Annotated in this window: 56 protein-coding genes and 4 pseudogenes (2 of these 60 running past the window's edge); 31 read left to right on the forward strand and 29 right to left on the reverse strand. The window is 62.3% G+C overall.

The genetic code is table 11. The features are described from left to right. On the reverse strand, positions 1-175 hold the start of the coding sequence (locus ACODR6_RS26855) for an adenylate/guanylate cyclase domain-containing protein (RefSeq protein ID WP_413710229.1). 1,046 nt of this gene lie to the left of the window's left edge; only the first 175 of its 1,221 coding nucleotides appear in the window; it begins with the start codon at positions 173-175; the stop codon falls past the left edge of the window. 230 nt (positions 176-405) lie between these two features. On the opposite strand from ACODR6_RS26855, the gene ACODR6_RS26860 reads away from it, so the two are divergent. Both ACODR6_RS26860 and ACODR6_RS26865 read left to right on the forward strand, forming a co-directional pair. Continuing rightward, complete coding sequence (locus ACODR6_RS26860; RefSeq protein WP_489025392.1) at positions 406-1,395, forward strand: Bug family tripartite tricarboxylate transporter substrate binding protein; 990 nt, start codon at positions 406-408, stop codon at positions 1,393-1,395. A gap of 65 nt (positions 1,396-1,460) precedes the next feature. Further along, on the forward strand, positions 1,461-1,649 hold the full coding sequence (locus ACODR6_RS26865; RefSeq protein WP_489025394.1) for a YegP family protein: 189 nt from the start codon (positions 1,461-1,463) through the stop codon (positions 1,647-1,649). A 40-nt stretch (positions 1,650-1,689) separates the two neighbouring features. Here the strand turns inward: ACODR6_RS26865 and ACODR6_RS26870 are convergent, their stop codons facing one another. The 4 genes from ACODR6_RS26870 to ACODR6_RS26885 form a co-directional block, all read right to left on the reverse strand. Continuing rightward, positions 1,690-3,327, reverse strand: a complete 1,638-nt coding sequence (locus ACODR6_RS26870) for an FAD-binding dehydrogenase (protein WP_489025396.1) — start codon at positions 3,325-3,327, stop codon at positions 1,690-1,692. A gap of 122 nt (positions 3,328-3,449) precedes the next feature. Further along, positions 3,450-4,481: a peptidoglycan -binding protein gene (locus ACODR6_RS26875; RefSeq protein WP_112719884.1), complete on the reverse strand. Its 1,032-nt coding sequence runs from the start codon at positions 4,479-4,481 to the stop codon at positions 3,450-3,452. Between the two features lie 3 nt (positions 4,482-4,484). Beyond that, the gene (locus tag ACODR6_RS26880; protein ID WP_112719885.1) at positions 4,485-5,570 is read right to left on the reverse strand and encodes a MotA/TolQ/ExbB proton channel family protein; all 1,086 of its coding nucleotides are present in this window, start codon (positions 5,568-5,570) and stop codon (positions 4,485-4,487) included. A gap of 113 nt (positions 5,571-5,683) precedes the next feature. Beyond that, entirely contained in the window at positions 5,684-6,484 is an 801-nt protein-coding gene (locus tag ACODR6_RS26885) for an inositol monophosphatase family protein (protein ID WP_112719886.1), read from the reverse strand. 211 nt (positions 6,485-6,695) lie between these two features. On the opposite strand from ACODR6_RS26885, the gene ACODR6_RS26890 reads away from it, so the two are divergent. Then, the gene (locus ACODR6_RS26890) at positions 6,696-7,274 is read left to right on the forward strand and encodes a TetR/AcrR family transcriptional regulator (protein ID WP_489025399.1); all 579 of its coding nucleotides are present in this window, start codon (positions 6,696-6,698) and stop codon (positions 7,272-7,274) included. A gap of 71 nt (positions 7,275-7,345) precedes the next feature. Next, positions 7,346-8,086, forward strand: coding sequence for a 3-oxoacyl-ACP reductase family protein (locus ACODR6_RS26895; protein ID WP_489025401.1), 741 nt, complete (start codon positions 7,346-7,348; stop codon positions 8,084-8,086). A 33-nt stretch (positions 8,087-8,119) separates the two neighbouring features. Here ACODR6_RS26895 and ACODR6_RS26900 read toward each other — a convergent pair whose 3' ends face one another. The 10 genes and pseudogenes from ACODR6_RS26900 to ACODR6_RS26945 form a co-directional block, all read right to left on the reverse strand. Then, positions 8,120-9,217, reverse strand: a complete 1,098-nt coding sequence (locus ACODR6_RS26900; protein ID WP_130282046.1) for a protein-glutamate methylesterase/protein-glutamine glutaminase — start codon at positions 9,215-9,217, stop codon at positions 8,120-8,122. A gap of 12 nt (positions 9,218-9,229) precedes the next feature. Further along, on the reverse strand, positions 9,230-10,084 hold the full coding sequence (locus ACODR6_RS26905; protein WP_130282048.1) for a CheR family methyltransferase: 855 nt from the start codon (positions 10,082-10,084) through the stop codon (positions 9,230-9,232). Positions 10,085-10,111: 27 nt separating this feature from the next. Beyond that, positions 10,112-10,588 (reverse strand): chemotaxis protein CheW, encoded by a 477-nt coding sequence (locus ACODR6_RS26910; RefSeq protein WP_112719891.1) that lies wholly within the window; start codon positions 10,586-10,588, stop codon positions 10,112-10,114. A gap of 2 nt (positions 10,589-10,590) precedes the next feature. After that, positions 10,591-11,727 (reverse strand): annotated as a pseudogene (locus ACODR6_RS26915) (methyl-accepting chemotaxis protein); the annotation flags it as partial. 135 nt (positions 11,728-11,862) lie between these two features. Further along, positions 11,863-12,414: pseudogene (locus ACODR6_RS26920) on the reverse strand (MCP four helix bundle domain-containing protein); the annotation flags it as partial. 315 nt (positions 12,415-12,729) lie between these two features. After that, positions 12,730-14,442: a methyl-accepting chemotaxis protein gene (locus ACODR6_RS26925; protein ID WP_489025403.1), complete on the reverse strand. Its 1,713-nt coding sequence runs from the start codon at positions 14,440-14,442 to the stop codon at positions 12,730-12,732. A gap of 33 nt (positions 14,443-14,475) precedes the next feature. Next, on the reverse strand, positions 14,476-14,979 hold the full coding sequence (locus ACODR6_RS26930; RefSeq protein ID WP_112719894.1) for a chemotaxis protein CheW: 504 nt from the start codon (positions 14,977-14,979) through the stop codon (positions 14,476-14,478). Then, on the reverse strand, positions 14,976-17,051 hold the full coding sequence (locus ACODR6_RS26935) for a chemotaxis protein CheA (protein ID WP_489025405.1): 2,076 nt from the start codon (positions 17,049-17,051) through the stop codon (positions 14,976-14,978). Before ACODR6_RS26935 ends, ACODR6_RS26930 begins: the two co-directional genes overlap by 4 nt. Next, complete coding sequence (locus ACODR6_RS26940) at positions 17,048-17,416, reverse strand: response regulator (protein WP_112719896.1); 369 nt, start codon at positions 17,414-17,416, stop codon at positions 17,048-17,050. Before ACODR6_RS26940 ends, ACODR6_RS26935 begins: the two co-directional genes overlap by 4 nt. Then, positions 17,413-17,742 (reverse strand): STAS domain-containing protein, encoded by a 330-nt coding sequence (locus ACODR6_RS26945; RefSeq protein WP_489025407.1) that lies wholly within the window; start codon positions 17,740-17,742, stop codon positions 17,413-17,415. The genes ACODR6_RS26940 and ACODR6_RS26945 overlap by 4 nt, the downstream gene beginning before the upstream one ends. Positions 17,743-18,084: 342 nt before the next feature. Between ACODR6_RS26945 and ACODR6_RS26950 the strand changes: the two genes are divergently transcribed. After that, positions 18,085-19,821 carry a chemotaxis protein gene (locus ACODR6_RS26950; RefSeq protein ID WP_489025409.1) on the forward strand — a complete coding sequence of 579 codons (1,737 nt, stop codon included), beginning with the start codon at positions 18,085-18,087 and terminating at the stop codon, positions 19,819-19,821. A 10-nt stretch (positions 19,822-19,831) separates the two neighbouring features. Here the strand turns inward: ACODR6_RS26950 and ACODR6_RS26955 are convergent, their stop codons facing one another. Beyond that, positions 19,832-20,911 carry a tetratricopeptide repeat protein gene (locus ACODR6_RS26955; RefSeq protein WP_489025411.1) on the reverse strand — a complete coding sequence of 360 codons (1,080 nt, stop codon included), beginning with the start codon at positions 20,909-20,911 and terminating at the stop codon, positions 19,832-19,834. Positions 20,912-20,921: 10 nt separating this feature from the next. After that, positions 20,922-21,578 (reverse strand): thiamine phosphate synthase, encoded by a 657-nt coding sequence (locus ACODR6_RS26960; protein ID WP_130282058.1) that lies wholly within the window; start codon positions 21,576-21,578, stop codon positions 20,922-20,924. A 107-nt stretch (positions 21,579-21,685) separates the two neighbouring features. Here ACODR6_RS26960 and ACODR6_RS26965 point away from each other — a divergent pair, with 107 nt between their 5' ends. Continuing rightward, entirely contained in the window at positions 21,686-22,450 is a 765-nt protein-coding gene (locus tag ACODR6_RS26965) for a sulfite exporter TauE/SafE family protein (protein WP_112719901.1), read from the forward strand. On the opposite strand, the gene ACODR6_RS26970 is transcribed toward ACODR6_RS26965, so the two are convergent. Continuing rightward, positions 22,447-22,839, reverse strand: a complete 393-nt coding sequence (locus ACODR6_RS26970; RefSeq protein WP_489025412.1) for a GFA family protein — start codon at positions 22,837-22,839, stop codon at positions 22,447-22,449. The genes ACODR6_RS26965 and ACODR6_RS26970 overlap by 4 nt on opposite strands. Before the next feature lie 149 nt (positions 22,840-22,988). On the opposite strand from ACODR6_RS26970, the gene ACODR6_RS26975 reads away from it, so the two are divergent. Beyond that, a complete protein-coding gene (locus ACODR6_RS26975) occupies positions 22,989-23,249 on the forward strand; it encodes an ArsR/SmtB family transcription factor (protein ID WP_112719903.1) in 261 nt (86 codons plus the stop codon). A 159-nt stretch (positions 23,250-23,408) separates the two neighbouring features. On the opposite strand, the gene ACODR6_RS26980 is transcribed toward ACODR6_RS26975, so the two are convergent. After that, on the reverse strand, positions 23,409-23,582 hold the full coding sequence (locus ACODR6_RS26980; RefSeq protein WP_112719904.1) for a YdcH family protein: 174 nt from the start codon (positions 23,580-23,582) through the stop codon (positions 23,409-23,411). A gap of 228 nt (positions 23,583-23,810) precedes the next feature. On the opposite strand from ACODR6_RS26980, the gene ACODR6_RS26985 reads away from it, so the two are divergent. The 7 genes from ACODR6_RS26985 to ggt all read left to right on the forward strand — a co-directional run bounded on the left by ACODR6_RS26985 (position 23,811) and on the right by ggt (position 29,479). Beyond that, positions 23,811-24,014 carry a YdcH family protein gene (locus ACODR6_RS26985; protein ID WP_130282062.1) on the forward strand — a complete coding sequence of 68 codons (204 nt, stop codon included), beginning with the start codon at positions 23,811-23,813 and terminating at the stop codon, positions 24,012-24,014. 19 nt (positions 24,015-24,033) lie between these two features. Continuing rightward, entirely contained in the window at positions 24,034-24,528 is a 495-nt protein-coding gene (gene purE / locus ACODR6_RS26990) for a 5-(carboxyamino)imidazole ribonucleotide mutase (RefSeq protein WP_112719906.1), read from the forward strand. Further along, positions 24,525-25,589: a 5-(carboxyamino)imidazole ribonucleotide synthase gene (locus ACODR6_RS26995; RefSeq protein WP_489025415.1), complete on the forward strand. Its 1,065-nt coding sequence runs from the start codon at positions 24,525-24,527 to the stop codon at positions 25,587-25,589. Before purE ends, ACODR6_RS26995 begins: the two co-directional genes overlap by 4 nt. Positions 25,590-25,744: 155 nt before the next feature. Further along, positions 25,745-25,870, forward strand: a complete 126-nt coding sequence (gene ykgO, locus ACODR6_RS27000) for a type B 50S ribosomal protein L36 (protein WP_003582204.1) — start codon at positions 25,745-25,747, stop codon at positions 25,868-25,870. Positions 25,871-25,981: 111 nt separating this feature from the next. Next, positions 25,982-26,596 (forward strand): tetratricopeptide repeat protein, encoded by a 615-nt coding sequence (locus ACODR6_RS27005; RefSeq protein ID WP_112719908.1) that lies wholly within the window; start codon positions 25,982-25,984, stop codon positions 26,594-26,596. A 62-nt stretch (positions 26,597-26,658) separates the two neighbouring features. Further along, a complete protein-coding gene (locus ACODR6_RS27010; RefSeq protein WP_203428054.1) occupies positions 26,659-27,672 on the forward strand; it encodes an alpha/beta fold hydrolase in 1,014 nt (337 codons plus the stop codon). A gap of 64 nt (positions 27,673-27,736) precedes the next feature. Continuing rightward, entirely contained in the window at positions 27,737-29,479 is a 1,743-nt protein-coding gene (ggt, locus tag ACODR6_RS27015; protein ID WP_489025418.1) for a gamma-glutamyltransferase, read from the forward strand. On the opposite strand, the gene ACODR6_RS27020 is transcribed toward ggt, so the two are convergent. Then, the gene (locus tag ACODR6_RS27020; RefSeq protein WP_199629028.1) at positions 29,480-30,187 is read right to left on the reverse strand and encodes a hypothetical protein; all 708 of its coding nucleotides are present in this window, start codon (positions 30,185-30,187) and stop codon (positions 29,480-29,482) included. It abuts the gene before it with no gap. Positions 30,188-30,343: 156 nt separating this feature from the next. On the opposite strand from ACODR6_RS27020, the gene ACODR6_RS27025 reads away from it, so the two are divergent. Further along, entirely contained in the window at positions 30,344-31,408 is a 1,065-nt protein-coding gene (locus tag ACODR6_RS27025) for a helix-turn-helix domain-containing protein (RefSeq protein WP_489025421.1), read from the forward strand. A gap of 72 nt (positions 31,409-31,480) precedes the next feature. Next, on the forward strand, positions 31,481-32,455 hold the full coding sequence (locus tag ACODR6_RS27030) for a threonine ammonia-lyase (RefSeq protein ID WP_112719913.1): 975 nt from the start codon (positions 31,481-31,483) through the stop codon (positions 32,453-32,455). Position 32,456: 1 nt separating this feature from the next. Here the strand turns inward: ACODR6_RS27030 and ACODR6_RS27035 are convergent, their stop codons facing one another. Further along, on the reverse strand, positions 32,457-33,251 hold the full coding sequence (locus tag ACODR6_RS27035) for an SDR family NAD(P)-dependent oxidoreductase (protein ID WP_489025424.1): 795 nt from the start codon (positions 33,249-33,251) through the stop codon (positions 32,457-32,459). Positions 33,252-33,369: 118 nt separating this feature from the next. Here ACODR6_RS27035 and ACODR6_RS27040 point away from each other — a divergent pair, with 118 nt between their 5' ends. Beyond that, positions 33,370-34,314, forward strand: coding sequence for a GlxA family transcriptional regulator (locus ACODR6_RS27040; protein WP_489025426.1), 945 nt, complete (start codon positions 33,370-33,372; stop codon positions 34,312-34,314). Here ACODR6_RS27040 and ACODR6_RS27045 read toward each other — a convergent pair. Beyond that, positions 34,311-35,228 (reverse strand): LysR substrate-binding domain-containing protein, encoded by a 918-nt coding sequence (locus ACODR6_RS27045; protein WP_489025427.1) that lies wholly within the window; start codon positions 35,226-35,228, stop codon positions 34,311-34,313. The genes ACODR6_RS27040 and ACODR6_RS27045 overlap by 4 nt on opposite strands. 105 nt (positions 35,229-35,333) lie before the next feature. On the opposite strand from ACODR6_RS27045, the gene ACODR6_RS27050 reads away from it, so the two are divergent. From ACODR6_RS27050 to ACODR6_RS27060, 3 genes are read left to right on the forward strand one after another with little or no spacing between them, the layout of a single operon-like run. Then, positions 35,334-35,753 carry a tautomerase family protein gene (locus ACODR6_RS27050; protein WP_413710250.1) on the forward strand — a complete coding sequence of 140 codons (420 nt, stop codon included), beginning with the start codon at positions 35,334-35,336 and terminating at the stop codon, positions 35,751-35,753. After that, positions 35,750-36,151, forward strand: coding sequence for a cupin domain-containing protein (locus tag ACODR6_RS27055; RefSeq protein WP_489025429.1), 402 nt, complete (start codon positions 35,750-35,752; stop codon positions 36,149-36,151). The genes ACODR6_RS27050 and ACODR6_RS27055 overlap by 4 nt, the downstream gene beginning before the upstream one ends. After that, on the forward strand, positions 36,148-36,726 hold the full coding sequence (locus ACODR6_RS27060; RefSeq protein ID WP_489025431.1) for a DUF4865 family protein: 579 nt from the start codon (positions 36,148-36,150) through the stop codon (positions 36,724-36,726). Before ACODR6_RS27055 ends, ACODR6_RS27060 begins: the two co-directional genes overlap by 4 nt. Here the strand turns inward: ACODR6_RS27060 and ACODR6_RS27065 are convergent. The 3 genes from ACODR6_RS27065 to ACODR6_RS27075 form a co-directional block, all read right to left on the reverse strand. Further along, complete coding sequence (locus tag ACODR6_RS27065; RefSeq protein WP_489025433.1) at positions 36,705-37,337, reverse strand: LysE family translocator; 633 nt, start codon at positions 37,335-37,337, stop codon at positions 36,705-36,707. The genes ACODR6_RS27060 and ACODR6_RS27065 overlap by 22 nt on opposite strands. 116 nt (positions 37,338-37,453) lie before the next feature. Further along, positions 37,454-38,893 (reverse strand): pyruvate kinase, encoded by a 1,440-nt coding sequence (pyk, locus tag ACODR6_RS27070; protein WP_112719920.1) that lies wholly within the window; start codon positions 38,891-38,893, stop codon positions 37,454-37,456. Continuing rightward, positions 38,893-39,363: a DUF1036 domain-containing protein gene (locus ACODR6_RS27075; RefSeq protein ID WP_112385515.1), complete on the reverse strand. Its 471-nt coding sequence runs from the start codon at positions 39,361-39,363 to the stop codon at positions 38,893-38,895. The genes pyk and ACODR6_RS27075 overlap by 1 nt, the downstream gene beginning before the upstream one ends. 219 nt (positions 39,364-39,582) lie before the next feature. On the opposite strand from ACODR6_RS27075, the gene ACODR6_RS27080 reads away from it, so the two are divergent. The 3 genes from ACODR6_RS27080 to ACODR6_RS27090 all read left to right on the forward strand — a co-directional run bounded on the left by ACODR6_RS27080 (position 39,583) and on the right by ACODR6_RS27090 (position 41,045). After that, positions 39,583-40,374: an N-formylglutamate amidohydrolase gene (locus tag ACODR6_RS27080; RefSeq protein ID WP_489025467.1), complete on the forward strand. Its 792-nt coding sequence runs from the start codon at positions 39,583-39,585 to the stop codon at positions 40,372-40,374. Positions 40,375-40,385: 11 nt separating this feature from the next. Next, positions 40,386-40,691 (forward strand): DUF1244 domain-containing protein, encoded by a 306-nt coding sequence (locus tag ACODR6_RS27085; protein WP_489025436.1) that lies wholly within the window; start codon positions 40,386-40,388, stop codon positions 40,689-40,691. Between the two features lie 90 nt (positions 40,692-40,781). Continuing rightward, complete coding sequence (locus ACODR6_RS27090) at positions 40,782-41,045, forward strand: DUF2312 domain-containing protein (protein WP_007527482.1); 264 nt, start codon at positions 40,782-40,784, stop codon at positions 41,043-41,045. 126 nt (positions 41,046-41,171) lie between these two features. Here the strand turns inward: ACODR6_RS27090 and ACODR6_RS27095 are convergent, their stop codons facing one another. The 3 genes and pseudogenes from ACODR6_RS27095 to ACODR6_RS27105 form a co-directional block, all read right to left on the reverse strand. Beyond that, positions 41,172-43,025, reverse strand: coding sequence for a peptidoglycan L,D-endopeptidase MepK (locus tag ACODR6_RS27095; protein ID WP_130282090.1), 1,854 nt, complete (start codon positions 43,023-43,025; stop codon positions 41,172-41,174). A 180-nt stretch (positions 43,026-43,205) separates the two neighbouring features. Further along, positions 43,206-43,415, reverse strand: a pseudogene (locus ACODR6_RS27100) (helix-turn-helix domain-containing protein); the annotation flags it as partial. Between the two features lie 86 nt (positions 43,416-43,501). After that, positions 43,502-44,759, reverse strand: a pseudogene (locus tag ACODR6_RS27105) (sigma-54-dependent transcriptional regulator); the annotation flags it as partial. Positions 44,760-44,967: 208 nt separating this feature from the next. Here ACODR6_RS27105 and ACODR6_RS27110 point away from each other — a divergent pair. The 3 genes from ACODR6_RS27110 to ACODR6_RS27120 all read left to right on the forward strand — a co-directional run bounded on the left by ACODR6_RS27110 (position 44,968) and on the right by ACODR6_RS27120 (position 48,895). Beyond that, a complete protein-coding gene (locus ACODR6_RS27110) occupies positions 44,968-46,821 on the forward strand; it encodes a M3 family oligoendopeptidase (RefSeq protein WP_489025439.1) in 1,854 nt (617 codons plus the stop codon). Between the two features lie 347 nt (positions 46,822-47,168). Beyond that, positions 47,169-48,275: an aminodeoxychorismate synthase component I gene (locus ACODR6_RS27115; RefSeq protein ID WP_489025469.1), complete on the forward strand. Its 1,107-nt coding sequence runs from the start codon at positions 47,169-47,171 to the stop codon at positions 48,273-48,275. Beyond that, positions 48,272-48,895, forward strand: a complete 624-nt coding sequence (locus ACODR6_RS27120) for an aminotransferase class IV family protein (protein ID WP_489025440.1) — start codon at positions 48,272-48,274, stop codon at positions 48,893-48,895. The genes ACODR6_RS27115 and ACODR6_RS27120 overlap by 4 nt, the downstream gene beginning before the upstream one ends. Here the strand turns inward: ACODR6_RS27120 and ACODR6_RS27125 are convergent. Further along, the gene (locus ACODR6_RS27125; protein ID WP_489025442.1) at positions 48,892-49,794 is read right to left on the reverse strand and encodes a GGDEF domain-containing protein; all 903 of its coding nucleotides are present in this window, start codon (positions 49,792-49,794) and stop codon (positions 48,892-48,894) included. The two genes, ACODR6_RS27120 and ACODR6_RS27125, sit on opposite strands and share 4 nt — an antisense overlap. Positions 49,795-49,922: 128 nt before the next feature. On the opposite strand from ACODR6_RS27125, the gene ACODR6_RS27130 reads away from it, so the two are divergent. The 5 genes from ACODR6_RS27130 to ACODR6_RS27150 form a co-directional block, all read left to right on the forward strand. Beyond that, a complete protein-coding gene (locus ACODR6_RS27130; RefSeq protein WP_489025444.1) occupies positions 49,923-50,207 on the forward strand; it encodes a YciI family protein in 285 nt (94 codons plus the stop codon). Positions 50,208-50,254: 47 nt separating this feature from the next. After that, positions 50,255-51,160, forward strand: coding sequence for a heme-dependent oxidative N-demethylase family protein (locus ACODR6_RS27135; protein WP_489025446.1), 906 nt, complete (start codon positions 50,255-50,257; stop codon positions 51,158-51,160). Between the two features lie 135 nt (positions 51,161-51,295). After that, positions 51,296-52,750: a homospermidine synthase gene (locus ACODR6_RS27140; RefSeq protein WP_112719943.1), complete on the forward strand. Its 1,455-nt coding sequence runs from the start codon at positions 51,296-51,298 to the stop codon at positions 52,748-52,750. A gap of 170 nt (positions 52,751-52,920) precedes the next feature. Further along, positions 52,921-53,289 carry an outer membrane lipoprotein Omp10 gene (gene omp10 / locus ACODR6_RS27145; RefSeq protein ID WP_112719944.1) on the forward strand — a complete coding sequence of 123 codons (369 nt, stop codon included), beginning with the start codon at positions 52,921-52,923 and terminating at the stop codon, positions 53,287-53,289. A gap of 205 nt (positions 53,290-53,494) precedes the next feature. Continuing rightward, positions 53,495-55,089: the 5' portion of a 5'-nucleotidase C-terminal domain-containing protein gene (locus tag ACODR6_RS27150; RefSeq protein ID WP_489025449.1), read on the forward strand. The gene runs 301 nt beyond the window's last position; the window shows 1,595 of its 1,896 coding nt (coding positions 1-1,595); it begins with the start codon at positions 53,495-53,497; the stop codon falls past the right edge of the window.

A 55,089-nucleotide genomic window follows, 5' to 3' on the forward strand; every position in this document is an offset into this window, starting at 1 on the left:
CGAGCGGCACGCCCGCCTCGATCAGCCGCTCGTTCATCTCGACGAAGATATTGTCGATGAAGCGTTCGCTGCGGGTTTCGTTGACGAGCCAATCGAGGATACGGCGGCGGCGCAGCGGCCAGGCGCCGTCTTCGGCAGCAGTGGAGATGGAAAGAGCATCGGGGGACGGATGCATATCAAAACCTCATGAGGGCCACCCGCGGGGCGAGCGGCAGAAGACTTGCTTTATCCCTAGATGGTTATCGGAGGAGCAAATGTAATATCAATCCCCCATTCCAAGGCGACTAAAGTCGAATTCGCTTCGGCACCATCCGTGGTTGCCTTTAAAGCGCGCTGCCCTAACCTCCTCCTGCCCGGTCAGACGCAGCCGGGTGCATAGCTGTTGAATTCTGGGAGGAGAATCGAATGGCGCTTTTCAATTTCACCCGCCGGGCAAGCCTGGCGCTCGGCCTTGGGCTGTTTGCCACGCTCAGCGCCGGCACGGCGATGGCGGAAGGCTTTCCGGATCGCACGATCACGATGGTCGTGCCTTTCGCGGCCGGCGGATCGACCGACGTGGTGGCCCGCATCATCGCCGAGAAGATGTCGGAGGACCTCGGCCAGCAGGTGATCGTGCAGAACGTCGCCGGTGCCGGCGGCAATCTCGGCGCCGATAATGTCGCCCGCGCCGAACCGGATGGCTACACCATCCTGATGGGCACCGTCGCCACCCACGCGCTGAACCCGCTGATCCTGAAATCGACGCCCTACGACCCGCAGAAGGATTTCTCGCCGGTCTCGCTTCTCGTCATCGTGCCGAACGTGCTGGTCGTCAATCCGGAGCTGCCCGCCAAGAACGTGCAGGAACTGATCGCGCTTTTAAAGGCCGAGCCGGACAAGTGGAGCTACGCCTCTTCGGGTAACGGCACGCCGCTGCATCTCTCCGGCGAGCTCTTCAATGCCATGGCCGGCACCAAGATGCAGCACATCCCCTACAAGGGGGCAGGACCGGCGCTGACCGATCTTCTCGGCAACCAGGTGTCGATCATGTTCGACAACCTCCCTTCCTCGTCCGGCCATATCAAGAGCGGCAAGCTTCGGGCGCTGGCGGTCACGACGGCCCAGCGCGCGCCCTCTTTCCCTGACATTCCGACGGTCGCTGAATCAGGTGTTCCGGGCTACGAGACCTATACCTGGAACGCGCTTTTCGCCCCGGCCAATACGCCCGCAGATGTCGTCGCCAAGCTGAACGAGTCGGCCAACAAGGCGCTCAAGGATCCGGCTGTCGCAGGCCGCATGAAGGAGTTCAGCGCCACCATTGTCGGCTCGACGCCGGACGAGCTTGGCGCCCATGTGAAGGCCGAATTGGCGAAGTGGGAGCCAATCGTCGAAGGCGCAAATATCCAGATGGAATAGTCTCAACTTTTGCTCTAGATTATCGCCTGTTACCGGGGCAACTTCCTGATTTTGGGAGACATTCGATGTATAAGTTTGAAGTGTACAAAGACAAGGCCGGCGAATTCCGTTTCCGCTTCAAGGCGTCTAACGGCGAGCAGATGTTCGGCTCGGAAGGTTACAAGGCCAAGGCATCCGTGCTGAGCGCCATTGAATCCATCAAGAAGAATGCGCCCGGCGCAACAGTTGACGATCAGACCAAGCCCACGGCTTGATCCTGACAAAGGCGGCACCCGATAAGGTTGCCGCCTTTTCTCATACCGCTCGCCCGGCCACGCGGCCGGAAAAAATACAACCGCCGAGGAAGGTCCCTTCCAGCGCGTTGTAACCATGCATGCCGCCACCGCCGAAGCCGGCGACCTCGCCCGCTGCATAGAGACCAGGCACCGCATTTCCATCAGGACCGATAACCCGGGCCGACAAATCCATTTCCAGCCCGCCGAGCGATTTGCGCGTCAGGATGTGCAGACGTACAGCGATCAACGGCCCCTTGGCCGGATCGAGCAACCTGTGCGGCCGCGCGGTTCTGAGCAGCTTGTCGCCGACATAGCCGCGAGCGCCGCGGATCGCCGTCACCTGCGCATCCTTGGAGAAGCTGTTTTCTATCTCGCGGTCGCGCGCCTCGATCTGATGGCGGATATGCGACACGTCGAGCAGCCCCTCGCCCGTCAGCGCATTCATGCCATCGACCAGCTGCTCCAGCGTGTTGCGGACGATGAAATCCTCGCCTTTGTCCATGAAGGCCTTCACCGGCCCCGGCGGCTCGCTGCCGAGGCGCTGCAACAGCAGCTTGATATCCTTGCCTGTCAGATCCGGGTTCTGCTCGGAGCCGGATAGCGCGAATTCTTTCTTGATGATCGCCTTGGTGAGGATGAACCAGCTGTAGTCGTAGCCGGTCTGTCTGATCGCCTTCAGCGTCCCCAACGTATCGAAGCCCGGCATGGCAGGGGCGGCAAACCGGTTGCCGCGCGCATCGCACCAGAAGGACGACGGCCCGGGCAGGATGCGGATGCCGTGGTTCGCCCAGACCGGATCCCAGTTCTTCAAGCCTTCTGTGTAGTGCCACATGCGATCGCCATTGATGACGCGGGCGCCCGCCCGCTCGCCGATCTCCAGCATGCGGCCATCGACATGCGCGGGCACGCCCGCGACCATGGAAGCCGGTGGAGGTCCGAGCCGCTGCTGCGGCCAGTTGCGCCGGACGAGATCGTGATTGCCGCCGATACCGCCGGACGTGACGATGATCGCACCGGCCCGGATCTGGAAGGTGCCGGAGATCATCCGCGCTGTCGGCTTGCCGCGCGGGGCATTGTCGGGCACCAGCACGGTGCCGAAGGCCCCGACGACAGTGCCGTTCTCGACGATCAGGTCGTCGACGCGATGGCGGAAGGCGAAGGTGATCTTTCCTTCTTCCTCTGCCGCGCGCACACGGCGAATGAACGGCTCCAGAACCGCCGGTCCCGTTCCCCAGGTCAGGTGAAAGCGCGGCACCGAATTGCCGTGACCATGCGCCATGCCGCCGCCGCGCTCGGCCCAGCCGACGACAGGAAACCAGCGCATGCCCTGCTGATGCAGCCAGGACCGTTTTTCGCCTGCGGCAAATTCGAGATAGGCTTCGGCCCAAAGCCGCGGCCAGTAATCCTCCGGCCGGTCGAAACCTGCAGATCCAGACCAGTCCTGCCGCGCCAGATCGATATTGTCGCGAATGCCCAGCCGCCGCTGCTCGGGACTGTTGACGAAGAACAGCCCGCCGAGAGACCAGAAAGCCTGGCCCCCGAGGCTCTGCTCCCCTTCCTGATCGACGATGCAGACCTTGTGTCCGCGATCGGCAGCCTCGGCTGCCGCCACCAATCCCGCCAGGCCTGCGCCGATGACGAGCACATCACATTCCATCCCGAACGCCTCCCCCGCATTCACGAATCCAAGGTTATGCAGTGGCAGCGTCAGCCGCAACTGCTGGATTCCACTCTCTGAAATTTGGGGCGATGGCAGGGCGGCGAAACGCCACCCCACACTTATTTCTCGGTGAGCTTGAGCTCGATACGGCGGTTCGTCGCCCGGGCTTCCGGTGTGTCGCCTGGCGCGATCGGCTGGAACTCGCCGAAGCCGGCGGCCACCAGGCGGTCGGCGGGAACACCCTGCGAGATCAGGTATTTGACGACCGAGATCGCGCGCGCCGAGGAGAGCTCCCAGTTGTCGCGGTAGCGGCCGCTGCCGGAGAGCGCGACATTATCCGTGTGGCCATCGACGCGCAGCACCCAGTTGATCTCCGGCGGAATTTCCTTGGCGAGATCGAGAAGTGCGGCGGCAAGCTTGCCCATCTCGGCCGTGCCGTCGGGGTTCAGATCCGAGCTGCCCGATGGGAACAGCACTTCCGACTGGAACACGAAACGGTCGCCGACGATGCGAATGTTTTCGCGGTCGGAGAGGATTTCGCGCAGGCGGCCGAAGAAGTCCGAACGATAGCGGTTGAGTTCCTGCACGCGCTGCGCCAGCGCGACGTTCAGGCGGCGGCCGAGATCAGCGATCTTCGTCTGCGAGGTCTGGTCCTTCTGCTCGGATGCCTGCAGGGCCGCTTCGACGGCGGCGATCTGGCTGCGAAGCGCTGAAATCTGCTGATTGAGCAGCTCGACCTGGCTCATCGCCCGCTCGCTGACCTGCTTCTGCTCGTCGAGTTCCTTGGTCAGGCCGCCAATCTTCTGCTGCGCGGCGTCCTGCCCGCCGGAACCGGCGTCGAGCAGCGCCTGCAGCCGCGAACGCTCGCTCTCGGCACCCGCAAGCGAAGCCTGCAGATTGGCAACGGAATCCTCGAGATCCTGCTTGCTGCCCTTCTCCAGCGCCAGAAGCTGCGTCAGCTCGTTGATCTGGCTGTTGAGGCGGTTCAGCACCTCGTCACGGCCGGAAATCTCGCGGCTGAGAATGAACTGGCCAACGACGAAGACCGTCAGCAGGAACATGATGGCGATCAGCAGCGTCGACAGCGCGTCGACGAAACCCGGCCAATAATCGACCGTACGCTCGCGGCGGCGGTTCTTGGCAAGAGCCATGGCTTATTTGCCCTCGCTCTTTTCGGTCTGGCTGCTGCGGTAGCTGGTGCGCTCCTGGCCACCGATACGCTCGGCGAGCCTGTCGAGCGTGCGGCGCATCGCCTTCGCCTCGTCCTGCTGTGCCTCTATCCAGTCGCGCAGCATCTGCTGCTCGTTGCGCATGTTCTTGACGAGGCCCTGAATGCCTTCGGCGAGGCTCGCCATCGCGGCGACCGAGCGCTGGTTGCCCGCGCCCCCTTCTTCCGAAACCTTCTTCAGATAATCGGAAAGCGCACGGACGTCTTCGGACGATCCGGCGGGTGCATCGAGCGCGGCGGCGACGGGAACATCGGAGCCCACGTCAGTGACCGAGGACAGTGCGTTTTCCAGCTCCATGTAAAAGCGGTTCTGCGCGCGGCCGGCCTGCAGGTCGAGGAAGCCGAGGATCAGCGAGCCGGAAAGGCCGAGCAACGAGGACGAGAAGGCCTGGCCCATGCCCGACAGCGGAGTCGACAGGCCTTCCTTCAGGGTGGCGAGAACATCGCCCGATCCGTTCGATCCGGCATCCAGCGACTGAATGACGTTGCTGATCGAGCCGATCGTGCCGATCAGGCCCCAGAAGGTGCCGAGCAGACCGAGGAAGACGAGCAGGCCGATGAGATAGCGCGAGGTGTCACGGGATTCATCGAGGCGTGTGGCGATCGAATCGAGGATCGAGCGCAGCGCCGTCGTCGACAGCGTCGCCGTCGATTTGCGGTTACCGATCAGCGCCCGCATCGGCGCCAGCAGCCGCGGATTGCGGTTCACCTTGTCGGCGCTGCCTGCGGCACGGAACGAATTGAACCAGCGCACTTCCGGGCGCAGCGCCAGAACATGATTGAAAACCAGAATGATGCCGACGGCGAGAACACCGAGGATCAGCCCGTTGAGGCCGGGATTGTGCATGAACGCCGTCTGCGTCTGCCTGAAAAGGATCGCGGCAATGAAGCCGACGATCACCAGGAACAGGAGCATCGTCCAGAGGAAGGACATCGGGCTGGAGAGTTTGTACGTATAGGTACCGCTCGGTTTTTCGGTCGAGCCGAACTCCGCCGCATTCACATTTTCCATGGTCTCGCAGCCTCCGGATTGCTAGCACCGGGAGACTAGAGCAACATTGTGCCGAATTGAAGTATGCCGGGACAGAAAACCGTGTGTTTACAACAGTCGGTTTTGATGAGGTCCTACTTCGAAGGGATAGGGCGCTTGATGACTTCCATAAGCGCTTTGTGGATGTACTCGTTGCCGGCGACCACTGCGCCACCTTCAACGACGTTTGCTCCACCATCCCAATCGGTTGCGTAGCCGCCTGCTTCGCGGATCAGCAGGATACCGGCAGCGATATCCCAGGCCGAGAGACCGTTTTCCCAGAAGCCGTCGAAACGGCCGGCAGCGACGTAGGCGAGATCGAGCGAGGCCGAACCCATGCGGCGCACGCCGGCAACTTCGCCCATCACATGGCGCAACTCGACGAGGAACTTGCCGTGATTGCCGCGGCCGAGATGCGGCACGCCGCAGGCAACGACGGCATCCGACAGGACGCGGCGGGCGCCGACGCGCAGGCGGCGATCGTTGAGGAATGCGCCACCGCCACGTTCGGCGGTGTAGAGTTCGTCGGTCGCCGGATTGAAGACCACGCCTGCGACGATTTCGCCGTTGCGCTCCAGAGCGATCGAAACGGCAAACATCGGAATGCCGTGCAGGAAGTTGGTCGTGCCATCGAGCGGATCGACGATCCAGCGATGCGCGCCGTCGGTGCCCTTGATCTCTTCACTTTCCTCGCCGAGGAAGCCGTAGGTCGGGCGAGCCTTCAGAAGCTCGTCCTTGACGATCTTCTCGGCCTTGCGATCAGCGTTGGAAACGAAGTCGCCCGGTCCCTTGACCGAAACCTGCAGGTTCTGAACTTCCCCGAAATCACGCCCCAGCGACTTGCCTGCCTTGATGGCAGCCTGAACCATGACATTGAGAAGAGCAGAACGGGCCATGTTGGCAATTTCCTTGGAACTGGTACGGGGTCGCTGTCAGGGCGGGAAAGGTCCCTGATCGCCGGAAAAGGCAGCGCTTTATAAGATTGGCGGCCTCAAGACCACAAAATCACGGAAATTTCAAGGGGAGAGGCGCCGAGCGGCTTCAGCGAGCGCCGGAGAGGTTAAAATTATTCTAGACAAATCAGTCCAGAAACCCTATCTGAGGGTCATGGCACGTCACAAGGAATTTGACCGGGACAAGGCTCTCGGCGCCGCTATCGGCATCTTCTCCCAGCATGGCTACGAGGGGAGCTCGACCGATGCCCTGCTAACGGCGATGAAGATCAGCCGGCAAAGCATGTACGATACCTTCGGCGGCAAGCGCAGCCTCTATCTGGAGGCGCTGAAGCGCTACAACACCGACAGTGTCGCGCGCATCGTTGATGACATGAAGGGGAACGGCTCTGCGCTCGACGCATTGGAAGCCGCCCTCGTCGCCTTCGCCTCGCGTCCCACTGCCGAGGCATCGCTCGGCTGCATGGGCGTCAGCGCCGTCTGCGAGTTCGGCAGGACCGACAATGACGTCGCGACGCTGACAGACAGCGCTTCGGCCACTCTCGGCCGGGCAATCACCAGGCTGATCGAAGACGGCCTAGCAAGCGGCGAGATCAGCGCCGAGATCGATCCGGATGCCGCCGTACAATTTCTTGGCGCAACGCTATCCGGCATGAAGGTCAGCGCCCGCAACGGCGCCACACCGGACATCCTCACAACAATCGCCCGCCTCGCCATCCGCAGCCTTCGCTAACAAGAGGGTTGGCCGAGCGCGCCTTTGCATATCCAATTCTAGACTAAACAGTCCAAATAAGGAGACATGACATGACGAAACCTCTTGATGGAAAGACCGCACTGGTGACCGGCGGCTCCCGCGGCATCGGCGCAGCAATCGTCCGCCGTCTTGCCGAGGACGGCGCGGCGGTGGCCTTCACCTATGCAAGTTCGAAGGAAAAGGCCGAGGCTCTAGCGGCCCGGATCGAGGCCGAGGGCGGCAAGGCAATCGCCATCCAGGCCGATAGCGCCGATGCGGCCGCACTGCAGGCGGCAATCGATCAGGCCGCCCGCCATTTCGGCGGGCTCGATATTCTGGTCAACAATGCCGGGATCCTGATGCGCAGCCCGATCGACACCTTTTCGCTCGACGATTTCGATCGCATGTTCGCCATCAACGTCAAAGCGGTCTTTGCCGGGACGCAGGCGGCTGCAAGGCACATGCAGAGCGGCGGCCGGATCATCACCGTCGGCAGCGTCACTGCCGAGCGCAGCGGCTTTCCCGGCGCATCGGTCTACAGCATGACGAAAGGCGCTGTCGCCGCCATGACCCGCGGCCTTGCACACGATCTCGGTCCACGCGGCATCACCGTCAACGCCATCCAGCCCGGCCCGACGGCGACGGACATGAACTCGGATCCGGGTTCGCATGAGATGCTGCAGGGGCTGATGGCGCTCGGTCGTCTCGGCGAGGACCGCGAGATTGCCAGCCTTGCCGCCTATCTCGCCAGCCCCGATGCATCCTTCGTCACCGGCGCTAGCCTGACGATCGACGGCGGTTATCTCGCCTGAAAACAGAACCGGCGGCCAAGGCCGCCGGCTTTCCTAGAATTTCTGCTGTGTCAGAAGCACTTCGCGGGCGATCTGGTCGAGCGGCAGGATGCGGCTGACGCCGCCCTTGGCGATCGCTTCCTTCGGCATGCCGAAGACGACGCAGCTCGCTTCGTCCTGCGCCACCGTATAGGCGCCGGCCTGGTGCATCTCGAGCATGCCGCGGGCGCCATCGTCGCCCATCCCGGTCATAATGATGCCCATGGCGTTCGAGCCCGCCGCGCGCGCCGCCGAGCGGAAGAGCACGTCGACAGACGGGCGGTGGCGGGAAACCAGAGGCCCTGTCTTCACCGAGACATAGTAGCGAGCCCCCTGACGCTCCAGCAGCATATGCCGGTCGCCCGGCGCGATCAGTACGTGGCCGCGCAGAACAGCGTCGCCATCGGCAGCTTCCTTGACCTCGACTTCGCAGAGACCGTTGAGGCGCTTGGCGAAGGCGGCGGTGAACTTCTCAGGCATGTGCTGAACAATGACCATGCCCGGCGCATTCGCAGGCAATCCTTCCAGAAATTCGCGCAATGCTTCCGTTCCGCCCGTCGAGGCGCCGACGCAGACGACCATCTCGGTGGTCTTCGCCATGGCACGACCCGTCGGCGGCGGCAGCATTGCGTCAGCCGTCAGCTTCTTGGCCGGACCGTCGGCCGAGGCTGAACGCGCCGCCCCCGCCACACGGCGAGCGGAGGGAAGGCGCGCATGAGCCGCACCCTTCACCACCTCGCGAATGCGGATCGCATCGTCGGCCAGACTGTCGGCCGCACCGATCTTCTGCTTGAGAATGATATCCACCGCGCCGGCTTCCAACGCCTGGATCAGCGTTTCGGAACCTGCTTCGGTCAGCGACGAGCACATGACGACCGGGATCGGATGCTGCGACATCAGCTTGCGCAGGAAGGTGATGCCATCCATGCGCGGCATCTCGACATCCAGCGTGATGACATCAGGGACGTCTTCCTGCAGCTTGCGGGCGGCCATGAAGGGATCTGTCGCCACCCCCATGACTTCAATATCGGGATCTTCCTCGAGAATGCGCACCAGCGTCTGACGAACGCTGGCGGAGTCATCGATGACGAGAACGCGAACCTTCTTTCCCATCTCTTTCCTGCTCTACTTCTTTTGGAACACCGTGTTGGAAACCTGCTTCAGCGGCAGGTCGAATCCGGTGATCGATTCCGAGTGGCCGATGAACATGTAGCCGCCATCGGCAAGGCAGTCGCAGAGCCGCGTCAGCACGGATTGCTGCGTCGGCTTGTCGAAATAGATCAGCACATTGCGGCAGAAGATGATCTGCATCGGCTCGCCGACCGGATATTTGTCGTCCATCAGGTTCATGCGCGCAAAGCCGATCTTGCTGCGCAGCTTTGGCGAGATGCGCACTTCGCGGCGCCCGGCCTGCTTGGCGGTCATTACATATTTGCGCTGCAGATCGTAAGGCACCGGCTGCACCAGATCCTGCGCATAGATGCCGCGGCGCGCCGTCTGCAGCACATCGGTGCTGAGGTCGGTCGCCAGCACGCTGTAGGAAAGACCGGCATTCTCTTCCACGAATTCGGAAAGCACCATCGCCATCGTGTAAGGCTCGGCGCCCGTCGAGCAGGCCGAGCTCCAGGTGCGGATCTTGCGCACGCCGCTCGAAACCAGCGCCGGCAGCGCCGTCATCTGCATATACTCGAAATGCTTGGCTTCGCGGAAGAAGTCCGTCTTGTTGGTGGTGACGACATCGATCAGATAGACCGTTTCCTGATCCAGGCCGCCTTCATCGAACAGGAAATCGCAATAGTCGTCGAATGTCGAATGGTTGGTGGCGCGAAGGCGGCGGCGCAGCCGGCCCTCCAGCATCGTCAGCTTCGACGGCGGCATCTTGATGCCGCTGTAGTCGTAGATGAACCGGGAAAGCTTGTCGAAATTGCGCTTGCTGATCCGGTCGCCCGGCAATTGGGCTTCCACTGCTGCCATACTCATAACTCAAAACCCCCAAAAGTCGGCAGCCTAAGCTGCCGATTGCAATGCCGAAGCGTCCTCGCGCGACAGCAGCCGCGCCAGGTCGACGATGACGACGAAGCCGTTTTCACGGCGCACGACGCCAGCGATGTAATCGGAACGCCAGCGGGTACCGATATCCGGCGCCGCCTCGATCTGGTCCTGCCGGAAGGGCGTCACCTCGAAGACCCGGTCGGCGACGAGGCCGAGCGTCAGCACCCGGCTTTCCATCGGTATGTCGAGAACGAGCACACGCGTATGCGGCGTGGGCACGGTCTTCGACATACCGAGTTTCAGGCGCAGATCGATGGTCGGAACACCCTGGCCGCGCACGTCGCGAAGGCCGAGCAGATAGTCGGGACCGTTGGGAATCTTGAAAGCTTCCGCATAGTCCAGAATTTCCCGCACCACCTCCACCGGAACGGCGAAGATTTCATCGCCGAGGCTGAAGGTCACGAATTGAGCTTCCAGGGATGTCGAGGCCATGATTATGCGCTTTCCTTGAATTCGGCGTCACCGTCGTCGGGACCACCCATTGACATGTCCAGGGCAAAACCTTTCGCGCGGGCCTGCTGGCTGGCGACGCTGTTGGCTGCCGCAACCGCCTTGACGGGCTTGCGCGGCGAAGCGGCGGGGCGGGCGCTCATCCGGGCAGCTGTCGTGCGGGCGTGGCCCGAGGTTTCGACCTTGAAGAAGGCGATCGAGGCCTGCAGTTCCTCGGCCTGGGTGGCGAGCTCTTCCGAGGTTGCCGACATCTCTTCCGATGCGCCGGAATTCTGCTGGGTCACCTTGTCGAGCTGCTGGATCGCTTCGTTGATCTGGGCCGCACCGATATCCTGCTCGCGGCAGGCGGCGCTGATCTCGGAGACGAGTTCGGCGGTCTTGCGGATATCCGGCACCAGACGGCCGAGCATGTCGCCGGCATCCTGCGCTGCCTTGACTGTGTCGGTCGACATCGAGCTGATCTCGGCGGCAGCAGACTGGCTGCGTTCGGCAAGCTTGCGGACTTCCGATGCGACGACAGCGAAGCCCTTGCCATGTTCGCCGGCACGAGCGGCTTCGACGGCGGCGTTCAGAGCGAGAAGGTCGGTCTGACGGGCGATTTCCTGAACGATGCCGATCTTCTGGGCGATGGTGCGCATGGCCTCGACAGCGCGTGCCACGGCCTCGCCGCTGGTTTCCGCGTCCTTGGCGGACTGACGGGCGATCTTTTCCGTCTGGGCGGCGTTATCGGCGTTCTGCTTGATGTTGGCGGCCATCTCTTCCATCGAGGCAGACGCCTCTTCGGCCGATGCTGCCTGCTCGGTCGCGCCCTGCGAAACCTGCTCGGCGCTGGCCGAGAGTTCCTGGCTGCCGGAGGAAACGTTGTCGGCGGCCGAGAGAGCATCGGCAACGACGCCACGCAGACGCTCGACCATGCTTTCCAGCGAGAGTCCAAGCACGTCCTTGTCGGACAGCGGCTTCGGCGTGACGGTCAGGTCGCCATTGGCGATCTTGTCGGCAATGCTTGCCGTATCGCGAAGATTGGCCGTCATGGTGTTGAGGGCATCGACGAGGTCGCGGACTTCATCGTTGGAATTGACGGTCGCGGTCGCCGAGACATCGCCGCGTGCGACGGCACTTGCGAGATCGGTGGCTGCCGAAAGGTTCCGCTTGATGGCACGGGTCACGAAGATCACGACACCGATCGCGGCGAGCGTGATCAGCAGACCCATCGTCACGGTCATCTGGATCAGCGAGTGGAAGAGAGCAATGCCCTGCTCGCGCAGATCCTTGGCGGCCTTAAGCTGATATTCGGTCAGCTTGCTGATGCCGTCGGTCGTCGGGTCGATCGCAGGATAAAGGTCGTTCTTGGCGAATGTATCGAGCTTGGCGGTATCGCGCGTCTGGAGAATGTCCTGAAGCTCGGCGACCTTGACGTCGGAGCGCGCCATGTCGGACTTCACCTTCTCGGCGATCACGCTTTCTTCTGGCGTCAGCTGGGTGGCGAGATAGGCCGACCACTGATCGGAGATGACATGCTTGGCGCCTTCGATATTGGAGGCGGCCTGCTGCCAGTCGAGCTTTTCGGCATGCAGCTTGTGCGTCGTATCGACGATGCTGACGGCATAGGCGTCCGACACCAGCTTGAGCTGCTGCAGCGGAACGACGCGGTCGTCATAGATCGACTTCATCGATTCCGTCATGGCGTTCATGCCGTAATAGGCGCCGCCGCCGATGACGCTGGCGATAGCGATGCTGGACGAGATCTGGATTGCAAGAATTTTGGCGCCGATGGAACGGAAGATTCCCTTTTTGCGGCCGGTAGTCATGGGGGCATTCCTCGCTAGAGATGTTCTGGTTGATCCGGCTGAACGCGCGGCTTTCCGCGCCGCCCAAACGGCAGTCGTTCGAAATGTCTTGCTGGTTCCAAAATCATCGTCGCGTCACCGGCACCGTTTTGTACCGGCCTTTTCACGATCAGCAGCAAAACCGCGGAGCGCCAGCCACGGATGCTTTCTCCCTCGGAGAGCCTTCAAGCCGGTCCGCATCCTGCGGTGGCCTGGGCCGATCGACACCGGCGCATACACACGCCGGGCATTTCATGCCGCGGACTTCTCAGCCCGCGGCACTTGTTCATCTATCGATCAGGCGCTTTCGCGGAAGTCGTCGTCGTGCGAGTCCGGGCCGCCCATCGACATGTCGAGTGCGAAGCCCTTGGCACGGGCCTGCTGGGCCGACACCGACTGGCTGCTATGGCTGAAGTGCGAGTGATCGCTGGCGGGCTTGCGAACCGGAGCCGAAGCCTTGACGACCTTGGTCACGGCCTTGACCGGCGTGCGCTGCGCGCTGGAACGGGCCGCACCTGCGGTATCGACCTTGAAGAAGGCGATCGAGGCCTGCAGCTCTTCTGCCTGTGCAGCAAGCTCTTCCGACGTCGCCGACATTTCTTCCGATGCACCGGCGTTCTGCTGGGTCACCTTGTCGAGTTGCTGGATCGCTTCGTTGATCTGCGAGGCGCCGATATCCTGTTCGCGGCAAGCAGCACTGATCTCGGAGACGAGTTCGGCGGTCTTGCGGATATCCGGAACCAGGCGGCCGAGCATTTCGCCGGCGTCGCGGGCGGCCTTGACCGTATCGCTCGACATCGAGCTGATCTCGGCAGCGGCAGACTGGCTGCGTTCGGCCAGCTTGCGGACTTCCGAAGCAACGACCGCAAAGCCCTTGCCATGTTCGCCTGCACGGGCCGCTTCGACGGCGGCGTTCAGAGCGAGCAGGTCCGTCTGGCGGGCGATTTCCTGAACGATGCCGATCTTCTCGGCGATCGTGCGCATCGCATCGACAGCGCGGTTGACGGCGTCGCCGGAAGCCTCCGCGTCCTTGGCGGACTGGCGGGCGATCTTTTCCGTCTGGGCGGCGTTATCGGCGTTCTGCTTGATGTTGGCGGCCATCTCTTCCATCGAGGCGGATGCTTCTTCGGCAGATGCTGCCTGCTCGGTCGCGCCCTGCGAAACCTGCTCGGAGGAAGCCGAGAGCTCCTGGCTGCCCGAGGAAACGTTGTCGGCGGCCGAGAGAGCATCGGCAACGACGCCGCGCAGACGCTCGATCATCACGTTGACGTTGCCGAGCAGTTCGCCGATTTCGTCGCGGTTGGTGATTTCGGCGGTCTTCGTCAGGTCACCTTCGGAGACTTCGCGAACGACGGTGTTGGCGCGGGTCAGGCCCTTGGAGATCGTGTTGGCGATCCAGAAAGCGGTAGCCGCGGCAATAAGGAATGCGGCCGCAGCAATCGCGATCATCGTGGTGCGGGTATTTGCATATTGAACGTCGGCGCTGTTGTCCGCATCGCTCATCTTCTGCTTTTCGATCTGCAGCATCTCATCGAGAGCACCATCGATGGCATTTGCGGTCTGGCGTGCGTCACCGACGGAAACCGCGGTCGCACCGTCCTTGTTGCCCGCCTGCAGCATCTGGCGGATCTGGTCGTCGGCATCGATGAAGCGCTTAGCGATACCATCGATTTCAGCCCAGCGGGCGCGGTTCTCGGGATCAGCAATCTTCTGAACGCCGCTCAGGGCGGTCGTCAGGTCTTCGCGGGCAGAATTGCCCTTTTCGATCGAGGACTGCATTTCCTTCGGATCGGAAGCCGCAAGCAGGTTCTTCTGCTGGCGAATGGTTTCAAGCTGCGCAATGTTGATGTTCTGCGTCAATTCCAGACGCGCGGCCGGGCCTGCGAGCAGGTTGCCGAGCGTGTCGTTGAGCGAACCCAGGCTCATGATGCCATAACCGGCCGTGCCCACGAGCATTAATATGATGAAGGTGAACGCTGTCACCAATTTGGCTTTAATTGTCAGTCGCATCGTCCCAGCCCCCTAGCTGATATCAACGGCGTTTCAGTTTGAGTTGCCGGCGCTGTCGTGCCGGGCGGAGAAGATTGCCTGCAGATTGGGGATGATGATGAACTCCCCTCCCCGCTTGACGAGGCAATTGATGTAGTCGGCGCGCCAGCGCATGCCGACACTTGGCGGTGGTTCGCTCGCCGTCTTTGCGAGCGTGGTGACTTCATTCACCTTGTCCGTCCTGAGGCCAACGAGCGTGCGCTCGCCCTGCAGGTCGATTTCGATAACGATGATGCGGCTGTCGATCGTCGCTTCCGTCGCCTCCATGCCGAAGGCGAGGCGCAGGTCCGCCAGCGGAATGACCTTGCCGCGGAAATTGATGACGCTCGCCACATAGGACTGGGCGCCGGGCACAGCGGTCTCCGGCAGCAGATCCAGGATTTCCTGAACCATGACGGCCTCGAGAGCGAAGGTCTCGCCGTTCATGTCGAAGGTCAGGACCTCGACTTCTTCGGCATAGGCCCAATGCTGGTCTACACGTTCGGCTACGGCGCTCATCCTGCGACCCTCATCTGCGCTTCCTGTTGCTGACCGGCGGCCACGAGATGGCCGACGTCGAGAATGAGGGCGACGCTGCCGTCGCCGAGAATGGTGGCGCCGGAGAAGGTCACCACGTCGTTGTGCAGCTTCGACATCGACTTGATGACCGTCTGGTGGTCGCCGATGATCTGGTCGACGACGAGACCGACGCGCTCCGTGCCGGTCGAGATGACCACGACCTTCTGATGCACATCCGGCTTGGTGCCAGTGCGGAAGAGATCGCGAAGGCGCAGGAACGGCACCAGGCTGTCACGCAGCGAGATGAAGCTGCGGCCGCGCGAACGCAGATCCTCTTCCAGCGACAGTTCGAGGCATTCCTCGACCGCCGAGAGCGGGATGACGTAGCGACCGGAGCCGACACGGACGAGAAGGCCGTCGATGATCGCCAGCGTCAGCGGGATGCGCAACGAGACTTCCGAACCCTCGCCCGGGCGGCTCTCGATATCGATCGCGCCACGCAGCGCCTCGACCGTCTTCTTGACGACATCCATGCCGACGCCGCGGCCGGAGAGATTGGTGATCGTCGCAGCCGTCGAAAAACCCGGTGCGAAGATCAGCTGCAGCAGTTCCTGATCGGAAAGTTGCTGGCCGGGCGCGATGAGACCGGAGGATTCCGCCTTGGCGCGGACCCGTTCGCGGTTGATGCCGCGGCCATCGTCCTTGATCGAGATGATCACTTCACCGCCCGACTGGCGGGCGGACAGCGTCACCGTGCCGGCTTCGCTCTTGCCGGCGGCAAGGCGGTCGGCCGGGGTTTCGAGGCCGTGGTCGATCGAGTTGCGCACAAGATGAACGAGCGGATCGGCAAGGCGCTCGATGACCGTCTTGTCGACTTCGGTGCTTTCGCCTTCCGTGATCAGTTCGATCGACTTGCCGGTTTCGCGGGCAAGATCGTGAACGAGGCGGCGGAAGCGCGAGAAGAGCGTGGCGACCGGCACCATGCGCAGCACCATCATCGTGTCGCGAAGCTCGCCGGACAGGCGCTCGATTTCTTCGGAGACGGAGCGCAGTGCGATATCCGAGCTTGAGCTTGCCAGCTGGCTGAGGCGAGACTGCGCGATGACGAGCTCGCCGACGCGGTCCATCAGTTCGTCGAGGCGCTCGGCAGGAACACGGACGTTCTCCTGTGCCTTCGCCTGGCGGCTGTCGACGGCGGCAGCGGCCGGCGCATCGCGCTTGACCGGAACGGCCTCGACCGGCTTGAAGGCCGGAGCGGCGGCAGCCTGCGGTGCGGCAACGGGCGCCGCGACCGGTGCGGGCTCGGCGGCCTTGACCGGCTCGGCTGCGACAGGCGCGGGAGCCTGGGCGGCGTCATCGATATCGACGACTTCGAGCTCCATGTCGTCCATCACGAAGATGAAGACGTCGTCGATCGCCGAACGGTCCTGCTCGCTCTTCAGCGTCACTTCCCAGGAGATGTAGAGTTCGTTCGCCACGAATTCGCCAAGCGGCGGGATACCGGCCGTATTGGCGCGCACCGTGCATTCGCCGAGCTCGCGCAGCTCGTCGAGCAGGCCGAGCGGATTGGTGCCGTTCGCCATCGCATTGGACGGCAGGCTGAAGCGGATGCGCCAGTGATTGAGCTTCTTCTGCGGAGCAGGTGCAGCAACGGCTGCAGGTACCGCTACAGCAGGTGCCGCTTCCTTCGGTGCCGCGGAACCGCCGACGGCGGCCTGCAGCTGGGCAAGCAGTTTCTGCCCGGTATCGCCGTGGTCGGCGTCGGGCTGATCGACGAGCGCGCGCATGTGATCCTGCGCCGCCAGTACCGCCGCCACCAGTTCGGCGGTTGCCGGAACTTCGCCCTTGCGGACGCGGTCGAATGCCGTCTCGCAGTGATGCGTGAAGGCTGCGAGCGCCTCGAAGCCGAACATCGCGCCGGAACCCTTGAGGGTGTGCAGGCCGCGGAAGACGGCATCGACGAGGCCCTTGTCGTCGAGCTGGTGGGTGAGATCGAGAAGCCCGGCCTCGATTGCCTCGAGGCATTCGGCGGCTTCCGTGCGGAATACTGCGACCGGATCGAGCGTGCTCATCTGCCGAGAACTTTCTTGACGATCTTCACGAGGTTTTCAGGATCGAACGGCTTGGTCAGCCAGCCGGTGGCACCGGCCGCCTTGGCGCGGGCCTTGAGATCGGCATCGGACTCGGTGGTGAGGAAGATGATCGGCACGCCCGCCTGGCTCGGCAGCTTGCGCAGCTCCTCGATCATCGTCAGGCCGTCCATGACAGGCATGTTCAGATCGGTGACGATCAGGTCGAACTGCGCGGTCTGCGCGGTTGCCAGACCTTCGGCACCGTTGACCGCCTCGGTGATGGTATAGCCCGCATTGGTCAGCGTGACCTTGGTCGTCAGCCGGATGCTGGCGGAATCGTCGACTGTCAGGATATTGGCGCTCATGCTGTAACCTCTTTATGCAACCAGAACTTCGCGTCCTCGGCGGTGAAGGCTTCGACGAAGCCGGCGCGTTCGAGAACCTTGAGAATACGCTCGCCAACAGGGGACGAGAGCGTCAGGGTCTTGCCTTGCAGCTTGGCCTGGCGGCGCGCGGATTCCACGAGTTGCACGAAGCTCAGATCGGCCTCCGCACTCGATGGAATTTTTAGTATAATTCGATCTTTACTTTCGATTTCACTAGAAATTGTCGCGCTAAGATCCAATACATTCCTGATACTTAGAACTTCAGGCAATGATATAGAATCGCGATGCTGATTATCGCCGCTCAAGACAGCCCCCGAGGCATGAGAAATACTTTTATTCCTCTAAAGGACTCTCATGACAGGCTTAACGGGGAGTAAACTGTGGTTGTAACCGATCTACAATTGCCGCGAGTCCCGACTCCCAAATTCTTACCCAAGATAAGTTATAGTCGGCAATTTTTATGGGTATTTTTTATAAGCAAAATCATATTGTTAAATTAACATGAGAGCTTTCTAACGAGAAAGGCTCCGCATTTTTTACGCATCGTTAATCACAACGCAGGCGAGTCGGCGGCGTTTACCCCTCATTTCCATCCTGCCCGTAAAAATAGCATCAGTTTTGCAGAAGTAATAAGTAAAGGGAACAACGTGGCAAACGGGGCAGGATCGGCACAGGCGATAGAGTTGACCACCGGTACGGAGGTCAGTCAGACGCTCGAAACCGCGCGCAGCCAAGTCGAAGAACGCTTCCTGGAAGGCGGCACGGTGCTGCTGTCCGTCATGGACGTTCTCAACCGTTTGCTGAATTCCCTCGATAACATCACCAAGGCTCTCGACAATAATCAGTCGAGCAATGCCGACGCTGATCTGCGCGCCACCGTCGAAAGCCTGACCGCCCTGCCGGTCACCGAACAGGCGCGCCAGACGGCACTTGCGACGCTCGCCGAAACCGGCAGCGGCCTGCACAAGCATATCGCCGAGATGCAGGAGACCATGCGTTATCTCCGCACCTTCGCCGTGACGGTAAAGATCACCGGCGCCGGTCTCCCGGAATTCGCCGGCTTCGCGCAGGAAATTCTTGAGCGCATCTATTCCGGCACCGAGGAAGTCAATCGCTTCGCCGGCCACCTTGATAGCCTGCAAAAGGAAGTAAAGCTGGCGCTGAGCGTCGGCGCCAACCTGTCGAAGAGCTATTCGGAAACCGTGCCCGCCGTTGCCGGCGCGCTGCGCCAGGATGCGCAGAAGATCGCCGAACACCGCCAGAAGCTCGGCGTCATCGCCCGCGAAGTCGGCGCGATAGCCCGCGGCGTCCAGTCCAAGGTCGCCTCCACCCTTTCGGCCCTGCAGATCGGCGACATCACCCGCCAGCGCATCGAGCACGTCCAGAGCACCTTCTCGCTGCTCGACGAATTCCTCGATGGCGATGGCGGGGCACTGAATGCCGACCAGCGCGAGCGGCTGCGCAATGTCATCAATCATTTGACCGCAGCACAGATGGCGGAAATGTCCGCCGATTTCAGCCGCGACTCGCAGAATGTCGTGCAGACAATCAAGAGCTTCGGCCACGACACGCACGAGATCATGAAGCTGCGCGACCAGATGGCTGGCGGCGGCGAAGGCAATTTCATGCGCGCCCTGGAATCCAGCGTTTCGGCCGCCCACGAGATCGTCAAGCAGGTGGATGCCTCCAGCCGTCAGGCCGACCAGGTCAGCCAGTCGACGCTCGGCACCGCGGCCAAGCTTTTGGAAGCGATCGGCAATATCCGCGCCGTCAAGACCGACATCAACTACATGGCACTGAACACCAACCTACGCTGCAGCCGTCTCGGTGAAGAGGGCAAGTCGATCAATGTCGTGACCGCGGAGCTTCGCATCTTCGCAAGCAAGCTCGACGATTCCGCCGATGCGATCGTCAACGGCCTGCCGGCGCTCGAAGCAGCGGCGGGCAACATGGCCCCTGCCGCAGGCGGCAATTCCGGCGGTCTCGCCGAGAGCTTGACGGCAGCCGTCGGCAGCATCCGCTCGGGCGCGGACATGATGGAAGAGGAACTGAAGGTTCTGGCCGAGCACGGCCGTGAGGTCGCCAACAAGATCACCCTGATGATCGGCAAGCTCGATTTCGAACACGATCTCGGTGAAACGCTGGTGCGCTGCGCCACCGTTCTCGAAGACGTCGCCGGAATGGAAATCGCCAATATCGACGACATCGCCGAGTTGATCGCTCCGCTCGACCGCAAGATCTTCAAGCTCTACACGATGGTTCAGGAACGCAACGTCCACCGCGCCATCATTCCGGCCATCGAAGAAGAAGCGGCACCGGCCGCTGCGGCAGCGCCGGCGGCTGCCGGTGACGACGAAGACCTCTTCGCCGACGCGCTGTTCTAGGACTTAACGCCTACGGAAGGCGGCGGAATTTGTTCGCCCGGTCGATGGCCACCTGTTGCTGATCATCCTCGATCCCAAGATAGAAATCTTCGAGCTCGGGATCGGGCAGACCGGCCCGGCGCGACAGCACATACCATTTGGCCGCTTCAATCGGATCAGGCTTGGTGCCAAGCGCGTAGATATAGAGATGCGCGAGCTTGTTCTGTGCCACCACGTTGCCGCGGTTGGCGGCAAGCTGCATCCATTGGAAGCCGTGCACGAAATCGCGCGGACCGTTCTGGCCGTTGACCATCCAGACCGCAAGATCGACCTGCGCGGTATCGAAACCGGCATGGGCCGCACGCGCCATCCAGGGACGTGCAAGACGGCGCTTCTCTTCCGGGAGGCCGGGTAATGTCGAATAGAGTTCGGCGACAGCATATTGGGCATCGGCAATGCCCTGCTCCGCCGATTTTTCGTAATAGGGCAGAGCGAGTTTCAGCCCATCCTCTCCCGGATGGTCGGAAGTGATGATCTGGCCCCAGTTAAACTGCGCGGAAGAATTGCCGGAGTCGGCAGCCTTCTTCATGTATTCGTCGGCCTTGGTCTTGTCGCGCGGCACGACTTCGCCGGCCATCAGCATCAGCGCATATTTGAACATCGCCGCGCCATCGCCGCCTTCGGCTGCCTTGCCGTACCAGAAAGCAGAGCTCTTCGGATCGCGGCGCACACCGAGACCGGCATACTGGATTTCGGCAACCAGCGTCTGTGCGGCGGGATCGCCAAGCTGGGCGCGCGGCAGTGCAAGCTGCATCGCCGTCAGATAATAGCCGCGCTGATAGGCGCCATAGGCCTCGTCGACCGGCCCCTTGTAGTCCTTCTCCGGCGGCAGGTCGGGAAGTTTCGCGCCCATGCGATCGAGAACGCCGAGACCAGTCGAGGGCTGCACACCTTCCGGCGGACGGCCCTTCTTCAGCGGTTCGGCATCGCCGCCAACCGGCCGTGTCACCACATTGTCGATCGTCTGGGCCATCGCCGCATAGGGAATGGACGCGGAAAACGCGGCAGCGGCGAGAATCAGACGGCGAATGTGGACAGCGCGGATCGGCATAAGCGCGACTTCAATCCTCAAACCGTGGCGCTTTTTCGTCAAGAAGTGCGTTGACCTGCGCAACGATCGCCGGCGCCTGCGCCGGATCGGCGAAAACGGCAAGCCGCAACGCCACGAACTCGGCGCCGGATTCGGCAACCACGAGCGCCGAAGCAGGATCGGTTCCGCCCATCACCATGCAGGGAATTTCAATCATCGACGCCCACCATTCGCCGAGCGCGACGTTCTTCGGATGCGCTTCCGGCTTGATGTCGCCGTCGAGCTTGCCGAAGAAGATGTAGTCGGGACGTTCCTCGCCGATCTCCAGCGCATTGTGGCGATCGGTGGCATTGCCACCGCCGACGATCAGCTTGTCGGCATATTTGTCGATCGCTTCGGCGATCTCGGCAGCCGGGCCGGTCAGATGCAGGCCATCGGCCTTCGCGCGGCCGACGATGCGGCTGTCGCCGGCGATCAGGGCAGCCGCGCCCGCTTCCTGGATGATCGGCACCAGCTTTTCGGCGTGCTTCTGGAAAACGCCGTCGTCGAGGCCGTATTGCGGCACGATCACCGAGGCGACATCTCCGCCTTTCAGCGCATCGCCAACAATCTTCGCCCTCTCGTCGGCGTCTGCAATGTCAGGCGCGATCAGGACCAGGCGGCAGCGGTTTTCTGGTTCGGTGCTCATGAAGTCTTTCCATTTTCTGCCGATTCCGCCAGCAGGCGGTAAATCCGCACTCGTTTTGTGTGAGTAATTCCGATAGACGAGGCTGGCAAGGGGAGGACTTGAAAAGCATGCTGCCGGAACTGTCATTCTTTTATGCGGCAGTGCCCGCCGTGCTGCTCGTTGGCCTCGCGAAAGGCGGCATGGGAGATGCCCTTTCGCTGATCGGCGTTCCCTTCCTCGCCCTCGTCGTCTCGCCGGTCGAAGCGGCCGCCATCCTGTTGCCGATCCTCGTTTTCATGGACATCATCTCGCTGATCATCTGGCGCCAGCATGGCGACTGGACGACGTTGAAGATCATGCTTCCCGGCGCTCTCTTCGGCATCGCGCTCGGCTGGGCGACATCCGCACTCATTCCCGGCAATGCGCTGCGCATCGTCATCGGCACGGTTACCGTGCTCTTTTGCCTCCGCTACTTCTGGAACAATTTCGGCCCCGGCGCCGGAAAAGTCGTGCCGCCGCGCGGCCAGCGCCCGATCCTTGCGAGCGCCTGGGGGACGCTGTCGGGATATGGCAGCTTCGTCGCCCATGCCGGCGGCGCACCGTTCCAGATCTATGCCCTGCCGCTGAAGCTGCCGCCGCGCGAATTCACCGGCACCAGCGTCCGTTTCTTCGCCATCCTCAATGCCGTGAAGCTGATCCCCTATTTCGCGCTCGGGCAGCTCGACACCAAGAACCTCGTCACCTCGATGACCCTGCTGCCCTTCGCGCCGCTGGCGACGATCGCCGGCGCCTGGTGCGTGCGCCGCATGAAGCCGGAGATTTTCTATCCGTTCATGTATGCCATGGCGATGATTGCCGCGTTCCTCATCATGCGAGAAGGTCTCGGTTTCTAGTCTTCCGATCGACCGGCATTGTCGCGGTCGCGTTCATAGCTCCGGGCCCAGGGGAACGCCGGCAGCCACGCCTCGCGGCGGATGGTCCAGAGCTCGTAGGTCGGCTTGAACTGATTGGGTTCGTCGAGCGAACCAAGGTTCAGCTCGATCTCATCGCCGCTGCGGCCAAAGACCGGAGACCCGCAGCGCGGGCAGAAGAAGCGGCCGGCATAGCTCCCCGTCTCGCCTTGGACCTCGACTGCGTCTTCAGGATAGATCGCCGAAGCATGAAACAAGGCGCCGTGATGCTTGCGGCAATCGAGACAATGGCAAATGCCGACGCGGTAGGGCGCTCCCGTCGCGGCAAAACGGACATTGCCGCAGAGGCAGCCACCGGTGAAGCGGTCCATCCTGCATCTCCTCGTCATCCAAGAGAGCTGACGGTTTACAACGAAGCCCGCCTTTACAGCAAATCCGGGCGCTCAGCGGCAGACAATCGAGCTTGGGTGCACCGCACAATTTCCTTGCCGGAAAGCGGTCTTTGACGTAGCGTTTCGGCATGTCGAACATCGACCCCTTCGCCGCGATATCAGATCCGAACCGGCGGTTCCTGCTGGAACAGCTGAGGCGCGCGCCGAAGACGGTCAACGAACTCGCCGAAACCCTTCCGATCAGCCGCCCGGCTGTCTCGCAGCACCTGAAGGCGCTTCTGGATTCGAACCTCGTCTCCGTTACCTCCGAGGGCACGCGGCGGATCTACGCGGTCAACAACCGCGGCTTCGACAGGCTCAATCTGTGGCTGGACCAGTTCTGGGCGTAAAGCACCCGCTACAAATGAAAATGCGCCAGTCCAACTCCGCACTGAATGGACTGACGCACGATTTTGTAAAGCCACCGGGCCCTTGCTAAACCTATTTAAAGTTTGGATTTTTGTCCTTCAAGACTGCAAGTGATCGACCGGTGATCTCGAGTTATTCCATTAGTGAACGGAAGATTTCAGACGTTGGATTTCGTCCTTGATACGCAGCTTTCTGCGCTTGCACTCTGCAATGTCTGCATCGCGCTTAGAGGGAGATGTCATCAGCGCGTGCAGCTCCTCCTCAAGAGCTCCATGCTTCTTCTCAAGTGACTCAAGATGAGCTTGAACAGTCATTTGACCCTTCCTTCCTCTTGCCTTCCCCAGCCATCCATCGCTGGAGTTCTAGGCGTCAACCTTTCGACTGTGACATATTTTTGAAGGCTTGTCGAAGGCGAAAACGTGGTGCCTAGATGGCAAATTCATGATCAACACTAACTTCCCGTTACCGCTATTTGGTGATAGGAGCTTGCGGAAATCATCGGCAGAACGGACAAGGTCCAAGGACGGTAATGGGGAATGCAAATGGCCGATCAGGAACAGGCGGAAATCAGGCTCATCGCAGCTCGGCTGCGGCAGGAGCACGAGGATTATGACGCCGCGATCAACGCCATGATTGCAACCGGCTGCGATGCTCTGCGCGTTCAGCGCATGAAGAAGAAGAAGCTTGTGATCAAGGACAAGCTGACGAAGATCGAGGATCAGATTATCCCGGATATCATCGCCTGAAGGGGACGTGCCGTTGACGATGACAGACAGACCACCCGTTGCCATCATCATGGGCAGCCAATCCGACTGGGAAACCATGAAGAACGCCGCCGACACGCTCGAGGCGCTCGAAATTCCCTACGAGGCGCGCATCATCTCTGCGCACCGCACGCCGGATCGGATGGTCAACTTCGCCAAGAACGCGCGTGACGAAGGCTTCAAGGTGATCATCGCCGGCGCCGGTGGCGCAGCCCACCTTCCGGGCATGACGGCCGCCTTCACGCCGCTCCCGGTCTTCGGCGTTCCGGTTCAGTCGAAAACCATGTCCGGCCAGGACAGCCTTCTCTCGATCGTGCAGATGCCGGGCGGCATTCCCGTCGGCACTCTGGCGATTGGCAAGGCAGGCGCCATCAATGCGGCGCTGCTCGCCGCCGCGGTTCTCGCCCTTTCCGATGAAGATATCGCCGACAGGCTCGACGAATGGCGCGAACGCCAGAGCGGCGCGATCGCCGAATACCCGATGGACGACAGATGACTGCAAAGACGATCGGCATCATTGGCGGCGGCCAGCTCGGCCGCATGCTTGCCATGGCCGCAGCCCGGCTGAATTTCCGCACGATCATCCTGGAGCCGCAGGCCGATTCTCCGGCCGCCCAGGTGTCCAACCGCCAGATCACCGCGGCTTATGACGACCCGGCAGCGCTTGCCGAGCTCGCCAGGCTCTGCGACGTCGTCACCTACGAATTCGAGAACGTGCCCGTTGCCGCCGCCGCAACGCTCGCCGCAAGCGTGCCGGTCTATCCGCCGCCGAAGGCACTGGAAGCCGCGCAGGACCGTCTGGTCGAAAAGCGCTTCATCAATGACTGCGGCATCCCGACCGCGAAATTCCATGCCGTCGACAGCCAGGAAGACCTGGAAGCCGCGCTCAAGGATTTCGGTGGGCAGGGCGTGCTCAAGACCCGCCGCCTCGGCTACGACGGCAAGGGGCAGAAAGTATTCCGCTCGCCGGCCGATAGCGCCGAGGGCGCCTATGCCGCGCTCGGCAGCGTGCCGCTGATTCTCGAAAGCTTCGTCGCCTTCGAGCGTGAGGTCTCGATCATTGCCGCCCGCTCGACCGACGGCACCGTCGTTGCCTTCGATCCGGCCGAGAATGTCCACAGGAATGGTATCCTCCATACCTCGACGATTCCGGCATCGATTTCGGACGCCACCGCCGAGGCCGCCCGCGAGGCTGCCGGGAAAATTCTCTCCTCGCTCGGCTATGTCGGCGTCATCGGCATCGAGTTCTTCGTGCTCGCCGACGGCGGCCTGGTTGCCAACGAGATGGCGCCGCGCGTCCACAATTCCGGCCATTGGACGGAGGCCGCCTGCGTGGTTTCCCACTTCGAGCAGCACATTCGCGCTGTCGGCGGCCTGCCGCTCGGCGATGCCGGGCGCCATTCGGACTGCGTGATGCAGAACCTGATCGGCGACGACATCCTGACCGTTCCGGACTGGCTGAAGCGCAAGGATGCCCTTGTCCATCTCTATGGCAAGACCGAGTCCCGGCCAGGCCGCAAGATGGGCCACGTGACGGTGCTGACGGCGAAAACCTAGGATTTTGCCGGATAAAAGGCCTTCATGTGGTTGACACAGGAATGCCATCGGGTTATCTGCCTGCCCAACCTAAAGGCGCGCCACGAGCGCGCTTTTGAATGTTTAAAGATACGGGCGAATGTGAAATTCCCCCACAGAGATCGCGGATCAGAAAAATGAAGATCAAGAATTCGCTCAAGTCGCTCAAGGCTCGTCACCGTGACAACCGTCTGGTTCGCCGCAAGGGCCGCATCTACATCATCAACAAGCTGAACCCGCGCTACAAGGCTCGTCAGGGCTGATCTAGCGTTCCGGAGCATCTGGGCGGCATTCGTGCCGCTGCCATGCTTTCCGGTGGGTCGCTGCGGTGATCACGTCAAATTTTCTTTGATCTTGTGCGTTGGCGGGCTACATTGTCCGCCATGCGCTTTTTTGCTTTGCTCTCCGCGGCCCTGCCGCTGACCCTTGGTCTCCTCGCTCCAATCGCTCCTGCCGCCGCTGCGGAAAAGGACGTTATTGTCGAGCAGCCGGATGCCAATGCCTCCCCCAAACAACGGCTCGACAATCTCTATGCGCAGCTGAAGCGCGAGCGTGATCCCGAGAAGGCGAACGGCATCGCCCAGGAGATCCGCATGGAATGGAACGATTCCGGTAGCGCCACCGTCAATCTCCTGATGCAATGGGCCGACAAGGCGATCGAGGACAAGCGCAGCGCCGCCGCCCTCGATTTCCTCGATGAGGCGATCGCGCTGAAGCCGACCTATGCCGAGAGCTGGAATCGCCGCGCCACTTTGAACTACGCTTCCGGCAATTATCGCAAGTCGATGTCCGATATCGAGCATGTGCTCGAACTCGACCCCCGCCATTTCGGCGCGCTGTCGGGCATGGCCGCGATTCTCAACGACACCGGCAACGACCAGCTGACGCTGAAGGCCTGGGAACGCTTCCTCGACGTCTTCCCCGCCAACCGCACGGCGCAGGAGCAGGTGAACACCCTTTCGGAAAAACTCGCCGGCAGCCGGACCTGATCTTGACGGCGGCGCGCCGCACCCAATCTTAGGGATAAGTGATACACCTTCCCGGTCCGACCATGCTTGCCGAAGTTTCCGCCCTCCTCGCCCCCATTGCCGCCGCGATCGGTTACAGTTCCTACAAGGCTCGCCAGTTCGAACGCGCCTATCCTAACGTCGGTGAACTCATCGATGTCGGCGGCTATCGCCTGAACTCGCTGCATCTCCCGCGCCCGGAGACTGCCGATCTGCCGCCCGTCGTCTTTATTCACGGCGCCAGCGGCAATCTGCTCGACCAGACCGGCGCCTTCCTGCGTCCGCTGCAGGGCCGCGCCGAAATGCTCTTCGTCGACCGGCCGGGCCACGGCTATTCCGAACGCGGCGGACCTGAAAACGCCATCCCTTCCGGCCAGGCCGCTGCGATCGCCCTACTGATGGAAAAGCGCGGGATCGAGAAAGCGATCATCGTCGGCCATTCCTTCGGCGGCGCCATTGCCGCCGCCTTCGGCGTCCATCATCCGGAAAAGACGGCGGGCCTGTTGTTTCTGGCGCCTGCGACGCATCCATGGCCCGGCGGTATCGACTGGTATTATCACGTCGCGACGGCACCCGTTCTCGGCTGGCTGTTCAATCATGCCCTCGTCGTGCCGATGGGTCTGCGGCGTCTCGAACAGGGCACGCTGAACGTCTTCCGCCCGAACCTCAGGCCATCGGACTATATCGCCAGCACCGGCCCGTCCCTCGTGCTGCGCCCCGATACCTTCTACAACAACGCCGCCGACTTCACGCGTCTCCACGCCTATCTTGAGGCGGAATCGCACCGCTACCCCGAGATTGCCGCGCCGACGGTGATCATAACAGGAGACAGCGACGATATCGTCTGGGAGCATCTTCATTCGCAGGGTCTTGCCCGCGATATCGCCGGCTCCGAGCTGGTGAAGATCCGCGGCGTCGGCCACAAGCCGGATTATCTCGCGACCGATGTAGCGATCGCCGCGCTCGAAAAGATCGCCGGTCTTCCGCGCGATCTGCAGGCCGCCGCACGCGTAGCGGAAGCGCGCCTTGCCGGAGAGATAGCGGCAGTTGCCGCCTGAAGCCTTGCACCGGCGAAAAGCCGAACCATATCCACTCGATAATTTATCTTTTGGAGGGGATCTCATGGACCGGCTTCAGGCCCGAACCATTTCGCTTTTCACCGCTTTCGCCTTCTTTCTCAGCCCGCTTTCCACCAGTTTCGCCGCCTCGCCCGCGCCCGTCGAAGGGCAGCATGGCATGGTGGTGACCGCCCAGCATCTGGCGACCGATGTCGGGGTCGAGGTTTTGAAGAATGGCGGCAATGCCGTCGATGCCGCAGTCGCCGTCGGCTATGCGCTCGCCGTCGTCTATCCGACCGCCGGCAATATCGGCGGCGGCGGCTTCATGACCATCCGCATGAAGGACGGCAAGACCACCTTCCTCGATTTCCGCGAGCGCGCGCCGCTTGCCGCGACGAAGACCATGTATCTCGACGCCAAGGGCGATATCGTGCCGCGGGCCAGCCTGGACGGCTATCTCGCCGTCGGTGTCCCCGGCTCCGTCATGGGCTTCGAAACCGCCCGCGAGAAATACGGCACCAAGTCGCGCGCCGATCTTCTCGCGCCTGCCATCGCCTTCGCCAAGGACGGCTTCACCTTCGAGCAGGGCGATGCTGCGATCCTCGCCGACAGCGCCAAGCGCCTCGCCAAGGACGAGGCCGCAGCCAAGATTTTCCTGAAGGACGGCAAGCCGCTGACCGCCGGTGAAAAGCTTGTTCAGCCGGAGCTCGGTACCGTACTCCAGGCAATCTCCGAGAAGGGCCCCGACGCCTTCTACAAGGGCGCGCCGGCCGAGGCGATCGTCAAGGCCAGCCAGTCGAAGGGCGGCATCCTCGCCAAGGAGGATTTCGAGCAATACTCCGTCCGCGAGCTGAAGCCGATCGAATGCAATTACCGCGGCTATGACATCGTCTCCTCGCCCCCGCCCTCATCCGGCGGCGTCATCATCTGCGAGATTCTCAATGTCCTCGAAGGCTACCCGCTCTCCTATCTCGGCTACGGCTCGGCCGAAACGGTGCATGCGATGGTGGAAGCCATGCGCTACGCCTATGTCGACCGCAACGCCGCGCTCGGCGACCCCGACTTTGTCGACAACCCGGTGAGCAAGCTGCTCGACAAGGGCTATGCCACCGAGATTCGTGAAAAGATCGATCCCTACAAGGCCGGCAAGTCGGCCGACCTAAAGCCGCTCGGCGGCAAGGAAAGCACCGAGACGACGCATTATTCGATCATCGACGACGAGGGCAATGCGGTCGCCGTCACCTATACGCTGAACGGCTCCTTCGGCGCCGGCGTCGTCGCTCCCGGCACCGGCATCCTGCTCAATAACGAGATGGACGATTTCACCTCGAAACCCGGCGTGCCGAACCTCTATGGCCTCGTGCAGGGCGAGGCGAACGCCATCGCGCCGAAGAAGACGCCGCTCTCCTCGATGAGCCCGACGATCATCTCCAAGGACGGCAAGCCCTTCATGGTGATCGGCAGCCCCGGCGGCTCGCGCATCATCACCATCACGCTGGAAGCGATCCTCAACGTCATCGATTTCGGCATGGATATCAGCCAGGCCGTCAACGCGCCGCGCATTCATCATCAATGGCAGCCGGACAAGGTCTTCCTCGAGCCCTACGCGCTTTCGCCCGACACGGAAAAGACGCTCGCTGCCATGGGCTACACATTCGACGGCGGCAATGACGCGCCGGTCTGGGGCCAGGCAGCCGGCATCCTCGTCGGCGGCAAGAGCCTTGCCCATATCGAAAAGGGCGGCGGTGCACGCTATTACGGCGCCATGGATAGCCGCGCCGTCGAAGGTGCTGCCAAGGGTTACTGATCAGCGGATCCGGGCGCGGACATAGTCGCCCCGGATCGTCACCTGCGGCTTGGCACCCGGCACGCTCGGCTTCTCGGCATCGACAAGCGATGCCTTGGCCGTAACCGTGTAATCGACCGGCACGTCCGCACCGAACCCAAGCGTGGCATCGAGCGAGGTCGCCTCGATGCCGATCTTTTCGTCCCTGGCAATGGACGCATAGGTGAGGTTCGCCCGCACAGCAGTGCCGGAAATATCGACCTCCGACGCGTGACCGTCGAGGGTGATATCGGCAGCATTGCCCGATGTGCGAAAGCTCGAGAAATTGCCGTCGAGCCGCGCCATGAAGGCATGCTGGTCGATCTTAACGGAAGCCCCCGCCGGGACATTGGCGGAAACATCAGGCGCGCAATCGCCGATATCGCTCCAGGCCGAAACCGCGACATCGATCGTCATCGACGTCCCGTCGATCTGCACCCGGCTCTCATCCTTGCAGGCATTGAAGAACCAGTTCGAATACCAGGAAGAGAACCAGCCGATGCGCCGCCCCGTCGTCACGGCCTCATAGGGCCTTCCGGCATCCGTGGTGATCCGGATCGAGCTGGAATCGCCACGGATGACGATCGAGCGAATCGCGGTGATATCGAATGTCTCGCCCGGCGTGATCGAGCCGCCGAAGGCCGACAGCAGGGTCATGAAGAAAAGCGGTATGGAAAGGATGAGGCTCATCGGTTTGCTCCTTGAGTAAGGCCGGCAGATCCGGCGAGACCAAGGTGCAATTCCTGCAGTTTTCTGGAGACCTGGATCGTGTTTCGGGTCGCCCGCAATTGCGATCGAGGCCATTCTCGTGCTCATATCCTCAAGGCAATCATCCGGACGCCGACCATGATTTTCGTGCCGCTACCCTTCGTCGTCGCACTGCTGCTGCTCATCCTGCTCGTCAGGATGCTGCGGACGGAGGAATGGAATGCGCCCGGCCGCCGGCTGTTTCTGGCGCTGATCGCCGCCTATGCCCTGCAATCCGTCCTCATCGGCTTTCGCTGGGGCTATGACACGCTCGCCATCATGCCGTTTCAGGCAGTGCTGGCGGCACTCGTCGCACCGCTCTCTTTCGCCAGCTTCGCCGACCTGACACTGGAGACGCCGCGTCCGCTGAAGCGCCAATGGCCGCATCTCCTGCCGGCGATCGGCGTGGCGCTCGCCTTCGCCTTCTGGCGCGATATCGTCGGTCTGAGCCTGATCCTGATCTTTCTCGGCTACGGCCTCAGCCTGCTCTGGATCTCCCGCAGCGGCGCGGACGGCCTCGTCGCCTCGCGGCTCGATGGCGCCTTCCTTTCCCATCGCTCCCTTATGGTAACGGCCGTCGCCCTGATCGCCTCTGCGCTCAGCGACGTCTTCATCAGCCTGGATTTCGACAATACCGGCGGCGCCCATGCCGGGCAGATCGTGGCGCTCGGCAATGTCATCGTGCTGCTGATCCTTGGCAGTGCGGCGGCCGCTGCCGGAACAAGCCAGCCGGAGCAACCGGCAACCGAAGCCGCGCCACCCCCGCCCAGCCTGCCGACCGAGGAGGATGGCGCCGTTGCCGCCCATCTCGACAGCCTGATGGAGACCAGGCAGATTTACCGCGATCCCGAACTCAATCTGAGCCGCATCGCCCGCAAGCTCGGCCTGCCCGCCCGCAGCGTCTCGACGGCGGTCAACCGCATCCACGGCATGAGCGTCTCGCAATATGTCAACGAGTTCCGCATCCGCTTCGCCTGCGATCAGCTCGTCCGCACCGAGCTGCCGGTCACCAGCGTCATGTTCGAGGCGGGCTTCATCAGCAAGTCTAACTTCAATCGCGAATTCCTGCGGGTAACAGGCGCGAGCCCAACCGAATACCGGCGGCGCGAGCAGGCCGGAACGGCGGCCAGCCCAAGCCGCGCCCCGGCATTCGTGTCACCGTGACAAAAACCGCCGTTCACAACGGCTTTGTCACATTCTATTCATGGCGCAGCACACCAGCCGAAAGAACATCCCATGGCATCCATTGAAATGATCGTTGCCGCCCGTGCCCGCCTGCGCGGGCATGCCAGGCGCACGCCGCTGCTCTCCTCGCCGTTCCTCGATGAAATGGCCGGGCGGCGGGTCTTCGTGAAGGCCGAATGTCTGCAGCATACCGGTTCCTTCAAGTTCCGCGGCGGCTGGTCGGCGGTATCGGGGCTGGAGCCTGATGTCCGCAAGCGCGGTGTCATCGCCTTCTCGTCGGGCAACCATGCCCAGGGCGTGGCGCTGGCCGCCAAGCTGCACGGCGTCCCCTCGGTCATCATCATGCCCTCGGACGCGCCGAAGCTGAAGATCGACAACACCCGCGCCTTCGGCGCCGAAGTGGTGCTCTACGACCGCGCCAAGGAAGACCGTGACGCGATTGGCGACCGCCTCTCCGCCGAGCGCGGCCTGACGCTGGTCAAACCCTTCGACGAACCGCTCGTCATCGCCGGACAGGGCACGACAGGACTGGAGATCGCCGAGCAGGCGGAAGAGGAAGGCGTCAAGACGGCCGAAGTGTTGATCCCCTGCGGTGGCGGCGGCCTCAGCTCCGGCGTCGCTCTGGCGCTCGAAGCGAGCGCGCCGTCCTTCACGGTCCGCACCTGCGAGCCGGAAAAATTCGACGACTTCGCCCGCTCGCTGGCCGCAGGCGAGATCAGGCGCAACGCCTCGATGACCGGCTCGATTTGCGATGCGATCATTACGCCCGAACCGGGCAAGATTACCTTCCCGATCCTGAAGCGCCTCGCCGGCGCCGGCATCGTCGTCACCGATGAAGAGGCACTCCGCGCCATGGCGCTCGCCTTCAAGCGGCTGAAGATCATTGTCGAGCCGGGGGGCGCAGTGGCGCTTGCCGCGGCTTTGTTCCACGGCAAGGCATTGGAGAGCGACACCGTCATCGCCATCACCTCGGGCGGCAATGTCGATACCGATGTCTTCGCAACGGCGCTGGAGCGCTTCGGCTAAATCAGACGCCGTAGCGCGCCGCAGGCACGGAGCGCGAGAGGTGCGGCATCAAAGCCTGCCGCGCATCTTCATGGGCCTGCAACAGCGCTGCGTCTTCGAGCGCGGGGATGGTCGCGAACTCGCCCTGGTCGAAGCCCTTGAGCGAGGCATCGACCATCGCTTCGGCGGACATGACGATTTCGCCCGGCAGATGCTCGACCGGCATCCCGGCAATGCCCCAGAATTCCGTCGCGGTGGCGCCCGGCAGAACGGCCTGAACGCGGATATTCTTGTCCGTCAGCTCATGCTTCAGCGACTGGCTGAAGGCCAGCACGAAGGCTTTCGTGCCACCATAAACGCCGTTGAGGATCTCCGGCGCGATTGCCACGATCGAGGCGATATTGATGATCGCGCCGCCGCCGCGGGCAACGAAGCCCGGCACTGCGGCATAGGTCAACCGCATCAGCGCGGTGACGTTCAGGTCGATCATCTGCTGCATCTTGTCGACATCTGCCGAAAGCAGCGGCGCCGTGCCGCCGACACCGGCATTGTTGACCAAGAGCGTGATGTTGCGGTCGCCCTTCAGCACAGCTTCCACCTTGGCAAGATCAGCCTGCGCGCCGAGATCGGCAACGACAGTCTCGACCTTGCGGCCGGTCTCGCCGCTGATGCGGCTCGCGAGCGCCGAGAGGCGTTCGCCATTGCGCGCCACCAGAATGAGATCGTAGCCGCGCTTGGCAAGCCTGTCGGCATAGATCGCGCCGATGCCTGATGACGCACCGGTGACGAGCGCGATGCCCTTGTTCAAATCGCTCATGGTCTTTCTCCTTCAATTGCTTTGGCGAATGCCATCGCTTGAGGGATGTTTTACGAGGGATTGCCGATGTCCTGAATGTCATATAAACCACCTTTTAGGACAAACGGAGTTTTCGGCCATGCAGCGCATCGGCTTTCTTGTCTATCCCGGCTTCCAGATCATGAGCCTCGCCGCCGTCTCGGCTTTCGAGTTCGCCAATATCCAGCTTGGCGAGCAGGCCTACGAGATCCGCTATGTCTCGGAAACCGGCGGCCCGGTGCCAAGCTCGCTCAGCATGATCATCCACACCGAAGCCTTCAGTGATCCCGCCTTCGATACGCTGATCGTTTCCGGTGCGCCCGATATCCGCCTGCCTACGGCGGGAGAGGCCGCGTTCATTCGTGAGGCGGCAGATGCCTCGCGGCGGCTCGCTTCGATCTGCACCGCCGCCTTTCTGCTGGCCGATGCCGGTGTCCTCGACGGCCGCAGGGTCACCACCCACTGGCATCTCGCCCGCGAGCTGAAATCCCGCTATCCCGCCATCAAGCTCGATGAGGACCGCATCTTCATCGTCGATGGCTCGATCTGGACTTCGGCCGGCATGACTGCCGGTCTGGATCTGGCTTTGGCGATGGTCGAGAACGATCATGGCGCCGACGTCGCCCGCGCCATCGCCCGCAAGCTGGTCGTCTACCACCGCCGCGCCGGTGGCCAGTCGCAATTCTCGACGCTGTTGGATCTCGAGCCGAAATCGGACCGCATCCAGAAGGCGCTCACCTATGCCAGAAGCAATCTGACGAGCGCGCTCTCCGTCGAGGAGCTGGCCGACGCCGCGCATCTGAGCCCGCGCCAGTTCAGCCGCACTTTCCGCTCCGAAACCGGCCAGTCCCCGGCAAAGGCCGTGGAGAACCTGCGGTTGGAAGCGGCGCGGCTGATGATGGAACAGGGCCGCCACCCGATCGATGTCGTGGCGCGCGAAACCGGCTTTGCCGACCGCGAGCGGATGCGCCGCGCCTTCCTGCGCGCCTTCGGCCAGCCGCCGGCCGTCATCCGCCGCAACGCCCAAAGCGAACTGGTGGCCTAGGCCCGCATCAGCATCGGTTGCGGCGAAAGACCGGCAAGCGCTTCCTGTGCTGCCTGCAGCACGATCGATGACAGCCGCGCGGTTGCCGCATCCGGATCCGCCTCGGCGCGATGCAGCATCAGGCCGAGCGACGGCAGAGCGGGCAAACCGGCAGCTTCAGGCGAAACCGGCTTCACCTTGGCAGGAAGACCGAGCGGCGTGCGGATGGTGATACCGAGCCCCGCCGCCGTCGCGGCCCAGAGGCCACCGAGGCTGGGGCTGACAAAGGAGAGCCTCCAGGGAATGTTGGCCCGGTCGAGCGCATCGATCGCCGCGGTCCTGAGCAGGCAGGGCGCTTCGAGCGAAGCCAGCGGCAGCGGCTCGCCGCTTTCGACCGTCCAGCCCTGCGGCCCCGAAGCCGGTCCGACCCACAGCATCGGCACCTCGCCCACCATCTCGCAATGCGCCGTCGCATTGCCGTTGCTCCAGGCAAGCGCCAGATCGAGCTTGCCGGTCGTCACCCGCTCGATCAGTTCGGCATTGCGCACCACGCGCGCCTCGATCCGGACTTTCGGATGTGCCCTGGCAAAACGGCCGAGCACCTCCGGCAAGACGGTCTCGCCGAAATCCTCCTGCAGCCCGAGCCGCACCCAGCCTTCGAGCTCGACGCTCTGGATCGCCGCCACCGCCTCATCGTTGAGCTCCAGAAGCCGCCGGGAATAGGCAAGCATCGTCTCCCCGGCATCGGTCAGCGCCAGCCCGCGGCCGGACTTGCGGAAGATCGGCGTTCCCGCCTGCTCCTCCAGCTTCTTCAGTTGTGCGCTGACGGCCGATGTCGAGCGGCCGAGACGCTCGGACGCCTTGGCGAAATTGCCGAGCTCCATGCCGGCCACGAAGGTGCGGAGAACATCCAGATCGAAATTTGTCTTGCGCATCATCAATCCCAATTTTCAGGATCATACGTTCGATATATTCTGATTTTATGGATTAATCTGCCGTGCGATGGTCCTCCTGTCAAGATTTCAAACAAGGAGGCTCCCATGCCCTTCGTTCGCATTTCTCTCCTCAAAGGCAAGTCGCCGGAATATCTGCGCGCCCTCTCCGATGGCATCCACCGCGCCCTCGTCGAGGCCTTCGACGTGCCCCCGGCCGATCGGTTCCATGAGATACAGCAGCATGAACCCGGCGAGCTGATCTTCGACCGCAACTATCTGGCCGGACCCCGCTCCGACGATTTCGTCCTGTTTGCCATCCGCGCGGGACGCCCCCGCAGCACGGAGACGCGCAAAGCCTTCTTCAAGCGCGCCGCCGAACTGCTGGGCGAGGCGCCGGGCCTGCGCAAGGAAGACATCATGATCACCATCGTCAGCTCGCAGCCCGACGAATGGTCCTTCGGCGACGGCGTGGCACAGATGGCCGACGACAACTGGCGTGCCCGCGCCATGGGCGAGCCGTCATGAGCGGCAATCCCACGGCCATGACGATCCGCCGTCCGGGAGGCGCCGTGCGCTCCCCCGATGGCATCGCATCCGCGCCCTTCTGGGTGGAGGCGCTGCTGGATGGCAGTTCCGCCGGAGAGAATGCGGCAATGCGCGCCACGCTCGATCCCGGCACGATCACCAACTGGCACACCCATCCCCGCGGACAGCTGCTCTATGCCCTCTCGGGCATAGGACGGGCGCAGCGCGACGGCGGCCCGGTCGAGGAAATCAGGCCCGGCGACGCCGTGTGGTTTGCGGCTGGCGAAAAGCACTGGCATGGCGCGGCCGAGGATGCGCCCTTCAGCTATGTCAGCATCCAGGCAACCGATGGGGAGCGCTTCGTCGACTGGCTGGAACCCGTGGAGATATCGTCATGATCGCCATGCAATACAGCTTCACCCTGCCCGCCGATTACGACATGGGCATCATCGACCGCCGCATGCGCGAGCGCGGCCCGGGCACGGACGGCTTTCCGCATCTCGCTTTCAAGGCCTATCTCAGCGCCCGCAAAGGCGAATTCGGCGGCCAGGAAAACCTCTACGCCCCTTTCTACCTCTGGGACCAGCCGGAGGGCGCGAGCAACTTCATCACCGGCCCGGGCTTCCAGACGCTGACGCAATCTTTCGGCCGGCCAAGCATCGACCAGTGGATGGTCTGGCACGCCGAGACAGCCGCCGATCTCGGCAACGCCAAGTTCGCGACCGCCGAGCGTCTCCCAATCGAGCCGCACGCCGATCTCGCGGCTCTGCGCGCGGAAGAAGCGGAACGGGCAAGGCAGACAGGACGCAAACGCGATGCGCTGGCCTCGATCTCCGGCTTCGAAGCCAGATCGTGGTCGCTCGTCCGCTTCATGCTCTACGCGGATATGCCGCTGATATCAGGCGACGGCCAGATCTACCGCGTCGGGCACATGTCGCTGCCAGCCGCCTCTCAGGCCGTTGCCCGGCGGTAAAACGCGAGCGACCCCGCAAGAGCCAGGAGCGCGCCCCCGCAGGCGCGCTCAAGCCATATGGCACCGCTCGTCTTGAGAAAGCGCGCCGCTTGCGAACCGAACACCGCGTAGCCGAACATGATGACGAAATCGAGCGCGGAGAAGACGAGCGCAAGCAACAGGTACTGTGATGCCTGTGGCGATGTGGGATCGATAAACTGCGGCAGAAAGGCGGAAAAGAACAGGTAGCCCTTCGGATTGGTAACAGCCACCATGAAGCTCTTCAGCCCGATAGCAATCGCTGACCGGGATCCGCCGCCCTGCTCCGCGAGCGCGACATCGAGAGATCCCTTCGATCGCAGCAGCATGATGCCGAGAAAGGCGAGATAGGCCGCGCCGCAATATTTCAGCACGGAGAACCAGAATTCCGACGCGGCAAGCAAAGCACCGAGACCAACGGCAACCGCGCCGATCAAGACGAAATCCGAAAACACGGCGCCCAGCATGCCGGGAATGGCTCGCCTGACGCCGTAGCGCGAGCCATTGTTGAGCGCCAGCAGGACCGTCGGCCCAGGTGTCGCGATCCCAACGAAAGAAACTGCGGCAAAGGCGAGAATTGTAACGGCGTCCATATCCACCTCCCGGATTTTTCAGGAGGCTCGCATGTCGCCATCGTCCGTTCAAGATTACGGCAAAAGAAAAACCCGCCGGTTTCCCGGCGGGCTATCGAGACCAAGCCTCGAAGTTGTCAGATGCCGCTGCGGCCGTCGGAGCCGATATAGGCGATGCGGATCATGTTGGTGGCACCAGGCGTGCCGAGCGGAACGCCGGCCGAGATGATGATGCGGTCGCCCGGCTTGCCGAAGCCTTCGTCGGCGACGATGCGGCAGGCACGGTTGACCATGTCGTCGAGGTCGGTCGCGTCATGGGTGACGACGCAGTGCAGGCCCCAGACGATCGCCAGACGGCGGGCGGTCTTGATGATCGGCGACAGCGCCAGGATCGGAACCTGCGGGCGTTCGCGCGAGGCGCGCAGGCCGGTCGTGCCCGACGAGGTATAACAGACGATGGCCGAGAGCTTCAGCGTTTCGGCAATCTGGCGGGCTGCGAGCGAGATCGCGTCGGCACCGGTTGCCTCAGGCTGGGCGCGCTGGGCGTAGATGATGCCCGGATAGTGCGGCTCGCGCTCGATGGCGCTGGCGATCGACGCCATGGTCGCGACTGCCTCGACCGGATAGTCACCGGAAGCGGATTCGGCCGACAGCATGACGGCATCCGCACCTTCGAACACGGCGGTCGCCACGTCGGAGACTTCGGCGCGGGTCGGCACCGGAGCGGTGATCATCGATTCCAGCATCTGCGTGGCGACGACGACGGGCTTGCCCGAACGGCGGCAGGCGCGGATCAGCTGCTTCTGGATACCGGGAACGGCTTCGAGCGGCATTTCGACGCCGAGGTCGCCACGGGCAACCATCAGCGCGTCCGAAAGCTCGATGATCTCTTCGATACGCTCGATTGCCTGCGGCTTTTCGATCTTCGACATGATGCCGACGCGGCCCTTGGCGATCTTGCGCACTTCGGCGAGATCTTCCGGGCGCTGCACGAAGGAAAGCGCGACCCAGTCGACATCGTCGGTCGCCAGCACAGCGTCGAGGTCGACGCGGTCCTTGTCCGTCAGAACGCCGACGGTCAGCAGCGTATCGGGAAGGCTGACGCCCTTGCGGTCGGAAATCTTGGTGCCGGAAATGACGGTGGTGACGATGCTCTTGCCGTCGCACTTCTCAGCGCGCAGCGCGAGCTTGCCGTCGTCGATCAGCAGGCGATGGCCCGGCTGTACCGATTCCAGGATTTCCGGATGCGGCAGGAAGACGCGGGTGGCGTCGCCGGGGGCTTCGTTGTTGTCGAGCGTGAAGGTCTGGCCGGGTTTCAGGTCGACCTTGGTATCGGCGAATTTGCCGACGCGAAGCTTCGGGCCCTGCAGGTCGGCGAGGATACCGATCGGGCGGCCGGAGCGCGCTTCGACGGAGCGGATACGCTGAACCAGGGTGCGCATCAAGTCATGGCTCGCATGACTCATGTTGATGCGGAAAACGTCGGCACCGGCCTGGTGCAGCTTCTCGATCATCGCTTCTTCGCTGGAGGCGGGGCCGAGCGTTGCGAGGATTTTTACTTTGCGGTTACGCTTCATCAATTCGGGCTTTCTTGCGTTCCGGGCGTATCGGAAAGTTGGACCATCCAGCTGCCCTGGCGGCCCGTATCATATTCCTTGAACCCCATCTTCTGATAGCCACGGGCATAGCAGTCATTGACGCCCGTGATCTTGAACTCGTTTTCCGCTACGCACATCTGCACATCGCCCGTCCAACGGCCTCCCCGGGCGGCATCTTCTGCGTAGAGGTAATAGTATCGCGACTGCAGCTCTCCTTCGATCAGCGTCGCGCAGGTCGTTGCCGGGACCTGCCACCAGCCTTCGGTAATCCAGCCATCCTTGGCACGATAGCCGATGGCGACCCCGACCAGATTTTGCGTGCCATTGCAGACGCGGAAGTCCGCGCGGGCCGCGTTTGCGGCGAAGAATGGCATCATGGCTGCGAATGCGAACAATGCGAGGCGGGCAAGCGGCCCGGACCGGGTGAGGAAACTTGGTGCGGCTTGCATCAACACGGCTTCCGATTTGCTCCCACGGTTATTCGTTTTCCCGTGCCTTCTTGCGCCGCCATCCGGCGAATGTCAACGCGATGCTAATCGATTATATTCCTTTCATAACCTGCTTGTGACCATCGCGTTGCCGCAGACGCGCGATGATCCGGCTTGAACCTCCGGCACGTGCATGCGATCAGTGACCCCTCGCCCGAAATGACGAATGGCCATTCGCTGATGGAAGACTTCCAACCCTTCGAAATCCTACCCGGCAAACATGACAGCGGCATGGTGATCCTCGGCGATCACGCCATGAACCGGCTACCCGAAAGCTACGGAAAGCTCGGCCTGCCGGAGACCGCCTTCGCCCGCCACATCGCCTACGACATCGGCATCGAGGGCCTGGTGCGCAGCCTGTCGGCAAGGCTCGGTGTACCCGCCGTTCTCGGCGGCTTCTCCCGCCTGCTGATCGACCCGAACCGCGGCGAAGACGACCCGACGCTGATCATGAAAATCTCCGACGGCGCGATCATTCCCGGCAATCACCCGATCTCCAAGGCCGAATGGCAGGGCCGCATCGAGCGCTTCCATCGCCCCTATCACGATGCCGTAGCGATGGAGATCGCCAAGGTGGCCAGCGCCACCGGCAAGGCGCCGCTGGTCCTCTCGCTGCATTCCTATACGCCCGCGTGGAAGGGCGTTCCCCGTCCCTGGCACGCCGCCGTGCTCTGGGATAGCGATCACCGCGCCGTCGGCCCGCTGCTTGACATGCTGCGCCGCGATCCCGATCTGATAGTCGGCGACAACGAGCCCTATGACGGCGCGCTCAAGGGCGATACCATGTACCAGCACTGCATGGTGACGGGCATCCCGCACGCGCTCCTCGAGGTCCGCCAGGATCTGATCGGCGACGAGGCCGGGATTGCCGAATGGGCCGAACGGCTGGCGCCGGTCTTTGCGGCGATGAATGCCGATCCGGCGCTGCACGAATACAAGGTGCACCCCTCGCGCACCGGCCCCTACGCATGAAGGAAGAGACGATGACGGAACTGACGAAGGAACAGCAGACCGAATTCGAGGCAGCCGCCTTCCGCCGGCTGGCCGCCCATCTGCGTGAGCGCACCGACGTCCAGAACATCGATCTCATGAACCTCGCCGGCTTCTGCCGCAACTGTCTGTCGAACTGGTATCGCGAGGCGGCCGAGGAAAACGGTGTGCCTGTGACCAAGGACCAGTCCCGCGAGATCGTCTATGGCATGCCCTATGACGAGTGGAAGAACCTCCACCAGAACGAGGCATCGGAAGCACAGAAGACGGCTTTTGCTGAAAACAATCCCCACAAATAACGTCATCGCCGCCGAAGGGACTTGACCGCGGCGCCGCTTCACGGCAGTCACTGCCCACGAATTCCAATCCGAAAAATCAGGAGAACACGGATGTCTGATGCTCATGGCGTCGCCCGCGATCAGCTTCGCGCTTTTGTCGAGCGTATCGAACGCCTGGAAGAAGAAAAGAAGACCATTGCCGACGACATCAAGGATGTCTACGGCGAAGCCAAGGGCATGGGCTTCGATACCAAGATCCTCAAGAAGGTCGTCGCTCTGCGCAAGAAGGACGAGCAGGAACGCATGGAAGAAGATGCGATCCTCGACACCTACCTGCACGCGCTCGGCATGATCGAGGCTCCGCCGGAAGGCTGATCCCAGATATTCGCTTCGAAAGCCGCCAGGCCCCGCGCCTCGGCGGCCTTTTTATTGCCGTGACGAACCCCAAACAAAAAAGCCGCCGGATCGCCCCAGCGGCTTCTTCAATGAATTTGAAACCGGTCAGTTCGTGTTGAACTTCTTCACTTCCATGAAGTTGACGGCGGTACCGCTGAAGCGGCCGGGATCGATCGAAGCGGTCTTGACGTTGAAGCCTTCGGCATAGACGGCCGTCGGCTGGGCGCGGAGCGTCTGGCTGACGAAGCGCGGCGCCTTGACCGGCTTGGTGACCATTTCCATGCGGGAGTTCGTCAGCGCCCACTGCGAGATCATCTTCTGCGTCAGCTTCGGCTCGGTGCGGATCGAAGCGCGGCCAGCATCGGCGGCAGCGGCAACGGCCTTGGTCGGACGGCCGCCCTTGGAAGGCGCGACCGGTGCGACATCATCGCTGGCGCGCTGCTGCGGCATGTCGAAGCTGTCACCGAAGCTTGCGGTCTTGGCGGGCGCCAGAGCAGCGAGCTGGACGGGAGCCTTCTCAGCGGGCTTGGCCGAACCCGGCATCGCAGCGCTGATAGCCTGCTCGACGGTCGACGGCGCGAGAGCCGCGACCTGCTGGTTGGCTGCAGCGCCATCCTTGGCGAGCTGCTGGGCAACGGCAGGCGAAAGCTGCTGCGCCTCGGCCTCGTCGCCCGCAGCATCCGGATCAGCGTCGGCAGCAGCGGCAAGCAGGTTCTCTGCAGCCACCGGACGATCGACCGGAGTGGGGACAGCCATCGACGGATCGATAGACGCAACTTCCGCATCACCCGGCTCGCGGCGCTGGCCAAGCAGCTCCGGAACAGGGACGCGGTAGGTGCTGAGATCGGCAAACTGCTGCGGCTGGTCTTCCTGCGCCGTTGCGGCGGCAAGCGCCTGCTGAGCAGCATTGCCGGAATTGGCAGGCAGCATCGCATTGGCAACTTCGCCACCGCCGAGCTGACCGGCAAAGGCCGGACGAACCTGCGGAACCGGCGCGTTGACCGCAGCCACCTGAACGTCTTCCGGCGCGGCAGGCTCAGCCGCGGCAGCCGGAGCTTCCGGCTTCGTCGGCGTTGCCTTGGCAACTGCGACCGGTGCAGAATCGTCCGAGCTATCCTCTTCCTCATCAGCACCACCGCCGAACAGCGCCGCAAACAGCGTCTTCGGCTTCTTGGACGAGGCAAGGTTATCGCCGCCAACGGCAGCAACGAGCGTGTCGGAATTGACGCGGCGCTTGTAGTCGGCGAGTGCCTGCTGGTAGCCCGGAAGCGGCGTGCCGTCAGCCGGGATATGCAGGGTGTTGCCGTTCGGGAAAAGCCGGACCAGCTCGTCGCGGCTCATGCGCGGCCAGGCGCGAACGCCGCCGACATCCATGTGCACGAAGGGCGAACCCGATTTCGGATAGAAACCGACGCCGCCGACCTGCATCTTCATGCCGATGGCGCGCAGCGTTGCGAGCTTCACATCGGGAATGAAGAAGTCCATCGCCTTGCCGAGCATGTGCTGGCTCTTTTCGGCGACGCCCGAATTGCGCGAACGCGCCTTCAGCATGGCGTTGGTGCCGGGCGAACGGAAACCGCAGACGACGTTGATGTAATCCTTCGAGCCGCTCTGGCGGTAGACTTCCCAGATCAGGTCGAACAGATGCGGGTCCATCTTCGTCGGCTGGTTCTTGCGCCAGTCGCGAAGGAATCGGTTCAGCTGCTCAAGACCCTTCGGATCGAACTTGCCGTTGCGTTTGTAAGTGATGACTGCCTTTTCACCCGTATGAATGAAATAGAGCTTCAGGCTGCGGGTTTCCCCCGCCGCCTCGGACGGCGTGCCGACGAATACCGGTGAGGACACCGCGAGCGCGAGAAGGGCGGCCATCGCCGTCCTAACCGCCTTTCCGCTAACGTTGGCGCAACGTGCACGCCAGCTCAAGCGCGAAGGCTTGGTATGCTCATTCAAATCCGGCAAACTCAATCCCCGTCAGACTGCCCTAATAGTCCGGTTGTCCCAATGACTGTCAAATGCGGTGACACGATGGCAAAAATGCCACACACGATCAACCTTTTCTTTACATAGTCAACGATCGACTAACAAGTGGTTTATAAACAGTAACCGGACATGCTTGCGGGAATGCTAACGCGGCAGCTGCTATGCCGCGTCTTTCTGGGGATTATCGGGGTCGATGCCGTAATCTTTCAGCTTCCTGTACAAAGTTGATCGTCCGATGCCGAGTTTCCTCGCAACTTGACTCATCTGGCCCCGATAGAATTTAAGGGCGAATCGGATCAACTCCTCTTCAACATCCGCAAGTTTACGCACTTCGCCCGCCGGGTTGACGCTGGCGATGGCGTTATCGGCCGTTTCGCCATGGCGGCCAGACGTGTCGATCATCGACGGCGGCGGAACGCTGTAATCGGCCGCTGCGAACTCGGCTTCGCGGTCACGGTGCGAGTTGTCGGCCACGAGCGCCAGATGATCGACGACATCGTATTCCGGCAGCTGTGCGGCGATCTGCGGGAAGTCCGATTCCGTCAGCTCAGGCCCTTCTGCAAGCACCACAGCGCGGAAGATCGCATTTTCCAGCTGGCGGATATTGCCCGGCCAGTCATAGGCGGTCAGCAGCGCCAGAGCGCCAGCGCTGACGGTCATGCGGTGACCGTTCTTCTGTTCCGAAGAGAAACGGTCGGCAAAGACGCGCACCAGATGCGGGATGTCTTCCTTGCGCTTGCGCAGCGCCGGAATGGTGATCGGGAACACGTTGAGGCGATAGTAGAGGTCCTCGCGGAAGTGGCCGTTCTTGACCTCTTCGATAAGGTCCTTGTTGGTCGCCGAGATCAGCCGGACATTGACCTTATGGGCCGTGCGGGCGCCGACCGTTTCGATCTCGCCCTGCTGCACGGCGCGCAAAAGCTTCACCTGAACCTCAAGCGGCAGATCACCGATCTCGTCGAGGAAGATGGTGCCGCCGTCGGCTTCCATGAACTTGCCGATGTGGCGTTCGGTCGCGCCGGTGAACGCACCCTTCTCATGACCGAAGAGAATGCTTTCGACCAGATTGTGCGGGATCGCACCACAGTTGACGGTCACGAACGGCTTGCCAGAGCGATCGCCGGCCGACTGGATGGCACGGGCGACGAGCTCCTTGCCGACGCCGGACTCGCCTTCGAGAACGACCGGGATATTCGACTGGGCAGCGCGCTGCGCCAGATCGATGACGCGGATCATCGCCGGGCTTGCCGAGACGATATCATCGAAACCGACGACGCCTGAGCGCGAGCGGCGGCCGGCACGGGCCTTCACTTCACGCTGGTCGAGCTTCATCGCGTTGGCGATCGACGTTGCGATACGTTCCGGGGAAACCGGCTTGACGACGAAATCGAAGGCGCCGGCGCGCATCGCCTGGACGACCGTTTCGATACCGCCCTGGCCGGTCTGAACGATCACCGGGATCTGTGTGCCGAATTCGTGCACCGCCTCAAGAAACTCGAGACCGGTCATTTCCGGCATCATCAGATCGAGCACGATCACATTGAAGAGGCCAGCATCCCGCTTGACCATCTCCAGGCCGATGCGGCCGTTTTCTGCCTGATGGACGACGTGCCCGTGGCGCTCGATTGCGTTCTTCAACAGACGGCGCTGTACCGGGTCATCCTCGACCACGAGTATCTGCCCTGCCCCTTTGAGCTCATTGTAACCGGTCATTGTCGCCTCACTTCATGCGAAACCTAGGTTGCACTCTGCCCGAAAGGCTTGAACATCCAGTTTTGAGAAATAATCGCATTTTAACGATTGTGACGGTGGCGATTCCGTGCCGAAGCGGGGCCTTTTGGCTGCTGAAAACCCCTTGATACGGGGGCTTCTGGCGCATAGACAGTCAGACCTGTTTGAAAAGAGGAAGAGGAGCCCTGCCATGAATTTTGTGCTCAACGCCGCCGGTCTTAATTTTTCGGCAACATCTGCCGCCGGTGCATCCGACGCTGCGCTCGGCGATCTTCCGGTCTGGAAACTGCAGGATCTCTACCCTTCCGCAACCTCGACCGCCTTCACCAGCGACATGGAAAAGGCCGGCAAGAATTCGATCGCCTTCGAAGAGAAGTGGAAGGGCAAGCTGGCCGCCGCAGCCACCAAGACGGATGCGGAAGGTATCGGCCAGGCGCTGAAGGAATATGAGGCGCTCGACGATATCATCGGCCGTCTCGGCTCCTTTGCCGGCCTCACCTATTTCTCCGATACGACGAGCCCGGTGAACGGCAAGCTCTATGGCGACGTCCAGGCGCGCATCACCGAATTCTCCGGCCACCTGCTGTTCTTCGCGCTCGAGCTCAACCGCATCGACGACGCGGTGATGGACGCCTGCATGGCGAACGATCCCGCCGCCGGCCACTACCGCCCGTGGCTGGTCGACCTGCGCAAGGACAAGCCCTACCAGCTGGACGACAAGCTGGAGCAGCTCTTCCTTGAGAAGTCGATGACATCGGCTGCCGCCTTCAACCGGCTGTTCGACGAGACGATGGCCGAGCTGCGCTACGAGATCGACGGCGAGAAGCTGCCGCTCGAAGTGGCGCTCAACATGCTGCAGGATCCGAACCCGGAAGCCCGCCACAAGGCGGCGATGGCTCTGGCGGAAACCTTCAAGGCCAATATCCGCACCTTCACGCTGATCACTAATACGCTCGCCAAGGACAAGGACATCTCCGACCGCTGGCGCGGCTTCGAAGACATCGCCGACTCCAGGCATCTCGCCAACCGCGTCGAGCGCGAAGTCGTCGATGCCTTGGCTGCCGCCGTCAAGGAAGCCTACCCGCGCCTCTCGCACCGCTACTATTCGATGAAGGCGAAGTGGCTCGGAATGGACCAGATGAATTTCTGGGACCGCAACGCGCCGCTGCCGGAAACCTCGAACGCCGTCATTTCCTGGAACGAGGCAAAGGACACGGTCCTCTCCGCCTACGGCAATTTCGCACCCGAGATGGCCGCGATCGCAAAGCGCTTCTTCGACGAGGAATGGATCGACGCTCCGGTTCGCCCCGGTAAGGCGCCGGGCGCCTTCGCGCACCCGACCGTTCCCTCCGCGCATCCCTATGTGCTCGTCAACTACATGGGCAAGCCGCGCGACGTGATGACGCTCGCCCACGAACTCGGCCACGGCGTCCATCAGGTTCTGGCCGGCGGTCAGGGCGCGCTGATGTGCCAGACGCCGCTGACGCTGGCCGAGACCGCCTCGGTCTTCGGCGAGATGCTGACCTTCCGCGCACTGCTCGACAAGACCAGCGACAAGCGCGAGCGCAAGGCGATGCTCGCCCAGAAGGTCGAGGACATGATCAACACGGTCGTGCGCCAGATCGCCTTCTACGAATTCGAACGCAAGGTGCACACCGCCCGCAAGGCAGGAGAGCTGACCTCCGACGATATCGGCGAACTGTGGCTATCGGTGCAGTCCGAAAGCTTGGGCCCGGCGATCAAGATCTCCGAGGGATACGAGACCTACTGGGCCTATATCCCGCACTTCATCCACTCGCCCTTCTACGTCTACGCCTACGCCTTCGGCGACTGCCTGGTGAACTCGCTCTATGCCGTCTACCAGAAGGCCGACAAGGGTTTCCAGGACAAGTATTTCGAGCTCCTCAAGGCCGGCGGTACCAAGCACCACTCCGAACTCCTCAAGCCTTTCGGCCTCGACGCCACCGATCCGTCGTTCTGGAGCAAGGGCCTGTCGATGATCGAAGGGCTGATCGACGAATTGGAAGCTTTGGATAAGGGCTGAAGTGATAGGTCTTCTCCTTGCGAGGAGAAGGTGGCCCGAAGGGCGGTCGGCGAGACGACTTTCCGCATGTCAGGCGGGTTGCGCCGTCCTTGCTGCCGCCCAAGAGAGAGCGAATGACGCCAACCCACCCACTCCCTCATTCCTGCTCCCCGAGCTTGCTCGTGGGATGTCACAGGAATCCAGCCACGGCGCGTCTGCGCCGTGAAGGGAGTCTTTCGCGCCCAAGGACTTGGGCGCACTGGATCCCTGTGACATCCCACGAGCAAGCTCGGGGAGCAGGGATGAGGGAGGCGTAGGTGGGCAACGCACGCTTCATCCTCTTCCGCGACGATACCTCGGATCAGACGATGCTCTTTTCCGAGCCGTCCGAAATCATCATCGCCAACGACCGCGCCGAATTCTTCCCGGCCATGAAACGCATGCAGGACGCAAAAGCCGCCGGCAAATGGCTTGCGGGCTATATGTCCTACGAGACCGGCTACCTCTTCGAGGACAAGCTCGCCCCAAAACTACCGGCCAATCGCCAATCCCCCCTTCTCTGCTTCGGCATCTTCGACAGTCCGACACCAGACAGTCACCCCCTCGCCCAGCCTGTCCGCCGCCGCGACAACGAAGAGTTCCTCACCGCCCCAAAGGCCGGCTGGAATTTCGAAACCTATCGAGAGCGCTTCGACCGCCTCCACTGGCATCTGCGCCAGGGCGACTGCTATCAGGCGAACCTGACCATGCCCATCGAGGCGCGCTGGAGCGGCGATCCGCTCGCCGCCTTCTGGTCGCTGATCGAACGGCAGCCGGTGAAATACGGCGCCTATGCCGATCTCGGTGGTCCCATCGTCCTGTCGCGCTCGCCGGAACTCTTCTTCCGCACTGATGAGGACAGCTGGATCGAAACGCATCCGATGAAAGGCACCGCCAAGCGCGGCGCCGACGTGGCCGAGGACGAGGCGATCAAGGCGGCGATGCTCGCCGATATCAAGACGCAGGCCGAGAACCGGATGATCGTCGATCTGCTGCGCAACGATATCTCGCGGATCACCGAAGTCGGCACGCTGGATGTGCCGAAGCTCTTCGACATCGAGACCTATCCGACAGTGCACCAGATGGTGAGCCATGTGCAGGCGAAACTCCTGCCCGATCTGACAATCCGCGATATTTTCGCCGCCCTCTTCCCCTGCGGCTCGATCACCGGCGCCCCGAAGCTCAGCGCCATGCAGATCCTCGACGATCTCGAGGACCGGCCGCGCGACGTCTACTGCGGCGCGATCGGTATGATCGCTCCGACGGGCGCCATGCGCTTCTCCGTCGCCATCCGCACCATCAGCCTGTTCGACAACGGCCGCGCCGTCTTCAATGTCGGCGGCGGCATCGTCTTCGATTCGACCGCCGAAGCCGAATACGAGGAATGCCTGCTGAAGGCCCGCTTCGCCATCGGCGATCAGGAGATTGCCCGATGAGCAATTTCTCGCTGATTGAGACCCTGCGCTTCGAACCCGGTATCGGCTTCACCCGCCTGCGGCTGCATCTTGCCCGATTGGACCGCTCCGCCCGCCGCATCGGCTTACCCGCACCGTCTGCCGCAAAAGAGAAACTCGAAGAGGCCATCGCCGGTGCGACGACACCGCTGCGTGTCCGCCTGACGCTCGATGCCGCCGGGCGGATCGATGTCACGAGCGCGGCTTTCACCCCGCTGGCACCGGAGACAATCTGGAAAGTCCGCATTGCCTCGCAAAGGCTCGACAGTGCCGACAAGCTGCTGCGCATCAAGACCACGCGCCGGCAGGTCTATGAGGCCGCCCGGGCAGAATATCCAGCGAGTGAAGCCGACGAGGTGCTGATGCTCAACGAGAGGGACGAGGTCTGCGAAGGCACGATCACCTCGGTCTTTCTCGACGACGGCTCGGGCCTGTTGCGCACGCCGCCGATCTCCTGCGGCCTGCTTGCAGGCGTCTTACGCACCGAACTCATCTGCCAGCGCAAGGCCCGCGTCGGCAGGATCAGCCTCGCCGATATCGCCGGGGGCAGGCTCTACATGGGCAATTCGCTACGCGGCTTGATCCCCGCGGTGCTTGCCTAGGCTGCGATCTTCAGCCGGTCACGGCCGCTCTGCTTGGCAATGTAGAGCGCCTCGTCGGCCCGCGCATAGAGCTGCTGCACCGTGTCTCCGGCCTTGAGCTCTGCAAGCCCCGCCGAGCAGGTATATGAAAAGCCCGGTAGGGCCGGAAGCGGATGGGCAATGCGCACCAGCTCCAGCACGCGGTCGATGATCCGCTCGCCTTGTTCGAGCGTCGTATCCGGAAACACCAGCATGAATTCCTCGCCGCCGATCCGCCCGAAACTGTCGCGGCGCCTGATTACCGGCTGCACCCGCCGGGCGAAATCGATCAGCACCTGATCACCGACCTGATGGCCGAAATTGCCGTTGATGCGCTTGAAGAAATCGAGATCGACGATGCAGATGCAGCCGCTGAGCGCCGATGTTTCCTGGCGGGCGATCATGTTCTCCAGCGCAGCCATCATGAAGCGGCGGTTGGAGATACAGGTCAGCTCGTCGGTCTGCGATGCCCTCAGCGCGAAATCGCGATCCTGGCGCAGATCCCGCTGGCTGGTTTTCATATGGGTGATGTCGCTCGCCATGCACAGCATCCAGCCGTCGCGCTGCACCGTCTCCGTCATCCAGAACCAGCGCCCGTCGACGACATCCATCTCGAAGGCCCGGAACGGCAGCTTGCCGCGGCGGGACTGGGCAGACATCAGCCATGCCTCGAAATCCGTGGTGCGAATGATGGTGCCGCGCCCCGCCTTGGTGTTGCGGCGCATCAGCTCTGCCCATGTGGGCGTTTCGTCCGGCTCAAGCGCGAAGGTGGAGCGAAAGGCGGCATTTGTATATTGCACGCGGTCGTCCTGATCGTAGAGGACGATCATGACGGCGCTTTCCTCCTGCAACTCCGCAAGCCGCTCCGATATATTGGTCATGCGACGGTTCCGGGCGTACTAATGGCGATGTGTGGCACAATGCTTCAAAACTATAAAAAGAAAATGGATAAGGCAGTGCAATTTCTGTTATCAACAGCCCCAAAAAGGCACAACCCCCGGGATCAAAGATGCTCATACTTTCCCTCACCTATGTGAAGCCCAACGAAGAGGCCGACAAGCACATGGAGCCGCATATGGCCTGGGTGAAGGAAGGCTATGCGAAGGGCTGGTTCCTGGCCTCCGGCCGCAAGGTCCCCCGCACCGGCGGCGTCATCCTCGCCACCGGCGACCGCGCCGAAATCGAAGCCTATGTCGCCGCCGATCCGTTTACGGTGCATGGGGTGGCGGAGTATGAGGTGACCGAAGTGGCGCTGACGACGGTTAATGAGGGACTGGAAGCGTTGAAGGGCTAGCCTCTTTACTCTTGCATCAATCACCGCAAACCGGCAGTTTCCTGACAATGAAACTTCCCGCTTACACACCCTATGATGGATCCTCGAAGCCGTTCACTATCGGCTTGATGCCGCTCGATGCGGGCCGTTGGATCGAGCCGGATGGTGACCTTGGGCGTTATCTGGCGGAAAAGCGCGGGCTTCTCGCCGCACACCGCCAGGATGTGTTCGTTGCCGAGGACGATACGCAAGGGGCCCAGGAAGAATGTCTCGGCCTCCTCGCCGATCATCTCTGCTCCGCCTACCCGGATCGCTATGTCAGGCATGGCGACATCATCACGGCCGGCGGCACCGAAGTCGACCTCGCCGACGTGTCACTCCCGCCGCTGATGCGGGCCGGCCTGCTGATTGCCGACGACATTGTCATCATGCGCCGCAAGGACGATGGGTGGCATCTGGTCGCAGGCCATGTCTCCTTTCCGTCGTCCTGGTCGCTGCAGGAAAAGTTCGGCCGGCCGATGCAGGCGATCCATGCCGATGTTCCGGGCTTCAGCGAAGGCACGCGCAACGCGGCGCTGATCACCCGCATCTTCGACAATCTGCAGGTCACCCAACCCGTCGAGCGGATGAACTGGTCAGTCAACACGACAGGCGATCTGTTCCTGCCGGTGTCCAAGCACCGGCGCCCGCCGTCTTCCGAGGATTTCACGCTTGCGGAGCGCTTCGCCCGCGTTGAGCGGCAGACGCTGCGCAAGCTTCCGGTTTCCGGCGACATCGTCTTCACGATCCGCGTCTATGTCGATCCGATCGCCGCGATCGAGCATCACCCGCGCGCCGCCGAACTCGCGTCGAGTTTCGCCACGCAGCTTGCCGCGCTCGACGAACAGCAGACGGCTTACAAGGGATTGACACTGCAGAAAGCCGAGCTCGTGCAGAAGCTGCACAGCCTTGCACAACAGCTCGCACCCGCCTGATATTAGATTTCCCGGCCGAACGCTCTTTATTGTGACGCCATTTTGTGGTTAGAGCCGGTCACTTCGCGAATTTTCAGCCCATTTTGAAGAATTCTTCAGGCAGATCGCCTTCGTCGCCTTCCACAGGAGAAAAGAATGACGGAACAGAACCACCCGGTATATGCCGAAATTACCGGCCCGATCGTGATGATCGGCTTTGGCTCCATCGGCCGCGGCACGCTGCCGCTGATCGAGCGCCACTTCAAGTTCGACAAGAACCGGTTGGTTGTCATCGACCCGCGCGAAGAGCCGGGCGACATGGAAATCCTCAAGAAGCACGGCGTCCGTCACATCAAGGAATATGTGACCAAGGACAACTACAAGGACCTCCTGAAGCCGCTGCTGACGGAAGGCGAAGGCCAGGGCTTCTGCGTCAACCTCTCGGTTGATACCGGCTCGCTCGACCTGATGAAGCTCTGCCGCAAGCTCGACGTTCTCTACATCGATACCGTCGTCGAGCCGTGGCTCGGCTTCTATTTCGACAAGAACATGAAGAATGCCGACCGCACGAACTATGCACTGCGCGAAACCGTGCGCAAGGAAAAGGAAAAGAACCCGGGCGGCGCAACAGCCGTTTCCACCTGCGGTGCAAACCCGGGCATGGTTTCCTGGTTCGTCAAGCAGGCGCTGGTCAACCTCGCCAATGACACCGGCCTGAAGTTCGAAGAGCCGGATCAGCACGACCGCGAAGGCTGGGCGAAGCTGATGAAGAAGCTCGGCGTAAAGGGCGTCCACATTGCCGAGCGCGACACGCAGCTCACCAAGAACCCGAAGCCGCTCAACGTCTTCTGGAACACCTGGTCCGTCGAAGGCTTCATCTCCGAAGGTCTGCAGCCGGCCGAACTCGGCTGGGGCACCCACGAAAACTGGATGCCGAAGAACGCCAAGAAGCACAAGAAGGGCTGCAAGGCCGCCATCTACCTCGAGCAGCCCGGCGCCAACACCCGCGTTCGCACCTGGTGCCCGACGCCGGGTCCGCAGTACGGCTTCCTCGTCACCCACAACGAGTCCATCTCGATCGCCGATTACTTCACGGTGCGCGACAAGGACGGCGAAGTGACCTTCCGCCCGACCTGCCACTATGCCTACCATCCGGCGAACGACGCCGTTCTGTCGCTGCATGAAATGTTCGGCAACGGCGGCAACTCGCAGCCCGTTCACCACGTCCTCGACGAGGACGAACTGGTCGAAGGCATCGACGAACTCGGCGTGCTGCTCTACGGCCACGAGAAGAACGCCTACTGGTTCGGCTCGCGCCTGTCGCTCGAAGAAACCCGCCGCATCGCGCCGTACCAGAACGCCACCGGCCTGCAGGTCACGTCGGCCGTTCTGGCCGGCATGGTCTACGCTCTCGAAAACCCGAAGGCCGGCATCGTTGAAGCCGACGAGATCGACTACAAGCGCTGCCTCGAAGTGCAGCTGCCCTACCTCGGCCCGGTCGAAGGTCACTACACCGACTGGACCCCGCTTGATGGCCGTCCGGGCCTGTTCCCGGAAGATCTCGACACCAAGGATCCGTGGCAGTTCAAGAACATCCTCGTTCGCTCGTAATCGCGAACTGGTGAAAAACCAAGATGCCCGCCGCAAGGCGGGCATTTTTGTAACGCCTGCTGTGTAAATTCGCTTCGGCGTTGCAGAAGGCTTGCCTTGGCGGCCGCCCCGCGCCATGTTTTTTCCGAACTCTTGCGGATAAAGTCCGCCGTCAATCGCCGGAGAAGCTTATGAAGTTGAGAAATATTGCCGCGCTGGCGGCTGCCGCAGCAGCGCTCGCCGCCTGTGTTTCCTCTGATCCCCGCCCGATGCCTGTCGCCACAAGCGCCGCTCCGGCCGGTGTCGAAGGCGCATGGCGCGATCCGAACGGCATCGTCTCGACTTTCCAGGCCGGTACCTTCACCACCCGCACGACCGACAGCAACCAGCTGCTCGCCTCCGGTACCTATGTGAACACCGGTCCGTCTCTGGTTGAGATCAACATGACCTCGCTGGTGCGCAAGACGCAGTCGAAGGTCAATTGCGCCCTCGTCAACCCGACCCAGCTGAATTGCACCGCCGATTCCGGCTCGCAGTTCACGCTGACGCGCAGCATGTAACTGCGCTCGAAATCCGGACGATGAAAAGCTCCCCTTCGCGGGAGCTTTTTTGTTTACCGCTACTTGGAAAGCGCCGGGACTGGCACAGCTTTTCGCTTGCGGTTGCGCAGGCTTGATGAAAACATCCGGCGCGCCGGGTAACGGCTAAGAGGGATCGGCGGAACAGCCAGGGGTAAGCGCTGCCGCCGGAAATCAGGAGAACAGGATGACGAAATCCTTTAATTTCGGTCTGCTGACGGCATCCATGCTGGCGCTTAGCACAAGCGCCGCCTTTGCGGACTACCAGCTCAATATTCTTCACATCAACGATTTCCATTCACGCATTGAATCGATCAACAAGTTCGATTCCACCTGCTCTGCCGAGGAAGAAGGCAAGAAGGAATGCTTCGGCGGTGCCGCCCGCCTGAAGACCGCGATTGACCAGCGCCGCCAGGCTCTCACAGGCCAGAACGTGCTGCTGCTCAATGCCGGCGACAATTTCCAGGGCTCGCTCTTCTACACGACCTACAAGGGCGCGGCCGAAGCCGAAGTGCTGAACGCCATGAAGTTCGACGTCATGACCGTCGGCAACCATGAATTCGACGACAGCGAAGACGGCCTCGCCACCTTCCTCGACAAGGTTCAGTTCCCGGTCATCTCCGCCAACGTTCTCGCCGGTGACGGCTCCAAGCTCGGCGACCGCATCAAGCCGTCGCTGGTTCTCGATGTCGGCGGCCAGAAGATCGGCGTCGTCGGCGCCGTGACCAACGACACGGAAGAACTCTCCTCGCCCGGCCCGAAGGTGCTGATCGCCGACGACGTCGCCTCGATCACCGCAGCCGTTCAGGAGCTGAAGGCACAGGGCATCAACAAGATCATCGCGCTGACCCATGTCGGCTATCCGCGCGATCTCGCCTTCATCGCCAAGATCCCGGATGTCGACGTCGTTGTCGGCGGCCACTCGCACAGCCTGCTGTCGAATACCGATCCGAAAGCCGAAGGCCCCTATCCGACGATGGTGGACAATCCCGGCGGCTACAAGGTTCCGGTCGTGCAGGCCGCATCCTACAGCAAGTATCTCGGCGATCTCGTCGTCGACTTCGACGACAACGGCGTCGTCAAGAGCGCCAAGGGCGATCCGATCCTGATCGACTCCTCCTTCACGCCCGATCCGGCGCTGACGGCACGCATTGCCGAGCTCGCAAAGCCGATCGAAGACCTCCGCAAGAAGGTCATCGGTGCCTCGGAAGGCCCGATCGAGGGCGACCGCACCGTTTGCCGCGTCAAGGAATGCTCGATGGGCAACCTCGTCGCTGACGCGATGCTCGACCGCACCAAGAGCCAAGGCGTCCAGATCGCCATCCAGAACGGCGGCGGTCTGCGTGCCTCCATCGATGGCGGCGAAGTCACCCAGGGCGAAGTCATCACCGTCCTGCCCTTCCAGAACACGCTGGCGACGTTCCAGCTGACCGGCGCCGACGTCGTCAAGGCGCTGGAGAACGGCGTCAGCCAGATCGACCAGGGCGCCGGCCGCTTCGCGCAGGTCGCCGGCCTGAAATACACCTTCGATCAGTCGAAGCCCGTCGGCAGCCGCGTCAGCGATGTTCAGGTGAAGACCGGCGATGCCTTCGCGCCGATCGACCCGGCCAAGACCTATGGCGTTGCCACCAACAACTTCATGCGCGCGGGCGGCGACGGCTATTCGATCTTTGATACCGCCGGCAAGAACGCCTATGACTTCGGCCCCGATCTTGCCGACGTCACTGTCGAGTATCTGACGGCGCACAACCCCTACAAGCCCTACACCGACGGCCGCGTCAC

This window comes from Rhizobium sp. FG96 (genome assembly GCF_057808655.1).

Bases quoted from the DNA above. Each gene is read 5' to 3' on its own strand.
- ACODR6_RS27055 (WP_489025429.1), top strand. From the start codon at position 35,750: ATGAGCGGCAATCCCACGGCCATGACGATCCGCCGTCCGGGAGGCGCC.
- ACODR6_RS27010 (WP_203428054.1), top strand. From the start codon at position 26,659: ATGCTTGCCGAAGTTTCCGCCCTCCTCGCCCCCATTGCCGCCGCGATC.
- ACODR6_RS26900 (WP_130282046.1), bottom strand. From the start codon at position 9,217: ATGGGAAAGAAGGTTCGCGTTCTCGTCATCGATGACTCCGCCAGCGTT.
- ACODR6_RS26865 (WP_489025394.1), top strand. From the start codon at position 1,461: ATGTATAAGTTTGAAGTGTACAAAGACAAGGCCGGCGAATTCCGTTTC.
- ACODR6_RS26935 (WP_489025405.1), bottom strand. From the start codon at position 17,051: ATGAGCACGCTCGATCCGGTCGCAGTATTCCGCACGGAAGCCGCCGAA.
- ACODR6_RS26975 (WP_112719903.1), top strand. From the start codon at position 22,989: ATGTCGAACATCGACCCCTTCGCCGCGATATCAGATCCGAACCGGCGG.
- ACODR6_RS27050 (WP_413710250.1), top strand. From the start codon at position 35,334: ATGCCCTTCGTTCGCATTTCTCTCCTCAAAGGCAAGTCGCCGGAATAT.
- ggt (WP_489025418.1), top strand. From the start codon at position 27,737: ATGGACCGGCTTCAGGCCCGAACCATTTCGCTTTTCACCGCTTTCGCC.
- ACODR6_RS26895 (WP_489025401.1), top strand. From the start codon at position 7,346: ATGACGAAACCTCTTGATGGAAAGACCGCACTGGTGACCGGCGGCTCC.
- ACODR6_RS26930 (WP_112719894.1), bottom strand. From the start codon at position 14,979: ATGAGCGCCGTAGCCGAACGTGTAGACCAGCATTGGGCCTATGCCGAA.
- ACODR6_RS26965 (WP_112719901.1), top strand. From the start codon at position 21,686: ATGCTGCCGGAACTGTCATTCTTTTATGCGGCAGTGCCCGCCGTGCTG.
- ACODR6_RS26910 (WP_112719891.1), bottom strand. From the start codon at position 10,588: ATGGCCTCGACATCCCTGGAAGCTCAATTCGTGACCTTCAGCCTCGGC.
- ACODR6_RS27045 (WP_489025427.1), bottom strand. From the start codon at position 35,228: ATGCGCAAGACAAATTTCGATCTGGATGTTCTCCGCACCTTCGTGGCC.
- ACODR6_RS26955 (WP_489025411.1), bottom strand. From the start codon at position 20,911: ATGCCGATCCGCGCTGTCCACATTCGCCGTCTGATTCTCGCCGCTGCC.
- ACODR6_RS26885 (WP_112719886.1), bottom strand. From the start codon at position 6,484: ATGGCCCGTTCTGCTCTTCTCAATGTCATGGTTCAGGCTGCCATCAAG.
- ACODR6_RS26870 (WP_489025396.1), bottom strand. From the start codon at position 3,327: ATGGAATGTGATGTGCTCGTCATCGGCGCAGGCCTGGCGGGATTGGTG.
- ACODR6_RS26980 (WP_112719904.1), bottom strand. From the start codon at position 23,582: ATGACTGTTCAAGCTCATCTTGAGTCACTTGAGAAGAAGCATGGAGCT.
- ACODR6_RS27140 (WP_112719943.1), top strand. From the start codon at position 51,296: ATGACGGAACAGAACCACCCGGTATATGCCGAAATTACCGGCCCGATC.
- ACODR6_RS26890 (WP_489025399.1), top strand. From the start codon at position 6,696: ATGGCACGTCACAAGGAATTTGACCGGGACAAGGCTCTCGGCGCCGCT.
- ACODR6_RS26860 (WP_489025392.1), top strand. From the start codon at position 406: ATGGCGCTTTTCAATTTCACCCGCCGGGCAAGCCTGGCGCTCGGCCTT.
- ACODR6_RS26960 (WP_130282058.1), bottom strand. From the start codon at position 21,578: ATGAGCACCGAACCAGAAAACCGCTGCCGCCTGGTCCTGATCGCGCCT.
- ACODR6_RS27035 (WP_489025424.1), bottom strand. From the start codon at position 33,251: ATGAGCGATTTGAACAAGGGCATCGCGCTCGTCACCGGTGCGTCATCA.
- ACODR6_RS27040 (WP_489025426.1), top strand. From the start codon at position 33,370: ATGCAGCGCATCGGCTTTCTTGTCTATCCCGGCTTCCAGATCATGAGC.
- ACODR6_RS27065 (WP_489025433.1), bottom strand. From the start codon at position 37,337: ATGGACGCCGTTACAATTCTCGCCTTTGCCGCAGTTTCTTTCGTTGGG.
- ACODR6_RS27115 (WP_489025469.1), top strand. From the start codon at position 47,169: ATGCTCTTTTCCGAGCCGTCCGAAATCATCATCGCCAACGACCGCGCC.
- ACODR6_RS26995 (WP_489025415.1), top strand. From the start codon at position 24,525: ATGACTGCAAAGACGATCGGCATCATTGGCGGCGGCCAGCTCGGCCGC.
- ACODR6_RS27025 (WP_489025421.1), top strand. From the start codon at position 30,344: ATGATTTTCGTGCCGCTACCCTTCGTCGTCGCACTGCTGCTGCTCATC.
- ACODR6_RS26925 (WP_489025403.1), bottom strand. From the start codon at position 14,442: ATGCGACTGACAATTAAAGCCAAATTGGTGACAGCGTTCACCTTCATC.
- ACODR6_RS27090 (WP_007527482.1), top strand. From the start codon at position 40,782: ATGTCTGATGCTCATGGCGTCGCCCGCGATCAGCTTCGCGCTTTTGTC.
- ACODR6_RS27130 (WP_489025444.1), top strand. From the start codon at position 49,923: ATGCTCATACTTTCCCTCACCTATGTGAAGCCCAACGAAGAGGCCGAC.
- ACODR6_RS26880 (WP_112719885.1), bottom strand. From the start codon at position 5,570: ATGGAAAATGTGAATGCGGCGGAGTTCGGCTCGACCGAAAAACCGAGC.
- ACODR6_RS26940 (WP_112719896.1), bottom strand. From the start codon at position 17,416: ATGAGCGCCAATATCCTGACAGTCGACGATTCCGCCAGCATCCGGCTG.
- ACODR6_RS27110 (WP_489025439.1), top strand. From the start codon at position 44,968: ATGAATTTTGTGCTCAACGCCGCCGGTCTTAATTTTTCGGCAACATCT.
- ACODR6_RS26905 (WP_130282048.1), bottom strand. From the start codon at position 10,084: ATGAGTATGGCAGCAGTGGAAGCCCAATTGCCGGGCGACCGGATCAGC.
- ACODR6_RS26985 (WP_130282062.1), top strand. From the start codon at position 23,811: ATGGCCGATCAGGAACAGGCGGAAATCAGGCTCATCGCAGCTCGGCTG.
- ACODR6_RS27075 (WP_112385515.1), bottom strand. From the start codon at position 39,363: ATGCAAGCCGCACCAAGTTTCCTCACCCGGTCCGGGCCGCTTGCCCGC.
- ACODR6_RS26970 (WP_489025412.1), bottom strand. From the start codon at position 22,839: ATGGACCGCTTCACCGGTGGCTGCCTCTGCGGCAATGTCCGTTTTGCC.
- ACODR6_RS27125 (WP_489025442.1), bottom strand. From the start codon at position 49,794: ATGACCAATATATCGGAGCGGCTTGCGGAGTTGCAGGAGGAAAGCGCC.
- ACODR6_RS27135 (WP_489025446.1), top strand. From the start codon at position 50,255: ATGAAACTTCCCGCTTACACACCCTATGATGGATCCTCGAAGCCGTTC.
- ACODR6_RS27120 (WP_489025440.1), top strand. From the start codon at position 48,272: ATGAGCAATTTCTCGCTGATTGAGACCCTGCGCTTCGAACCCGGTATC.
- purE (WP_112719906.1), top strand. From the start codon at position 24,034: ATGACAGACAGACCACCCGTTGCCATCATCATGGGCAGCCAATCCGAC.
- ACODR6_RS27020 (WP_199629028.1), bottom strand. From the start codon at position 30,187: ATGAGCCTCATCCTTTCCATACCGCTTTTCTTCATGACCCTGCTGTCG.
- ACODR6_RS26875 (WP_112719884.1), bottom strand. From the start codon at position 4,481: ATGGCTCTTGCCAAGAACCGCCGCCGCGAGCGTACGGTCGATTATTGG.
- ACODR6_RS27030 (WP_112719913.1), top strand. From the start codon at position 31,481: ATGGCATCCATTGAAATGATCGTTGCCGCCCGTGCCCGCCTGCGCGGG.
- ACODR6_RS27060 (WP_489025431.1), top strand. From the start codon at position 36,148: ATGATCGCCATGCAATACAGCTTCACCCTGCCCGCCGATTACGACATG.
- ykgO (WP_003582204.1), top strand. From the start codon at position 25,745: ATGAAGATCAAGAATTCGCTCAAGTCGCTCAAGGCTCGTCACCGTGAC.
- pyk (WP_112719920.1), bottom strand. From the start codon at position 38,893: ATGAAGCGTAACCGCAAAGTAAAAATCCTCGCAACGCTCGGCCCCGCC.
- ACODR6_RS27080 (WP_489025467.1), top strand. From the start codon at position 39,583: ATGGAAGACTTCCAACCCTTCGAAATCCTACCCGGCAAACATGACAGC.
- ACODR6_RS27085 (WP_489025436.1), top strand. From the start codon at position 40,386: ATGACGGAACTGACGAAGGAACAGCAGACCGAATTCGAGGCAGCCGCC.
- omp10 (WP_112719944.1), top strand. From the start codon at position 52,921: ATGAAGTTGAGAAATATTGCCGCGCTGGCGGCTGCCGCAGCAGCGCTC.